Annotated in this window: 57 protein-coding genes, 1 tRNA gene, 1 other RNA gene and 1 pseudogene (1 of these 60 running past the window's edge); 15 read left to right on the top strand and 45 right to left on the bottom strand. The window is 45.9% G+C overall.

Going from position 1 to position 57,671, the window contains the following annotated elements; genetic code table 11:
- From HCN83_RS06705 to HCN83_RS06670, 8 genes are all read left to right on the top strand, one after another.
- Positions 1–3,015, top strand: the 3' portion of a protein-coding gene (locus tag HCN83_RS06705; RefSeq protein ID WP_168005688.1) for a dynamin family protein. The gene continues 540 nt to the left of window position 1, outside the view; only the last 3,015 of its 3,555 coding nucleotides appear in the window; its start codon lies beyond the left edge, outside the window; the stop codon is at positions 3,013–3,015.
- Positions 3,012–3,230, top strand: coding sequence for a hypothetical protein (locus HCN83_RS06700; protein WP_168005687.1), 219 nt, complete (start codon positions 3,012–3,014; stop codon positions 3,228–3,230). The genes HCN83_RS06705 and HCN83_RS06700 overlap by 4 nt, the downstream gene beginning before the upstream one ends.
- 18 nt (positions 3,231–3,248) lie before the next feature.
- On the top strand, positions 3,249–3,989 hold the full coding sequence (locus HCN83_RS06695; RefSeq protein WP_246238120.1) for a Cof-type HAD-IIB family hydrolase: 741 nt from the start codon (positions 3,249–3,251) through the stop codon (positions 3,987–3,989).
- Entirely contained in the window at positions 3,986–4,408 is a 423-nt protein-coding gene (locus tag HCN83_RS06690; RefSeq protein WP_168005684.1) for a DUF4395 family protein, read from the top strand. The genes HCN83_RS06695 and HCN83_RS06690 overlap by 4 nt, the downstream gene beginning before the upstream one ends.
- 70 nt (positions 4,409–4,478) lie before the next feature.
- Entirely contained in the window at positions 4,479–4,910 is a 432-nt protein-coding gene (locus tag HCN83_RS06685) for a DUF2231 domain-containing protein (RefSeq protein WP_343033663.1), read from the top strand.
- 18 nt (positions 4,911–4,928) lie between these two features.
- Entirely contained in the window at positions 4,929–5,324 is a 396-nt protein-coding gene (locus tag HCN83_RS06680; RefSeq protein WP_168005680.1) for a DUF2203 domain-containing protein, read from the top strand.
- A 55-nt stretch (positions 5,325–5,379) separates the two neighbouring features.
- On the top strand, positions 5,380–6,351 hold the full coding sequence (locus tag HCN83_RS18735; RefSeq protein ID WP_168005678.1) for a glycosyltransferase: 972 nt from the start codon (positions 5,380–5,382) through the stop codon (positions 6,349–6,351).
- A gap of 80 nt (positions 6,352–6,431) precedes the next feature.
- Positions 6,432–6,920, top strand: a complete 489-nt coding sequence (locus HCN83_RS06670; protein ID WP_168005676.1) for a flavin reductase family protein — start codon at positions 6,432–6,434, stop codon at positions 6,918–6,920.
- A gap of 145 nt (positions 6,921–7,065) precedes the next feature.
- On the opposite strand, the gene HCN83_RS06665 is transcribed toward HCN83_RS06670, so the two are convergent.
- The 7 genes from HCN83_RS06665 to HCN83_RS06635 form a co-directional block, all read right to left on the bottom strand.
- Positions 7,066–7,872 (bottom strand): tyrosine-type recombinase/integrase, encoded by an 807-nt coding sequence (locus HCN83_RS06665; protein ID WP_168005674.1) that lies wholly within the window; start codon positions 7,870–7,872, stop codon positions 7,066–7,068.
- A 145-nt stretch (positions 7,873–8,017) separates the two neighbouring features.
- Positions 8,018–10,435 (bottom strand): DNA topoisomerase IV subunit A, encoded by a 2,418-nt coding sequence (gene parC / locus HCN83_RS06660; protein WP_168005672.1) that lies wholly within the window; start codon positions 10,433–10,435, stop codon positions 8,018–8,020.
- 2 nt (positions 10,436–10,437) lie between these two features.
- Positions 10,438–12,402, bottom strand: a complete 1,965-nt coding sequence (parE, locus tag HCN83_RS06655; RefSeq protein WP_168005670.1) for a DNA topoisomerase IV subunit B — start codon at positions 12,400–12,402, stop codon at positions 10,438–10,440.
- Between the two features lie 293 nt (positions 12,403–12,695).
- A complete protein-coding gene (locus tag HCN83_RS06650) occupies positions 12,696–13,103 on the bottom strand; it encodes a CoA-binding protein (protein ID WP_168005668.1) in 408 nt (135 codons plus the stop codon).
- An 11-nt stretch (positions 13,104–13,114) separates the two neighbouring features.
- Entirely contained in the window at positions 13,115–13,537 is a 423-nt protein-coding gene (locus HCN83_RS06645) for a universal stress protein (RefSeq protein ID WP_168005666.1), read from the bottom strand.
- 53 nt (positions 13,538–13,590) lie between these two features.
- Positions 13,591–15,150, bottom strand: coding sequence for an ABC transporter permease/substrate-binding protein (locus tag HCN83_RS06640; protein WP_168005664.1), 1,560 nt, complete (start codon positions 15,148–15,150; stop codon positions 13,591–13,593).
- Positions 15,147–16,091 (bottom strand): ABC transporter ATP-binding protein, encoded by a 945-nt coding sequence (locus tag HCN83_RS06635; RefSeq protein ID WP_168005662.1) that lies wholly within the window; start codon positions 16,089–16,091, stop codon positions 15,147–15,149. Before HCN83_RS06635 ends, HCN83_RS06640 begins: the two co-directional genes overlap by 4 nt.
- A gap of 158 nt (positions 16,092–16,249) precedes the next feature.
- Between HCN83_RS06635 and HCN83_RS06630 the strand changes: the two genes are divergently transcribed.
- Positions 16,250–16,561 (top strand): hypothetical protein, encoded by a 312-nt coding sequence (locus tag HCN83_RS06630; protein ID WP_205774526.1) that lies wholly within the window; start codon positions 16,250–16,252, stop codon positions 16,559–16,561.
- A gap of 56 nt (positions 16,562–16,617) precedes the next feature.
- Here the strand turns inward: HCN83_RS06630 and moaA are convergent, their stop codons facing one another.
- The 18 genes from moaA to HCN83_RS06540 all read right to left on the bottom strand — a co-directional run bounded on the left by moaA (position 16,618) and on the right by HCN83_RS06540 (position 32,993).
- Positions 16,618–17,616 carry a GTP 3',8-cyclase MoaA gene (gene moaA, locus HCN83_RS06625; protein WP_281351696.1) on the bottom strand — a complete coding sequence of 333 codons (999 nt, stop codon included), beginning with the start codon at positions 17,614–17,616 and terminating at the stop codon, positions 16,618–16,620.
- 64 nt (positions 17,617–17,680) lie between these two features.
- Entirely contained in the window at positions 17,681–18,814 is a 1,134-nt protein-coding gene (locus HCN83_RS06620) for a THUMP domain-containing class I SAM-dependent RNA methyltransferase (RefSeq protein ID WP_168005660.1), read from the bottom strand.
- 94 nt (positions 18,815–18,908) lie between these two features.
- An RNA gene (gene rnpB / locus HCN83_RS06615) (RNase P RNA component class B) lies at positions 18,909–19,295 on the bottom strand.
- Between the two features lie 66 nt (positions 19,296–19,361).
- The gene (locus HCN83_RS06610; protein WP_168005658.1) at positions 19,362–19,745 is read right to left on the bottom strand and encodes a reverse transcriptase-like protein; all 384 of its coding nucleotides are present in this window, start codon (positions 19,743–19,745) and stop codon (positions 19,362–19,364) included.
- 2 nt (positions 19,746–19,747) lie between these two features.
- Positions 19,748–20,056 carry a cell division regulator GpsB gene (gpsB, locus tag HCN83_RS06605; protein WP_168005656.1) on the bottom strand — a complete coding sequence of 103 codons (309 nt, stop codon included), beginning with the start codon at positions 20,054–20,056 and terminating at the stop codon, positions 19,748–19,750.
- Positions 20,057–20,110: 54 nt separating this feature from the next.
- Positions 20,111–20,668 carry an SLOG family protein gene (locus HCN83_RS06600; RefSeq protein ID WP_168005654.1) on the bottom strand — a complete coding sequence of 186 codons (558 nt, stop codon included), beginning with the start codon at positions 20,666–20,668 and terminating at the stop codon, positions 20,111–20,113.
- 217 nt (positions 20,669–20,885) lie between these two features.
- Complete coding sequence (locus tag HCN83_RS06595; RefSeq protein ID WP_168005652.1) at positions 20,886–21,527, bottom strand: 3'-5' exonuclease; 642 nt, start codon at positions 21,525–21,527, stop codon at positions 20,886–20,888.
- 95 nt (positions 21,528–21,622) lie between these two features.
- A complete protein-coding gene (locus HCN83_RS06590) occupies positions 21,623–23,536 on the bottom strand; it encodes a DUF294 nucleotidyltransferase-like domain-containing protein (protein ID WP_168005650.1) in 1,914 nt (637 codons plus the stop codon).
- A 13-nt stretch (positions 23,537–23,549) separates the two neighbouring features.
- A complete protein-coding gene (locus tag HCN83_RS06585; RefSeq protein ID WP_168005648.1) occupies positions 23,550–24,728 on the bottom strand; it encodes a ribonuclease H-like domain-containing protein in 1,179 nt (392 codons plus the stop codon).
- On the bottom strand, positions 24,725–27,001 hold the full coding sequence (locus HCN83_RS06580; protein ID WP_168005830.1) for a DEAD/DEAH box helicase: 2,277 nt from the start codon (positions 26,999–27,001) through the stop codon (positions 24,725–24,727). Before HCN83_RS06580 ends, HCN83_RS06585 begins: the two co-directional genes overlap by 4 nt.
- Positions 27,002–27,141: 140 nt before the next feature.
- A complete protein-coding gene (locus tag HCN83_RS06575; RefSeq protein WP_168005646.1) occupies positions 27,142–27,762 on the bottom strand; it encodes a polysaccharide deacetylase family protein in 621 nt (206 codons plus the stop codon).
- The gene (locus HCN83_RS06570) at positions 27,755–28,549 is read right to left on the bottom strand and encodes an STAS domain-containing protein (RefSeq protein ID WP_168005644.1); all 795 of its coding nucleotides are present in this window, start codon (positions 28,547–28,549) and stop codon (positions 27,755–27,757) included. The genes HCN83_RS06575 and HCN83_RS06570 overlap by 8 nt, the downstream gene beginning before the upstream one ends.
- Positions 28,518–29,201: a cobalamin B12-binding domain-containing protein gene (locus HCN83_RS06565; RefSeq protein ID WP_168005642.1), complete on the bottom strand. Its 684-nt coding sequence runs from the start codon at positions 29,199–29,201 to the stop codon at positions 28,518–28,520. Before HCN83_RS06565 ends, HCN83_RS06570 begins: the two co-directional genes overlap by 32 nt.
- Positions 29,202–29,314: 113 nt before the next feature.
- Positions 29,315–30,223 (bottom strand): alpha/beta fold hydrolase, encoded by a 909-nt coding sequence (locus HCN83_RS06560; protein ID WP_168005641.1) that lies wholly within the window; start codon positions 30,221–30,223, stop codon positions 29,315–29,317.
- A 2-nt stretch (positions 30,224–30,225) separates the two neighbouring features.
- Positions 30,226–30,762, bottom strand: a complete 537-nt coding sequence (locus tag HCN83_RS06555; protein WP_168005640.1) for a type 1 glutamine amidotransferase domain-containing protein — start codon at positions 30,760–30,762, stop codon at positions 30,226–30,228.
- 77 nt (positions 30,763–30,839) lie between these two features.
- Entirely contained in the window at positions 30,840–31,445 is a 606-nt protein-coding gene (locus tag HCN83_RS06550) for an HD domain-containing protein (RefSeq protein WP_168005639.1), read from the bottom strand.
- Positions 31,446–31,656: 211 nt separating this feature from the next.
- A complete protein-coding gene (yhfH, locus tag HCN83_RS06545) occupies positions 31,657–31,797 on the bottom strand; it encodes a protein YhfH (RefSeq protein WP_343033666.1) in 141 nt (46 codons plus the stop codon).
- 299 nt (positions 31,798–32,096) lie between these two features.
- Positions 32,097–32,993, bottom strand: coding sequence for a chemotaxis protein CheV (locus HCN83_RS06540; protein ID WP_168005637.1), 897 nt, complete (start codon positions 32,991–32,993; stop codon positions 32,097–32,099).
- Positions 32,994–33,170: 177 nt separating this feature from the next.
- Between HCN83_RS06540 and HCN83_RS06535 the strand changes: the two genes are divergently transcribed.
- Positions 33,171–33,356 (top strand): hypothetical protein, encoded by a 186-nt coding sequence (locus tag HCN83_RS06535; protein ID WP_168005636.1) that lies wholly within the window; start codon positions 33,171–33,173, stop codon positions 33,354–33,356.
- Between the two features lie 56 nt (positions 33,357–33,412).
- Here HCN83_RS06535 and HCN83_RS06530 read toward each other — a convergent pair whose 3' ends face one another.
- From HCN83_RS06530 to HCN83_RS06520, 3 genes are read right to left on the bottom strand one after another with little or no spacing between them, the layout of a single operon-like run.
- Positions 33,413–34,177 (bottom strand): peptidylprolyl isomerase, encoded by a 765-nt coding sequence (locus HCN83_RS06530; protein ID WP_168005635.1) that lies wholly within the window; start codon positions 34,175–34,177, stop codon positions 33,413–33,415.
- 60 nt (positions 34,178–34,237) lie between these two features.
- The gene (locus tag HCN83_RS06525; RefSeq protein ID WP_168005634.1) at positions 34,238–35,092 is read right to left on the bottom strand and encodes a TatD family hydrolase; all 855 of its coding nucleotides are present in this window, start codon (positions 35,090–35,092) and stop codon (positions 34,238–34,240) included.
- Positions 35,089–35,601 carry a YwpF family protein gene (locus HCN83_RS06520; protein ID WP_168005632.1) on the bottom strand — a complete coding sequence of 171 codons (513 nt, stop codon included), beginning with the start codon at positions 35,599–35,601 and terminating at the stop codon, positions 35,089–35,091. Before HCN83_RS06520 ends, HCN83_RS06525 begins: the two co-directional genes overlap by 4 nt.
- 100 nt (positions 35,602–35,701) lie before the next feature.
- On the opposite strand from HCN83_RS06520, the gene HCN83_RS06515 reads away from it, so the two are divergent.
- Positions 35,702–36,460, top strand: a complete 759-nt coding sequence (locus HCN83_RS06515; protein ID WP_168005630.1) for a hypothetical protein — start codon at positions 35,702–35,704, stop codon at positions 36,458–36,460.
- Here HCN83_RS06515 and HCN83_RS06510 read toward each other — a convergent pair.
- From HCN83_RS06510 to HCN83_RS06470, 9 genes are all read right to left on the bottom strand, one after another.
- Positions 36,426–37,097, bottom strand: a complete 672-nt coding sequence (locus HCN83_RS06510; protein ID WP_168005628.1) for a DUF2207 domain-containing protein — start codon at positions 37,095–37,097, stop codon at positions 36,426–36,428. The two genes, HCN83_RS06515 and HCN83_RS06510, sit on opposite strands and share 35 nt — an antisense overlap.
- 149 nt (positions 37,098–37,246) lie before the next feature.
- A complete protein-coding gene (locus tag HCN83_RS06505) occupies positions 37,247–37,915 on the bottom strand; it encodes a TVP38/TMEM64 family protein (protein ID WP_168005626.1) in 669 nt (222 codons plus the stop codon).
- A 76-nt stretch (positions 37,916–37,991) separates the two neighbouring features.
- Positions 37,992–39,140 (bottom strand): MFS transporter, encoded by a 1,149-nt coding sequence (locus tag HCN83_RS06500; protein ID WP_168005624.1) that lies wholly within the window; start codon positions 39,138–39,140, stop codon positions 37,992–37,994.
- Positions 39,141–39,370: 230 nt separating this feature from the next.
- Positions 39,371–40,576 (bottom strand): EAL-associated domain-containing protein, encoded by a 1,206-nt coding sequence (locus HCN83_RS06495; RefSeq protein ID WP_168005622.1) that lies wholly within the window; start codon positions 40,574–40,576, stop codon positions 39,371–39,373.
- Positions 40,573–41,442, bottom strand: coding sequence for a PHP domain-containing protein (locus tag HCN83_RS06490; RefSeq protein WP_343033662.1), 870 nt, complete (start codon positions 41,440–41,442; stop codon positions 40,573–40,575). Before HCN83_RS06490 ends, HCN83_RS06495 begins: the two co-directional genes overlap by 4 nt.
- Positions 41,430–42,260, bottom strand: coding sequence for an ammonia-dependent NAD(+) synthetase (gene nadE / locus HCN83_RS06485; protein ID WP_168005620.1), 831 nt, complete (start codon positions 42,258–42,260; stop codon positions 41,430–41,432). The genes HCN83_RS06490 and nadE overlap by 13 nt, the downstream gene beginning before the upstream one ends.
- A 2-nt stretch (positions 42,261–42,262) precedes the next feature.
- Positions 42,263–42,592: a hypothetical protein gene (locus HCN83_RS06480; protein ID WP_168005618.1), complete on the bottom strand. Its 330-nt coding sequence runs from the start codon at positions 42,590–42,592 to the stop codon at positions 42,263–42,265.
- Positions 42,593–42,652: 60 nt separating this feature from the next.
- Positions 42,653–43,078: an acyl-CoA thioesterase gene (locus HCN83_RS06475; protein ID WP_168005616.1), complete on the bottom strand. Its 426-nt coding sequence runs from the start codon at positions 43,076–43,078 to the stop codon at positions 42,653–42,655.
- The gene (locus tag HCN83_RS06470; RefSeq protein ID WP_246238128.1) at positions 43,075–45,339 is read right to left on the bottom strand and encodes an AAA family ATPase; all 2,265 of its coding nucleotides are present in this window, start codon (positions 45,337–45,339) and stop codon (positions 43,075–43,077) included. The genes HCN83_RS06475 and HCN83_RS06470 overlap by 4 nt, the downstream gene beginning before the upstream one ends.
- 91 nt (positions 45,340–45,430) lie before the next feature.
- Here HCN83_RS06470 and HCN83_RS06465 point away from each other — a divergent pair, with 91 nt between their 5' ends.
- Positions 45,431–46,105 carry a TVP38/TMEM64 family protein gene (locus HCN83_RS06465; RefSeq protein WP_168005612.1) on the top strand — a complete coding sequence of 225 codons (675 nt, stop codon included), beginning with the start codon at positions 45,431–45,433 and terminating at the stop codon, positions 46,103–46,105.
- Here HCN83_RS06465 and HCN83_RS06460 read toward each other — a convergent pair.
- The 4 genes and pseudogenes from HCN83_RS06460 to HCN83_RS06445 form a co-directional block, all read right to left on the bottom strand.
- Positions 46,001–46,507: a VanZ family protein gene (locus HCN83_RS06460; protein ID WP_168005610.1), complete on the bottom strand. Its 507-nt coding sequence runs from the start codon at positions 46,505–46,507 to the stop codon at positions 46,001–46,003. The two genes, HCN83_RS06465 and HCN83_RS06460, sit on opposite strands and share 105 nt — an antisense overlap.
- A 387-nt stretch (positions 46,508–46,894) precedes the next feature.
- Entirely contained in the window at positions 46,895–49,615 is a 2,721-nt protein-coding gene (acnA, locus tag HCN83_RS06455; RefSeq protein WP_168005608.1) for an aconitate hydratase AcnA, read from the bottom strand.
- 127 nt (positions 49,616–49,742) lie between these two features.
- On the bottom strand, positions 49,743–51,140 hold the full coding sequence (selA, locus tag HCN83_RS06450; RefSeq protein WP_343033661.1) for an L-seryl-tRNA(Sec) selenium transferase: 1,398 nt from the start codon (positions 51,138–51,140) through the stop codon (positions 49,743–49,745).
- Between the two features lie 115 nt (positions 51,141–51,255).
- Positions 51,256–51,441: pseudogene (locus HCN83_RS06445) on the bottom strand (Rdx family protein); the annotation flags it as partial.
- A gap of 154 nt (positions 51,442–51,595) precedes the next feature.
- On the opposite strand from HCN83_RS06445, the gene selD reads away from it, so the two are divergent.
- Positions 51,596–52,651 (top strand): selenide, water dikinase SelD, encoded by a 1,056-nt coding sequence (gene selD, locus HCN83_RS06440; protein WP_425483592.1) that lies wholly within the window; start codon positions 51,596–51,598, stop codon positions 52,649–52,651.
- Positions 52,652–52,786: 135 nt separating this feature from the next.
- On the opposite strand, the gene selB is transcribed toward selD, so the two are convergent.
- Positions 52,787–54,697: a selenocysteine-specific translation elongation factor gene (gene selB / locus HCN83_RS06435; RefSeq protein WP_168005606.1), complete on the bottom strand. Its 1,911-nt coding sequence runs from the start codon at positions 54,695–54,697 to the stop codon at positions 52,787–52,789.
- A gap of 82 nt (positions 54,698–54,779) precedes the next feature.
- Between selB and HCN83_RS06430 the strand changes: the two genes are divergently transcribed.
- Both HCN83_RS06430 and HCN83_RS06425 read left to right on the top strand, forming a co-directional pair.
- A tRNA-Sec gene (locus HCN83_RS06430) sits at positions 54,780–54,876 on the top strand.
- A gap of 40 nt (positions 54,877–54,916) precedes the next feature.
- Positions 54,917–55,375, top strand: coding sequence for a DUF2621 domain-containing protein (locus tag HCN83_RS06425; protein ID WP_168005604.1), 459 nt, complete (start codon positions 54,917–54,919; stop codon positions 55,373–55,375).
- Positions 55,376–55,434: 59 nt separating this feature from the next.
- Here HCN83_RS06425 and HCN83_RS06420 read toward each other — a convergent pair whose 3' ends face one another.
- The 3 genes from HCN83_RS06420 to HCN83_RS06410 all read right to left on the bottom strand — a co-directional run bounded on the left by HCN83_RS06420 (position 55,435) and on the right by HCN83_RS06410 (position 57,447).
- Positions 55,435–55,944, bottom strand: coding sequence for a CcdC family protein (locus tag HCN83_RS06420; protein WP_168005602.1), 510 nt, complete (start codon positions 55,942–55,944; stop codon positions 55,435–55,437).
- A 94-nt stretch (positions 55,945–56,038) separates the two neighbouring features.
- Positions 56,039–57,112: a tRNA 2-selenouridine(34) synthase MnmH gene (gene mnmH, locus HCN83_RS06415; protein WP_168005600.1), complete on the bottom strand. Its 1,074-nt coding sequence runs from the start codon at positions 57,110–57,112 to the stop codon at positions 56,039–56,041.
- A gap of 113 nt (positions 57,113–57,225) precedes the next feature.
- Entirely contained in the window at positions 57,226–57,447 is a 222-nt protein-coding gene (locus HCN83_RS06410) for a YneF family protein (RefSeq protein WP_147802274.1), read from the bottom strand.
- Between the last annotated feature and the right edge of the window lie 224 nt (positions 57,448–57,671).

The following is a 57,671-nucleotide window of genomic DNA, read 5'->3' as shown; positions in this document are numbered from 1 at the left end:
ATTGTGATTAACCAGGTAGACAAGCATCACGACTCAGAGCTTTCAGCAGATGCTTTCCTGCAACAGGTCGAGGAGACGCTCCGCCTCTGGCATATTCAGCCGACTGCGATTTATTTCACATCCATGAAAGTGCCCGATCACCCACTGAATCAGTTTGATCAGCTGCGGGCCAAGCTGTTCAATGTACTCCAGCAAAGCAGTTCCTTCTCCGGATCCGCGGAAGCCGCTTTGCAAAAAGGATTTTATGAATCGCTTTCAGAGCGTATTCGACATGACATGGAGGAAGCACGTGAAATGGTGTATGAACAGGCAAACAGGGAAGGATACTCGAAAGAGAACGTTCTCGAATTAGAAAGTCTCGCTCAGGAAAAAGAGAAGCTGGACCATTTTGCTGAAGCTGCCACTGAAAAGTATGAAGATGCTTTAAAGCGCCTTTATGAGAATGTGCACCTGCTCCCCTACCATACGATGGAGCTGTTAGAAAAATATGTAGAATCGAGACAGTCAGGATTCAAAGTAGGTTTGCTGTTTAGCTCCAAAAAAACGAAGGAAGAACAAGATAATCGCCTGAGTCAGCTTACAATTGAAATCAATGACAATTTAAAGTCTCAGCTTTTATATTATATTGAGGATTATTTCCGGACCGTTCCGGTGCGGAGTCTTCAGAATAAAGATACGTTTCTTGAGGAAATGAATAAGCTCGACATTAGCGTGGAGCCGTCGTTTATTGCTGATAAGGTGACATCAAAATCGGTCAACCGTGAATATTTATATACGCTTTCCAAGCAAATGAACAGTGAAATCGTTACTTCTGTCAGGCGGCAGGCAGATAAACTGCTTCAGCTTTATATCGAAGGGCTGCAGGACAAAATGAGCGAAGAGAGCCGCCTGCTTTCCGAAAAAATGAATCAGTTTTCAAAAATTGAATCGCTTCACAGCCGGATGATGTCGATCAATGAAGAAGAGAAGGAGCTGCTGGAGCTGGCAAAGGCTTATAAGCCCCGCTCAGGTGCAGTGAAGCCTTTATCGGATCTTATCGCAGATACTGATTCCGCCTCCGTTCCCGATGAAGATCAGGAGCTTTGGAAAGGGATCGAACTCTCTGTCAAACCTGAAGGAACGAAACGTCAGATTGTTTCTTTCAGCCAGCAGCGTTTGTTCACTGAACATCCTTTAATGGAGGCAGAACGAGTGCGGGACTGGGCATCCGATTTAATATACTCGGTCATAACTGCACGGTCGGCAAAACGGATGCTGAAGGCAGCAGATGCTGTTACAAAAGCGGAATATACGGTTTCTTTGTTCGGGGCATTCAGTGCGGGAAAATCGAGTTTTGCAAACGCCCTGTTAGGAGACGCAGTTATGCCGGTTTCGCCTCACCCGACAACAGCAACAGTTAATACTGTCCGTAAACCGGAAGGCAGCCACCAGCACGGAGACGCAGATATTATCTTTAAAAACCGTACAGAGCTTTCTGATGAAATTAAATCGGTAGCCCAGTCTCTTCAGCTGGATCTCGATATTGATTCGCTTCCAAAATGGAATGCACGCTCTCTTGGTTCACTGTCCAAAAGCAGGAAGACGGCTGCCGATTATCTGCAGATTCTTCAGGTGGCAATCAGAGAGCAAGCAAACCTGCTTGGCACGGTTCAAACCGAAAGCGCGGACAGTCTTGCACCCTTCACCGCTGTTGAGCAGACAGCATGCCTCATTAAGGAAATTCAGATATACTATTCATGCAGACTTACGGAGGCGGGTATTACGCTCACAGATACACCAGGGGTGAACTCGATTCACGGACGGCATACGAACGTTGCATACGATCAGCTGAAACGGTCCGATGCGATTTTTTATCTGACGTATTACAACCACGCATTCTCAAAATCGGATGAATACTTTTTGCAGCAACTGAGCAGCATCAATCAGTTCTTTACAGAAAACAAAATGTATTTCGTACTCAATGCATCTGATCTTGCCCGCGACGAGGCGGAGCTTGCAGAAGTGGAGGAGCACGTTCTTGCACAGTTAAAGCGCGGCGGGTTTGGTGCCCCAAGGCTTTACAGTGTGTCCTCGCGCGGGGCGTTTGACAAAGCACTGGACGACGATTCCTTTGAACAGTTTGAAGAACACTTTTATGAGCAGATTATTGCACAGCTCCGGCAGATTGCGGTCGATGTGATGCATGACCGCGTGCGTGAAGCAGAACATGAAATGACTGAATATGTTCGTCTTATGAGAAGTGATGACCGGACGGAGCTTTCTGCTCAGCGTGCTAAAGAAGTGAACGCTGCAATCGATGACATCAGCGGTGAATCGTTTCAGTATATGATTCGGGATGCAGAAAAAGAACTGGAGCAGCTTGCACTTTATTTACGGAAGCGGATGCAGTACGTGTTAAACGATTACTATGGAGAAGCAGTAAACGTTTCGGTGCTGCAGGCAGACTCAAAACGAGAGCTGCAGCAGGAGCTGAAAGAAGCTGTCAGCCACTGGGCAGCGTCAGGAAGAGAATTTCTCCGCCAGGAGTGGGCCGCAGCCGCAGTAAGACTGGATTATGCCGTTCAACGTATCGTAAGGCGCTGGTTCGAGGAATACGAAGCAGAGTTAAAAGGCAGAGTCGAGGGCATTTCCATTGATCAGCCGCCGATATCGGTTCAGATTGATACAGGACTGCCTTCTGTACAGCTTATCGAGGATCCTGAACAATATAAAAAATACGCGAAGTCAAAGCGTGAATTTTTCGAACAAAATAAAACTAAAGAACTGAAAGAGCAGCTGCTGAGAGAGGCAGAAGAAAAAGTGACACTCGTTCTTAGCAGACAGGAGGATCAGGCGAAACAGGAACTCGCATCACGGTTAAAGGAGCTGGCTGTCCAGTGCCGTCAGGCGGTAACGGAACAGCTGAATGAAGAGAAAGAACGTCTGGAGCTGCTGAGCGATCCGGATCAGCTTGCCGTTCTGGAACAAAAACTTGAGCATATACCGGCTCCTGAAGAGAAAGGAAGCTTCATATGAGTGCATCCGAGAACATGATGATCTACGTTATTCCCGCTTTGATCATTTGTATCATCGCACTTTTCTGGACGATTCAAGTCGCAAGAAATCCGGAAGATGAGGGCTACGAAAATCAAAAAAAGCAAAAACTGCACTTCGGACTGCTGATTGGGTTGTATGCCGTAGGGTTTATCCCGGCCATAGCAGGTGTAGTACTGTATTTTTTCTACTGGTAAAAGGAGATGGATGATAAAATGACAGAAATTAAACTCGCCGTCCTCGATATGGACGGCACCCTGCTTAACAGCCAGGACCATGTGACCGATAAAACCCGTTCAGCGATTCATGAAGCATCCCGTAAAGGGGTCGATGTGATGATTGCTACCGGACGGTCACTTCCGGCTGCACAGGACCATGCGAAAGCGCTCGGCCTAAATGAATATATTATTACCGGAAACGGCAGCGAAATCTGGCTGTTTCCCGGACCTGAGCTTGTGGATCGCCGGCCATTGAATACCGACCTCGTGGAGATGATGTGGGAGCTTAAGCACACTTATAAAGCGAGACACTGGGCTGCTTCGACTTCAAAGGTGTGGAAGCGGGAAATGCCTGATAACATTGCGTCTGAAGAGTGGCTTAAATTTGGTTATGATCTTGATGATTATCAAGTGCGCGAGGCTATTCTTCAGGAGCTGAGCCGCTATGACGGATTAGAGATCAGCAACTCACACCCATTAAATATTGAAGTAAACGCATCAGGAGTTCATAAAGCAAATGCAATTGAACATGTTTTAAAACGCAAGAAACTGGACATAGCCCAAGTAATGGCCTGCGGAGACAGTTTAAACGATATTAAAATGATCCAGCGCGCAGGAGCAGGAGTCGCGATGGGCAATGCACAGGATGAAGTAAAAGAGCATGCTGACTTTGTAACAGGCACAAATGATGAAGATGGTATAGTTCAGGCATTTAAACAGTACGGAGTGATTTCATGACCGTCCGTTCAAACGGAATACCGCAGCCTGTCGTTCGGACAACGCAAGCTGTCATTGCAGTTGGTTCATTTACCGGGGCTGTTGTACATCCCTATTTTCTGGCTGCTGCCCTTGTACCCGCAGCCTCGATTGTGCTGTTCAGGTGGAACCCGCTCGCTAAGCCGGTGATGAAGCTAGCCGGAAGCAGCAAAAGCTGGCCGCAGGAAGAGAGAGGACAGATGCTGTTTAATCAGTCTATTGCCCTCACACTTTTAACGATTTCTGCCGGCTTATTTGCAGCAGGACAACCTGTTTGGGGCATGATTTCAGCGCTTATGGTGACAGCTGCATCTGCTGCCGCCCTCTGCGGTTATTGCATAGGGTGTAAAATCCGATTCAAATGGCTCATGTGGCGCCACCGTCGAAAACAGCCTTCCTGATTATGTTTTACTTCTCACAAGTTAGGGTATATACAAAACATGAACAATGATTGAACACAACGTTTAAGAGGTGGTTGTTTTGTATATTATTCCTGAACCGTTACATCCTGCTATAGTACATGTGCCAGTCGCACTTTGGGTAGTAGGCACATTATTTGTACTGTTGTCACTCTGGAGGCCGTGGTTTTATGACCGGGCAGCGCTTTGGGTAGTGACAATCGGTACGATAGGCGGCATTATTTCCTATCAGTCCGGAGAAGCAGCAGTAGGCACGGCGATTCAGATATACGGAGATTCCGTAGGAGAATTTTTAGGACTGCATCAGCAATTTGCTCTTTATTCACTGATCACCTATATTATTCTTAATATCGGGATTGCATTTAATATCATTAAAGACAGCACGTATATCCGCTGGGGGCTTGCCCTTCTTGCTGTATTGGGTGCTGTATTCGTTTTCCTCACTGGTCACTATGCAGGACGTATGATGTATGACGGAATATAACTACGGGAGGTGCCCTGTATGGCTAAAAAATATTTTACCGTCGAGCAGGCGAACAGATTAATTCCGATGATTAAGCGTGAGATTGATCAGCTTAAATCAATTCAGGACGAATTTGACGAGAAGTGGAACGTATATCATTCCATTAAAGACAATAAGACGGAGCACGTAACGACACAAACTGGTTATCTATTTAAACTGGAGTGTCAGCTGGAGTTTATTGAAATGCAGGCTCAGCTTCACGTTTCAAATATTCAGAATAGCGGAGCTCAGCTAAAAGGAATTGAACCAGGGCTTGTTGACTTTCCATCGTTTAAAGGTAAGAAAGAGATATTGCTTTGCTGGAAAGAAGGGGAAGACAGGATTGCGTTTTTTCATTATCCAAAGGACGGATATGAGGGAAGGCGTCCGCTATAAAGTATGAGACTGACGCTGCAAGCGCTGCAGCGTCTTTCGTTTGGAGGTATCATTCGTGCAGACGCAATTGGTGATAGCTGCCCCGCACCTAGACGTGCAGAGAGGCAACAAAATAACAGCAGACCGTATTGAGACAGCTGCGGCTGCGGCAGGATTTCAAGTTACGGCGATGGATACTACGGGCAAGCTGAATGCTGACATATTAGGCGCAGCGGATATTGTTCACGGTTTTCACGCCTTTAAATTTTATCCCGTGCTGCAACATATGACAGAGGGAGCTTCTTTTATTATCACAATCACGGGCACAGACATTAATTATGACCTGAACAACAGTGACCGGCATCCAGCTGTAGTTGAAGTTCTGAAGAAAGCATCGCTCATCCATGTTTTTGATGAATACATGAAGCAAAAAATTCCAGTTGAATTCCAAGCGAAAACAGAGGTGCTTCCTCAATCAGTGCCTCATGTGAAGGTAGCTTCAGCACCTGAACCGCCCCCATTTAAATTATTAATCCCAGCAGGAATCAGGCGAATTAAACAAATTCCGGAAGCAGTTGCAGCGTGTGCGAAAGCAAGAGAAGTAATCAGTGAGCTTACGCTTACCGTAGTTGGTCCAGTATTGGAAGAGGCAGAAAAAACCAGGCTTGATGAACTGGAAGCTGAGTGCAGCTGGCTAACAATTATGCCGTCCGTTAATCAGTCGTCAATGCAGACACTTTACGAATCACATCATGCTGTGATCAATCACTCTTCCAGTGAAGGGCAGTCATCTGCGCTCTTAGAAGCAATGGCAGCAGCCAGACCTGCTCTGGTCTCAGACATTGACGGGAATAAAGGAGTTATTCAGCACGGAATTAATGGGTTTGTGTTTAACGATCAGTCATCATTTGTAACTGCACTGATAAGCCTTCAGGATAAAAAAATCTATCAAGCACTTTCAGATGCAGCTCTTGAAACAGCCCGGACGAGACATAATCCAGCTGCTGAACAGCGAATGATCACCAGCTGGTACCGTAAATTTGCGTGATCTTCGCAATCGTTCAATTATCATGATAAAGTAGAATTGTAGAAAAAAAATGAAACTGAGACGGGAATGGAGTGACTATCATGGCAGATCAAACAACATTCAGAAGTATTATGGGAAATTATCCGACCGGTGTGACGGTCGTCACTGCAGCAACTGCTGAAGGAGAACCAGTAGGACTCACGGTAAATTCATTTACATCTGTTTCAATGGATCCAATGCTCATATCCTGGGCGATTGATAAAAATGTGTCTACACACGATGAGTTTGTAAACCAAAAAGGATTTGCGGTGCATACACTTGCTGCAGATCAGGGCGACATATGCATGCTTTTTGCAACAAAAGGAACAGACCGGTTCAGCCAGGTTGACTGGAAAACGTCATCCAGAGAACTGCCGGTTATTGCCGGATACAGTGGTCTGCTGGAATGCAGCGTGTTTCAGACGATTGATGCGGGCGACCATACGATTTTGATCGGTAAAGTAGAAGATACAGATGATTCAGGTAAAAAGCCGCTGCTTTATCATCAGCGCACGTTCGGTGCCATTCCGGATACGTTTTACGAGAAGTAATCAGACGAAGAGGGCAGTTGAAAAACTGCTCTTTGTTTTTTATTCCATTCTAGTTTACATAATATAAATTATGCGAACCAACAAGTGAAACAAATACTATGTTTCAAAACTAAAGATTACTTCAGAAATTGAGATGAAATAAACATTAATCTGCAGTGAGCTTCATTAAACTGATTTTATCAATCCCAAGCTCCGCAGCAGCATCTTCATATGTCATAGATTGTAACAAATAATGAGCCTTTGCTCTTCTGATTGTATTCGTTGTCAGTGACGATTCAAGCTGAAAAAACTCAGATATTTTCTGCAGATTGATAGTCAGCGTCATTCGCTGTAAAGGCTTCTCCGTCCCATTTCGATCAGTTGATGACAGTAAATAAATATATCCATGGCGGCTGTTTATATACTGCGTTAAAACTTCAGCTCGTTTATCTAAGAACGTTAAAATGCGTTCATGTGCTTGCTTGCTGATAAATAGTTTAACTTTAGTTGCCTCAACAATGATTTCATCCATCTTAATCGCAAATTCATCAGGACGAAGCCCTGCTACGGTTAATATAAAAATACATTTTCTTTTTATTGGTTCTTCAGATTGTAAATAAGCGGTTTCCATAGTTAATATATCTTCATAAGTTGGTGATGCAAGTCTTTCCATCTCAATCGCAGCATATGCGAGTTTCTGCGCCGGATCGACTGCTACTTTTCCTTCGTGCCACGCATAATCAAAAAAGCGTTTCAAGATACTGATAATTTTATTGATTGTCTGCGGCTTACTATCGGTACGCGAGTGTAAAAAATCTTTGATGTCAGCAGGCGTTATTTCAAAAAGTTCTTTTCTGCGTTTATAACGTGCATCGACGTAAGCAAAAAAGTACTCCAGATAACGAACATGCTCATCTATAGTAACAGTCTTAAATCCCTCTTTACGCAAGAATTGACTATAGCCGAAAGGCATCAGTTCCCCTCCTTTGTTAATTGTTTCTATATATTTTTTATATAATTTACAGTGGTATAATACTGTATACTATTATACTTTAATTAAGTCAATCATTATGAAAAAGTCAGGGAGACTAAACTGCTGCCTCCCCTATTTTCAATTTTTATTTTCGATAAATCCAGACGTCTTTTATTCCTCCGCCTGCAGCTGCATCTACGACAAAGCTTCCGTTCGTGTAACGGTCACTGGGCCTGACTTTGGCTGCATTCTGCTCTACAACTACTCCGTCGTTTGTTTGAATCGCAATGACGTCATCCCCGCTGACAGCAGCTGTGAATACAACTCGATGCGGATTCTTCTTAAGCTCCTTAAGAATACGCACGCCTCGTGATGCTCTCGATCCTGTTTCAAGCACAGATGGCAGCATGCGCTTCACTGCTCCGCGGTTAGTGACAATTAACAGAGAGCTGCTTCCATTTTGAATACATGCACCAGCCACTGAGTCTTCATCTTTTAAATTAATGGCCTTCATCCCGCTTGTTCTCTGACCGGTTGGACTTACTTCATTTTCTGAAAAAGTAAGACTGTAGCCGTGCAGAGTTGAGATAGTCAAAGTAGTATTACCGTTTGTTTCAAGCACCTGAATGAGCTCATCCTCTTTTTTTACTTTAACAGCCATCAGAGACTTCGAATGCCGCTGCGCTTCGTAATCTTTTACAGGTGTCCGCTTAATAAGACCTTTTTTCGTCACGAACGTATAGTAGCCAACAGCATCTTTAATCTGTTTTACTACGCTTACAGCGACAATGCTGTCCTGACTATCAATCGAAATGATATTTGCCAGATGCTGCCCTGCGTCTTTCCATTTCATTTCAGGAATTTTATGCACAGGCAGATAGGCGTATGAGCCGCTTTTCGTGAAGAGAAGAACAGTATCCTGAGTATTGACTTCCCCGCTGAATAGAAGCCTGTCAGATTCTTTCATTGAAGGGGCTTCACCATTGGAGGCTGTATAGCTGCGAATGCTCGAGCGCTTTAAATACCCTTCCTTGGATACCGAAATTTGTACATCTTCAGGCGGTACAAGAACTTCAAGATCAATTTTAATTTCCTCAATTTGCTCTTCTACATCCGTCCGGCGCTCATCATTGAAGTCTTTTTTAATGCTCCGCAGCTCCTTTTTCATTTCAGCTGCCAGTTTTTTATCTGATCCAAGCAGGGCTTCCCATGTCTCGATATTCTTTCTTAACTGCTCTGCTTCTTTCTCAAGCGTTGTAATATCCGTATTCGTCAGTCTGTAGAGCTGAAGCATAACGATAGCTTCCGACTGCTCCTCTGAGAATGAGAACGCCTCCTGCAGCTTTCTGCGGGCATCCTGTTTGTCATTGGCAGAGCGGATAACTGCTATCACTTCATCAAGAATGGAAACTGCTTTAATCAGTCCCTCAAGCACATGCGCACGTTCTTTTGCCTTACGAAGATCGTGATTCGTCCGCCTGATGATTACCTGTTTCTGATGCACAAGATAAGCTTCCAACAGGGATTTCAGACTCATCAGCCGAGGAGTTTTATCAGCGATTGCAACCATATTAAAGTTAAACTGCGTCTGCAAATCTGTTGCTTTATATAAATAATGCAATACGCCTTTCGCATCCGCATCTTTTTTCAACTCCACTACAATCCGCATCCCGGTACGATCTGTTTCATCCCGGACTTCCGCAATTCCTTCTACTTTCTTATCAATGCGAAGTTCGTCCATCTTTTTAACGAGTGAAGCTTTATTAATTTCAAATGGAATTTCCGTGATTACGATCTGTTCTCTGGAGCCGCGAAGCGCTTCTATTTCAGCTCTTCCTCGAACGACTACTTTTCCTCGTCCGGTTTCATATGCTTGTCTGATTCCTTCGACGCCTTGAATAATACCGCCGGTAGGAAAATCAGGGCCTTTAATCGTTTCCATTAGTTTATCGATTGATGCATCGGGCTGATCTATCAGCTTAACAGCCGCATCGATAACCTCTCCCAGATTGTGCGGCGGAATATCGGTCGCGTATCCGCTGGAGATACCTGTAGAGCCGTTTACGATAAGATTTGGGAACGGAGCAGGCAATACCACCGGTTCCTCCTGGGAATCATCAAAGTTGGGCATGAAATCGACGGTCTGCTTATGAATATCGGTCAGCATCGTTTCTGACAGCTTTGCCATACGGGCTTCCGTATAGCGCATGGCAGCCGGCGGATCGCCGTCTACTGATCCATTATTCCCGTGCATTTCCACTAACGGCATTCTCATTTTCCAGTGCTGACTTTGACGGATCATAGCCTCATACACCGAAGAATCCCCATGAGGGTGGTAATTACCGATAACGTTACCAACAGTCTTCGCTGATTTCCGGAACGGTTTATCAGATGTGTTCCGATCCGTATACATGGCGTACAGAATACGCCGTTGCACCGGCTTCAAGCCGTCCCTTGCGTCTGGAAGTGCTCTATCTTGAATGATGTATTTACTGTATCTGCCAAATCGGTCTCCAAGTACTTCCTCGAGCGGAAGGTCGAGATATCGCTCTTTCTCAGCCAAAACTAATCCTCCTCAGTTACGTGCAGACTATCGTTTTCCATAATATTGCTTTCCTCGTCGAGCCCGAAAGCAACATGTTTTTCAATCCAGTTTCTGCGCGGTTCGACCTTATCTCCCATTAGCGTCGATACATGCTTTTCAGCTCGCGCAATATCATCCAGCGTTACCCGCACCAGCGTGCGTGATTCGGGGTCCATTGTGGTTTCCCAAAGCTGAGTGGCATCCATTTCACCCAACCCTTTATAGCGCTGAACCGTATAACCTTTGCCTACCTGTTTCATTGCGTCCTGCAGGCCATCTTCGTTCCACGCATATTCAACTTTCTCTTTTTTGCCTGTCCCACGGCTGACTTTATACAGAGGCGGAAGTGCAATATATACTTTTCCATGCTCGATGAGCGGACGCATATAGCGGTAGAAGAATGTCAGCAGCAGAACCTGGATGTGCGCTCCGTCCGTATCTGCATCGGTCATAATGACAATTTTGTCATAATTAATACTCGTCACATCAAAATCAGCTCCGACATCTCCACCTACAGCGTAGATTATCGTTCGTATTTCTTCGTTTTTCATAATATCAGCAAGCTTTGCTTTTTCGGTATTGATCACTTTTCCGCGGAGGGGAAGGACGGCCTGAAATTTCCTGTCCCGGCCCTGCTTCGCTGAACCGCCTGCTGAATCACCCTCTACAAGATACAGTTCATTTTTAGCTGCATTTTTACTTTGAGCGGGTGTCAGCTTTCCGGAAAGCATTGCATCCTTACGCTTGTTTTTCTTGCCGCTTCTGGCTTCCTCACGTGCTTTACGTGCAGCCTCTCTGGCCTGGGAAGCACGTACCGCTTTACGAATGAGTGCATTGCTGAACTCCGGATTTTCTTCCAGATAATACATCAGACGCGATGTAATGACCTGATCCACTGCCGTGCGGGCCTGAGCTGTACCAAGTTTACTTTTTGTCTGTCCCTCGAATTGAAGCAGGTGCTCCGGCACTCGTACGGAAAGAACGCCTGTAAAACCTTCACGAATGTCGCTGCCATCCAGATTTTTGTCCTTTTCTTTCAGTAGGGAAAGCTTTCTGGCGTGCTCATTGACTGTTCTCGTGACCGCGGTTTTTACACCTAGTTCATGGGTGCCGCCGTCTTTCGTTCTGACATTATTAACAAATGACAAAATATTCTCAGTATAGGCGTCATTGTATTGAAAAGCAAAATCAACTTCAATTTCGTCCTGTACACCTTCCATCGATACGACGCGGTGAAGTGTTTCTTTTCCTTCATTTAAATAATCAACGAACGCCTCAATCCCCGTTTCGTATAAAAACGTTTCACTCTCGCCGCTTCGCTCATCCAGAAGCTTCAACGTTGTTCCTTTTAAAAGGAAGGCTGCCTCACGAAGCCGTTCAGCAACTGTTTCGTAATGGAAGCTGCGCTGCTGAAAAATCAGTTCATCCGGCTTAAACGTTAATATTGTCCCGGTTTTTTTTGTTGATCCTGTTTTTTTAAGCGTTCCTGCAGGTTTTCCGCCATGCAGAAATGTCTGTTCATAAACCGAGCCGTCCCGGTGGATTACTACTTTTAATTCGGAAGACAGAGCATTTACAACAGAAGCACCGACCCCATGAAGGCCTCCGCTCGTTTTGTAGCCTCCCTGTCCGAATTTACCGCCAGCGTGAAGAACTGTTAAAATAACTTCGGGCGTCGGTTTACCCATGGCGTGCATGCCTGTCGGATAGCCGCGTCCGTTATCCCGGACCGTTACAGAATCATCTCGGTGAAGCGTTACTTCAATCGTGTTGCCGAAGCCGGCTAATATTTCATCAACGGAGTTGTCTACTATTTCAAATATCAGATGGTGAAGGCCACGGTGATCGGTGCTCCCGATATACATACCAGGTCTTTTTCTGACTGCTTCCAGTCCCTCCAGCACCTGTATTGCTTCATCATTATAATCAAAAGTCTGTTTAACCACTTATCGTAACCCCTTTCCTGCAGGTCCTTGTGCCTGTCTTACTTTACCACACTTTCAATTCCGTATCACGGCTTTCTCTGTATCTATTATTAGCGCAAAGGTGCAACACTTGTCAAACGTATGTACGTATTAATTTAAATTGACTTGAGGGTATTCGATATACTCAACCGTCTTCCGTTTTAGCATGAACAAAAAACCCGGGCAGGAATGAACGCCCTGCACCGGGTTCTTTTTTGCATTCACTTATACCGCTTGCAATTAACCCATGTTAATGAAACTCAGTATTTGCCTGATTATTTTTTTACTAACAGGGCATGATCCACCTTAATACAGGCATCCATGACGACTTGTTTCCCGCCGCGTTCCAGTTTTTCCGCCGTACCCCGATCAAATACGCCCAGCTGGGCCCAGAATGCGGGGATGTTTGTTTCCAGAAAATCGTCTGCCAGCTCAGGAAGGAATTCACTGCGCCGGAATACGTTTACGAGATCTACGTCTGACGGAAGTTCTCTGATAGACGACAGCGATTTTTCTCCAAGCACTTCATTCACGTTCGGATTAACTGGTATGATCGTATAGCCCGCTTTTTGCATGGCTTCTGATACTTGGTATGAAGTACGGTGCGGTTTATCCGAAAGACCTACAACTGCGATGACGTTTGCAGTTTCCAGCAGCTCGCGTTTTTGCTCTTGGTTCAGCATATTTATTCCTCCTATTTAACAATCATAACCGGACATTCGGCGCGCTTTGCCACTTTATGTGACACGCTCCCAAGCACCATTTGCTGAAACTGGTTTAAGCCTCTGCTGCCGATGACGACCAAATCCGCTTTCTGTTCATTGGCTTCTCTCACGATGGCAGGTCCAGGCTCTCCGAATATGTGCTTTACGGTATAGTGTACTTCCTTTCCCTGCAAGTAATGCTCCATCGACTCCACTCGTTTTTTTCGATGAGATGGAATGTCCCTTGGACGCATTTCTTCATCCATTACGTCTGTTCTTGTCGGGAGGTCATCGACTACATGTATAAGTGTGATCTGGGCACCTTCAGTGCGTGAAGCAATATAGGCAGCTTTCTCACATGCCCGCATCGCATGCTTAGAGCCGTCGCCTGCTAGCAGAATATGCTGAAACATTCTGATTCCCCCTTTAACGGCCGATTACCGGCAAAATTGATTCTATACTTTACTTATTCACCATTTGCCGGCAGTAAACCTGCCTCAACAAGATAATTTTCTGCGACTGCGCTTGCATCCGCATCATTTTCATCAACTTCGTAATTCATTTCCATCATTTCCTCTTCAGAGATCATTCCCCCGAGCTGATTCAGGATCGGTTCCAGCTCAGGATAGTCGATCAGAACATCCTCCCGTAAAAGCGGAGCCCCGTTGAAAGGTGGGAATACATTCTCATCGTCTTCCAGTGCAATGAGATTGTAACGAATCATATAACTGTCTGTCGAATAAGCATCGATTACGTCGACATCTCCGGCAACCAGCGCTTCAGACCGTAAGCCAGGATCCATTGTCTGAACATCGGCTATATCCAGCCCGTACACCTCTTGTATTCCGGGATATCCGTCACTCGTGCGGTCGAAAAATTCAAAAGTAAACGCAGCGGTCAGCTCATCTTCAAAGGAAGTAAGGTCTGAAATTGTTTCCACTCCTGTTTCCTCCTGCAGTTCTTCTGTTACAGCCAGCGCATAGGTGTTCTGGTAGGCCATCGGCTCCAGAAAGACAAGGCCGTATTCATCAAACATTCCGTCCCGTGCTTGAATAAACGCTTCTTCTTCATCATTTGAAACCGGCTCTTCGTTCAGCAAATTCGTTATCGCAGTGCCGGTAAATTCAAAATATCCATCAATATCCTCATTTAACAGCGCTTGAAACACGATATCAGTCTGACCTAATCCTTCTTCCAGTACAACTTCGTAATTCGTTTCTTCTTCAATCAGCAGTTTGTACATGTTGATGATGATCTCAGGTTCGGCTCCCAGCTTTCCGGCCAGCGTTATTTCTTCAGCACCTCCACCGCGTCCATCAAAAGCCTGATAGACGTTTGGCACCGCCACGAGGAGAATAGCTGCTGTTACAACAGCAAAGATCGGACGAATGGACGATCCGCTCGACCGCTTTTCAGTCATTCGCAGAACAGCGTCAAATAACAAGGCCAGCAGAGCTGCCGGGATCGCGCCCATCAGGATGTAATAGTTATTGCTTCTGTTCAGTCCGGTCATGATCAAGTCACCTAACCCACCGGCACCGACTAACGCTGCGAGAGTAGCAGTTCCCACGATTAGCACCATACCAGTTCGAATTCCTGCCATGATTGTAGGCATAGCGAGAGGAAGCTGTACTTTCATCAGCTGCTGCTGGTAAGTCATCCCCATTCCGCGGGCCGCTTCGGCAAGAGCGGGATCTACTCCTTTAACACCGGTGTAGGTGTTTCGAAGAATCGGCATCAGCGCATAGGCAGAGAGAGCGATGATCGCCGGCGTAGTTCCGATGCCGACAAATGGTATTAGAAACCCCAGCAGTGCAAGACTAGGTATAGTCTGTATGACTGCTGTCGTTCCGATAACTGGCTCAGCTCCTTTTTTGTACATAGCGAGGAAAATGCCGAGCGGTACAGCGATAAAAACCGCAATCAAAAGGGAAATCAGCGACATCTCAATATGCTGCCACAAAGCAGTCGTCAGTAGATCCGATCGCTCACGAAGCAGTTGAAAAAACGTTTCTATATTCGTCATTTCACTCCCTCCCCTCTGTCGTGGTCCGTAAACTGCTGTACAAAGCCTGTCAGCATCTCAAGTGACACGTGCTGATCTGACTGATCAAGTGAAAGAGAGGAAACATTTTTTTCTTTCATAATATGGAATGCTTCACGGATCGTTGTATGCCTCGAGATCGATGGTCCTGCTGCTTCCGGAGAAGCATCAATCGCTTCAAGCGTCATATCCCAGGGAGAAGTTTTCTTGCCGATAAACGAAGCCACAAATTCATCAGCAGGATTGGCAATCAATTCGGAGGGTGAGGCAATTTGAATAATTTCCCCTTCTTTCATGACTGCAATTCTGTCTCCGAGCTGGAGTGCTTCTTCCATATCGTGTGTGACGAAAACGATCGTTTTTTGAATTTCCTGCTGAAGTTTTGCAATATCCCGCTGAAGCTGACTGCGGGATATCGGGTCAAGTGCGCTGAATGGTTCATCCATTAACAGGATATCAGGATCACCGGCCAGAGCCCGGACGACTCCTATCCGCTGCTGCTGTCCGCCTGAGAGCTCTGCAGGCATTCTGTCGCGGTAGGTAGCAGGATCCAGTCCGACCATCTGGAGTAATTCATCAATTCGATCGGAAACAGTATTTTTATCCCACCCTTTCAATTCCGGAACAATGGCGATGTTTTCTGCTATCGTCATATGCGGAAACAGAGCAATCTGCTGAAGGACGTAGCCGATTTCCCAACGCAGTTTGTGAATGTTTTTAGAGCGGATATCACTTCCGTTGATCGAGATTGTACCTTCTGATGCATCAATAAGCCGGTTAATCATTTTCATCGTCGTGGTTTTTCCGCATCCGCTCGGTCCGATTAAAACGAAAAATTCGCCTTTGTCCACGATAAAGCTGCTCCCGGAGACCGCCTTTGTACCATCCGGGAACGCTTTTGAAACTTGATTAAATTCTATCATTCGTTCAGCCCCTGTTCTGGAAATTTTATACCTGAAGTCCTGCAGCTATGTAAAAATGGTACAGGATGACATTCTATTCCTTTTTTCAACCTGAACTAAACAGCTTACAGCTTGATTCCGAGGCGACTGAATGAGAAAATGAAAACAGGTGATAACAGATGGAACTATTTACAGTATCAGAAGAAGCTGCGCAGTTTTATAAAAAAGAAATGCAGCTTGCAGAGGGTGACAGTGTGAGGCTGTTTGCCAGAGTCGGCGGCGTCGGCTCCGGCGGTTTTTCCGCAGGTGTTGAGAAAGGCAGACCCGGGCTCGCGGGGTCTGAAGTAAAGCAAGCCGGTATCTTTTTTTTCGTGACTGATGAAGACGCATGGTATTTCAGAGGAGTTAAAGTCATTTATGATTATGATATAGGTGAAATTGTCTTTTACAGAAGCGGCGGGATGGAATACCCGGATCATGAAAACGACTAGCATGCAAATAACCTTCCGCATATTATGCGGAAGGTTATTTGCTGTAAATGAAGCTGTTATCCGCCGACGCGGTGCATTTCCACCTTTTTTCTGTCCGCTGTCTGCTTTAGGCGGTCTTCTGAGTATTGATCCTTGCGTCCGGTCCATATCCGAGCGATTGCAGAATCGATCGACTCGCCTTCGTTACGCAGCACCGCTTTTAAATCATGCCCTTTTGAAGCGAACAGACATGTGATGAACTGTCCGTCAGCAGTAAGTCTCGCTCTGTTACAGGCAGCACAGAAGGCATCTGATACAGAAGAAATGACGCCGATTTCTCCGCTGCCGTCTTTAAATTGGTAGCGGGAGGCTGTTTCACCTGGTGTGTTTGCCGGTGCCTCTTCGAGTGGGTGTACAGCGTTTATCATTTCCACAATCTCAGCTTTTGTGATCACGTGGTCAAGCTTCCAGCCGTTTGCGTTGCCTACATCCATATACTCAATAAAGCGCACAATAACACCGGTGCCTTTAAACTGTTCAACCATGGGCAGAATATCTTCTTCATTCATCCCTTTTTTTACGACCATATTTATTTTAACCGGAAGGCCGGCGTCTTCTGCTGCTTTAATTCCGTTTAAAACGTGCTCTACTTTCAGCGTGCGGCCGGTAATAGCTTGAAACCGGCTGTTATTAAGCGAATCCAGACTGACGGACACCCTGGAAAGCCCTGCTTCTTTTAATACGTGCGCTTTTTTGGGAAGCAGTATTCCATTCGTCGTCATCGCAATATCATCGATCTTCGTTTCGCGCCGCAACCGACCGATTAAATCGGGGAGATTTTTTCGTAAGAGCGGTTCCCCGCCGGTAATTCGCAGCTTTTTCAGGTCAGCCGTCGTCCGGCATGCGTGAACGATCTGAACTATTTCATCGAACGTGAGAAGCTGATCCTGGCCGAGAAATGGAAAGTGATCGTCAAAAATTTCTTTAGGCATACAGTACCGGCACCTGAGATTGCACTGATCGGTAACAGAAATTCTCAAATCCCGGAGTGGTCTGTTCCGCTTATCTGTCAGCATCGGCCTCAGCCTCCTTCTGCGCCAATTATAAAGGAGCGCACCGTTTCGTTGCAAACGTATTCTTTTATTTGGGCAGTCTTTCTCCCCAATACTGGTAATACTGCGTTTTTAGGCTGCCGTTATAAAGTTTGCGGCGCTTCGTGGCTTTTTTGCCGTAAAGCTCTTCAAACTTTTCATGCGTTGCCAGAATATAGGCACTCCAGTGAGGGTGTCGGCTCATGATCGTTCCAAGCTCCCGGTACAGGTTTTCAACATAGGGCAGATCCTGCATACGCTCACCATATGGAGGGTTGCCGATCAACACTCCTTTTTCGCTTTTAGGTGAGAAATCGCGCAGGCTCATTTGTTTGATATATATTTGATCAAAAAAACCAGCTTCTGTAGCATTATAGCGCGCCAGTTCGACCATTTTATGATCGATGTCGGAGCCGATGATTTCAAACTTCGTATCGTAGTTCGCCAGATCTTCTGCTTCCTCAAGTGCACGCTCATAAAGTCCGCTGTCGTACCATTCCCATTTGGTAAAAGCAAAGTCCCGGTTAACACCCGGTGCAATATTTTGAGCAATCATGGCTGCTTCGATTGGAAGGGTACCGGATCCGGTGAACGGATCATGAAACGGGATGTCCGGGTACCAGTTGGCTAGCTGAATCAAAGCGGCAGCAAGTGTTTCTTTAAGCGGCGCCTGGTTATGGCGGGTACGGTATCCCCGTCGGTTAAGCCCTTCGCCGCTTGTATCAAGCGTCAGCTGGGCCGTATTTTTGTGAAGGGCTACCTCGACTCTCGTCATCGGTCCGGTTTCCTCAAACCATTCGATTGGGTACGCCTGCTTGAGCTTTTCTACAATCGCTTTTTTGGCGATTGCCTGACAGTCTGAAATACTGAACAAATCTGATTTCACACTTCTGCCAAGCACCGGAAATTCAGAATCTTTACTTATAAAATCCTGCCATGGCAGGGCTTTCGTTTTTTCGAATAGTTCTTCAAATGAGCGTGCTTCGAATTCGCCGACTAAAAGCTTGATGCGATCTGCTGTTCTGAGCCATAAATTCGCTCTGGCAATGCCCAGTGCATCTGTTTCAAACCGGACTCTGCCATTTTCAATTGTTAAATCTGTAAATCCCAGTTTTTTTAACTCTTTTGCAGCAAGCGATTCCAATCCCATTGTTGTCGTTGCGAGCAGTGTGTAAGTTGTCATGCTTTTCCTCTCCCGGTCTAATAGTATTCATTTGAAAAAAGCCTCCACGCTATATGCACGTGGAGGCTGACATTCCGTAAAGACACCATCTGTGTTCTGTAAGCCATGTTCTGTACACCGTACTGCGATCGGGAGTCACCCTCGTACCGGTGCGGTAATCATCTGTCTGCACCGCTTAACGCAGTGCCTTCTGCTCCGTTTGATTCCTTTGCAGAAGTGCCCCTACCAAATTTTGGGTTTCTCACTCGCGGGGTTTACCTCGTTCCACCTCTGCCGTTTCCAGCAGAGCTTCGTCACTGTGGCACTTTCAAGAAGTGTTTGCCATATCCGATATACGGACGTAGGCATTCCTTCTGCCGTCAGCCTTTATCAGGCTGCCCTGGCTTATGGTTTCGCCAGGCGCGAACACTACAGCCATCACAGGCTGTGCGAGCATGGACTTTCCTCTGTTTCTGTTAAGAAACAGCGATTACCTGAACACAGATGGACGTTGAAAAACAACGAAATTAATCATATCACAGATTCGCAGAGCTGTATAGGTGGTGAATTATCGTCTGAGCGCTTTCCGGGCCAATGAATCGGCTTCTCCGTTTTGACTGGAAGGAATCCACTTAACAAATACATAATCAAACTGCTTCGACTTTTCGTCAATTTCACGCAGGAGCATATTAAATGTACGGTTTTTAGCATAGTTTTTTTCAATCGAATCGACGAGTATTTTCGAATCCGACCGTATTGAAAGGATGCTGACATGAAGATCTTCACAGCGCTTTATTGCTTCCAGACATGCATGGAACTCGGCCTCGTGGTTGCTCATTTCCGGAAGCGGTACAGCATAGCGATAATGTTCTCCGCCAGCCTTAATATAAATTCCGGCTCCTGATGGACCAGGATTACCGGCTGTCGCTGCATCTATATACACTTCCGCCATCATTATTCGTTCAGTTTGCTCCCGAAAACGTGTTTTTCAAGATTGGACAGTCGCCTTAAAATATCATAATTAGTGTTTCCGGCTGCGGGCTGCGGCTTTGATTGTACACGTGATTCTGTACGGGCAGGCTGTGCAAACTTAGCTTCTTCAAGCTCTTTTTCGAGCGTCTGAATATGTGTTTCAAACGCTTCATAGTCTTTGATGATCTCGTCAAGAAATTGATCCACTTCATCCTGATTGTAGCCTCGCATACTCGTTTTAAATTCTTTTTCATAAATATCGTTTTTAGTCAGCTTATTTTTTCGCTCCATATAGGTCACCTCATTACCGTAATACTTTCATTTTTTCAGACATCCTGCTATCTGTCAATTCCAGTCATCCAGCTCGTCTCGGACCGCGTCTTCGATATCATCCGGGGTGATATACACAATCGGATAATGATCCCGTTCCTGTCTGGAATGTGCAGCTTCCAGGTAGAAAGACGGTGTGCCGGGTTTGTCTGTATCATAAAGCAGCAGCATGACATCAGTCTTGTCTACAATGAACCTGTTTTTCTGCTTTAACTGTTCAGGGGATTCATATGGACGCTCAGTTATCCAGGCACGGTAATCGCTTTGCTGCCAGACTGTCTGGTAGAGCTCTTTCACAGCTTCCTGATACCGTTCCTCCTGCTGCAGAAATGGAGCAAGCACAGCAAGCTGGACGGCTGCACCTTCTTTTTTCATATCGATTACTGCTTCTCCTGCCCAGAGCTCGACTCCTGCCTGCCCGCTGATCACGATCCATTCCACACCATATTCATTTACAGCATCCTCTATTTTCCTGCGCAGCGCCTTCTTCAGAAAAGGAAGCTGCTCATGACGCTCATTAAAGACGCCTATTTCATGAGGTTTATATCCGCTGATTGCCATCGACACTGCCATGCTGTCCTCCGTTCCATACTGAATTCCTTAAATGAAAAGCTGCTCCGAAGAATCAGAATTCTACGAAACAGCTCATTCATTACTGAAAAAATACGACCGTACCACAAATAACCGCAAAAAACATCGCTACTAAGACTTTCGCCATTCTCTTCTCTCCCTGCTGCTTGATAACCACTATATATGTTAGCCAATAACGAGCAGAAAAGCAATACTGCAATTACCTCCGGCGCCTCTTTTTCTTCATCATCGTTTCATGTACGAGTGTACCAATGGAGTGACACCCTGCATTTTCAGCACGATAAAGCAGTTTCTCCAGAACCTCTGCTGTAATAATGGCATCATTGAGGGCGTGATGCCGTCTGATTACCGGCATATGAAAGTGCTGAATCAATCCGTCCAGGCTCGCGTCGGCGTCCGGATAAAGAAGCCTGGCTGTATGGAACGAGTCCAGCACGTAGGGCCGAACTACCGGAAGCCGCCATCTTCTGCAGAGTACTTGCAGAAACCGCACATCGAAGCTGGCCGGATGCGCGGACAAAAAGCTGCCCTCCGCAAAAGTCAGAAATTCAAGCAGCATATCGGGAAACGCTTTTCCTTCAGCGTTCATCATGTTGTTATCAATCCCGGTGAGTTCTATAATCGGCTCCGGAATCGAACGTGCTGTCCGTACAAGTTCATAAAAGCTATGCTGCGGCTTGCGGACGGGTACGGCACCGATCGAAATGATGTCATCACCAAGGAAAGGATAAAAACCTGTCGTTTCCACATCAAAAACAACGATGTCCGCTTCTGAAGGCGGGGCAGTAAAATCCGGCAGAATCTGATTGAAACGCAGAATAGTGTCTTTAACTTTTTTCATCGTTTCGGGATTTGCATGAACCCATTCCCTGCGGTGCGCCAAAAAAGGTCTGACTGAAGAAGCAGTGGACCGCAGAGCGCGAAACCACATCATCATTAAATCCCCTTGCTTCGCTGAAAGCTGAGCTCGCTCATTTGCTGCATTCGTTTAGCTATAATAAGAGCTTCCTTCAGCTGACGCCGGTCTTCCTTTTCCAGCTCCATTGGTGAAAGTTCATTAGATAGTGGCTTATCATGCTTTAACTGAAAAATATTTCTGCGAAGACGGTGATACAGAAGCACATCCATCGCAAGCCTGGCGTTTTTCACATCACGAGGGTGAAAAACTTCCATTTTTTCAAGCTGATCAAGCCGGGCTGCAGTTCCCGGCTCTTTAATACCGTATCGGATCGCAAAAATACGCACACCATTTACGATCTGCATCAATGCAGATTTTTTCAAGTCGATCGTTTTGTGTTTACCTTTCAGCGTCAATCTTCCAAACGTATTAACCGGCACACGAAAGCGTATCGTGTCTTTCATAAGATACGCATGAAGCAGCCCTGCTTTACGAATACGTTCTGTGATCGCATCCCGCAGTGTTTCTGCAAGGTTGAAATCCCCGTAAACGGGACGATAGTCAATAAATATCGTAAAATCACGCACCTCTTCAGCGTCGCTCTCTTTTACCCACCGGAACACTTCGCGTTTCCATTCATCGATTTCTCTGCACCAGCGTCTTTCACGGGCCATAATTCCGCCCGGGCATTCCGGAAAACCAGCTTCGACAAGGGACAGGTTAACTTTAGCGGCAAAACGGTGAAAGTAGTCTTCTACTTCCCGCCAGTTATCCAGGTGTTTGTAATTATCTAATATTAATCCATTATCCTGATCACTGCTGAAAGCCTGTTCTTTTCTTCCCTGGCTTCCCATAACGATAAAGCAGAACTCTACCGGCGGGCTCCCGTATCCTTCTTTCTTCATTTGCTGCAAACAAAGCTGAATCATCCGGCGATGAATCTGATCGTTGTAGCTTGAGATAAATTCAGCGACTTCAGTCGGGTGAGTACGCTCCTCAAGCAAAGCTTCTGTAAATTCAATAAACGATCGATGGTGATTCGGTGACACAGATGCAGCGTCCCGGATCGTTTTAGCATGTTGAAGCGTATAGGACAACTGCAGGTAATGCGAATCCTGCAGCTGCAGGAATGATTCTGCCGTCAGCATTCCGGCTGGTGTCTCTCCTCGCATAACAGGAACGATATCTACATAGTCATCTTTGAAAAAAGTCAGAACTTCGTATGAAAAAGCATCCTCCTGAATCGTTACCGGCTGATCATCCATCCATCTGGCTACTTCTTCAGAACGAGCACCGTGCAGTAATCCGCGAATCACCCGCTGCTGGGTCAGCACCCCTTCAATTTGTCCGCGGCGATTAGTAACAATCAGGCCTGCTGCGTGATGGGAAGCAAGCAAATCGGCAGCTTCATCAAGCGCCAGCTCGCGCCTGCACGTCAACGGTCGTTCCATAATTGCATTGACTCTCGTTCGAAACAGACCAATGTTTTCCCTGTCGCCTGCACTGCGTTCTTTCTTTATTTCATCGTAAAGCGACTTCATCCTGTCTCCGATATTGGACAAGATAACTTCACTGAACGTCTCATTTTCGCCCATTAATTCCAAGAGAACCTCCCGGCGGATTTTGATCGTATCGCACGCTTCCAGTGCCTTCACTGAAAAATTCATGCTTCCGCCCGCCAGCAGTATCATTACACCGATCAGGTCGCCCGGATAGTAAAAGCGTACAGAAATATCTTTTCCGTCTTCCCTGTGCAGAATATTTTTAGCAAGTCCGCTTATTAAAAAATGAATTTCAATTTCCTCTTCATCTTCACGAAAAAGAAACTCGTTCTCTTCAAACGAGCTTTTAACCGTTCTGTCAGCAATCCGCTGAAATTGTTCGTCTGAGAGCAGGTCGAACGGAAATGACTGTCGCATCATTGTCGTTTGTTCATTCAACGATTGATTCATAAGCGCTCCTTTCTTAACCTGATAAAGCAGAGCGCTCGAGCCGCTGCTTCCGCTTTATCAGTTTGGCTGCTACTGCCGGGTCCGGATTCAGCTTTAGACCTTTTTGAACTGCCTCCAGCGCTGCATGACGATTTTTTAGTCTTCGTTCTTCGATTTTAGCAAGCTCTTCATAATGTTTGGCAGAGGGAGCCGGATAGCTTCGAATAAGCTTCGAAGCAGATTCATACTGCCGCATTCGCTGGAGATGCTTAACTTTCGGAAGCAGCTCCTCCTGAGGAAGGTGGACGGCAGGAATACGATCCCAGAATGGCACCGCCTGCTCCGGATGCCTGAGGTAATCCCACCAGCGGGCACTGGCTGATAATTCTTTTGCGTCTGCTGCCCTTTCAGGGAAGAGCACTTTTTCAGCTATATGCACGTAAAGCTCGGCAAGCACTCTCACATCATGATCGTGGTGATCGACGACCCCGGCAAGCCGGAGCGGATCCCCATTTTCCAAATATTCGAAATAAAGCAGGGGAGCGAGATTTCCCGGTGTGTCATCCGTTCGTTTTTTCTGAAGGATGTGTTCTTCAATGATGGATAACCGGCAGGAGGGAAGCCGATCTTTCCAAAATCTCCTTGCTGCATGAAGCAGATCAATATGTCCTGTTTCCGGAAGCAATGGCAGCCTTTCCCGCAGGAATGCATGCCTCGATTTCACCTGTGGCCAATCGAACGATTTGCCGTTATAGGAAACAATTGTGTCTGATTCTGCAAAATCGTCCAGAAAACCTGCTAAAAAAGCTTGTTCGTGCTCGGGTCCTGTTAACAAGTGCTGGGTAACTTCCATAGAATCTTTTTTTAACCGGGCATAGCCGATTAAAAAAATCTTTGTTCCCGCTCCTGAAGCGAGACCGGTTGTTTCTGTATCGAAAAACAACAAATTTTCCGGCTGATCATGAAAACGTAGCGGATGACTGCAGTAGCTGAGCTTCTGCCATTCACTGCAGACTGACTGGATCCTGTGGACAAGCCTGTCTGATAACGGATATTCCCGCTTCCGCCGATAGGATACTTCTCCATCCAGATAAAATGGATAAAACCCGATGGAAGAAAAATCAGTTACCTCAGACGACAGTGCCCGGCGTTGCTGAGCCGGCTTCTCATCCAACCCGCTCTTCATTCGCTTCAGCTTATGTTTCAGCTTCACGCCAATCCCTCCATCAAGTTCCTCATTATTTGCAGCAGCCGTCGTTTCACGTTCCAGTCGTCCATTCCCTGTGTGCCGGTGCAGGCTGGACAACCGTGACTGCAAGGGCAATGGTCCACATAGTCAGCCGTTTTCATCAGAACATGTTCTGCCTGCTCAAAGATCTTTTGAGCCAGTCCGATCCCGCCAGGATAACTGTCATACAAATACACGACCGGCCGTCCGGAATGAACCGCCTTGACTTCCGGCACGGCATGAATATCACGCTTATCACACATAACATGCACAGAAGCCACGTGTGAGAGCGCATGACAGAATCCAATCAGCAGCTGTTCGGTTTCTTCATCGTTCAAATCGTCAAAAAAGTCAGGATCAAATTCAAGCATGAATCCATTCGTATGAAGCTCCAGCTCAGGCAGATGAATAGGACCCGAACCAATATTCTCATACGTATCAAGCTTTATTTTCTTAAAGATCGTAGCCATTGCTGTTACCATGACATCCCCATACTGCAGCGAGCAGACCCCTGCATCCCTGCTATCATCTATATCTAGCACGGTCAGCTTCACCGCCAGGTTGGCATCAGTGAAATAATCCACCTCAACTTCCCTGACATACGCTTTCTTTTCATCCCAGTCCAGCAGTTCAACCTGGTGCTGTACTCCTTCATGCAGGTAAACTGCTTCGTCATGAAGAAGCGTCATGGCGCTGAACGTATCCATTTCCCCGATCACATTCGGACTTCCTCGCTTCGTACGGTCAATAATAACGACGTTTTCCTGGGCAGCGGAACGCAGGCTGATCTCATGCGCCGGAAACGCGTCACTCATCCAATGCCACGTATCAGTCCGATGGTGAAGCACGCGCATTTCGGTTAAATAATCCAATAACTCTGCTGTATCTTCCGGCGAAAGATCGTCAAATCCATCGCCCTCTTTAAACGGAAGCTCGTAAGCGGCGCATTTAATATGATCAGACAAAATGATGAGATTATTTTTGTTAATCCGGGCTGTTTCCGGCGTATGCTCGAAGAAGTAATCCGGATTTTGAAACACGTACTGATCAAGCGGAGAAGCACCTGCAACCATAATGACCACCGATTCTCCCTGTCGTCTGCCTGCACGGCCTGCCTGCTGCCAGGAAGAAGCGATCGAACCCGGGTATCCGGTCATGATACATACTTGAAGCTGGCCAATATCAACACCAAGCTCAAGCGCATTCGTCGAGACAACGCCTATCGTTTCCCCGCTTCTCAATCCTCTTTCAATTTCTCTCCGCTGACTGGGAAGATAACCGCCGCGGTAACCCCTGATCGACTGCTTTAACAGGTCATCCTTGATAAGATGCTGGAGACGGCTTAGAATAATCTCTACTCGGACTCTGCTTCTTGCAAACACGATTGTCTGCACCTGATTTTTGAGGAATTCAGAAGCGAGATCATTTACGACTTTCGTTGAGCTTTTTCGAATATGAAACTGCTCATGAACAATCGGCGGATTATAGAAAATAATATGCTTTTTCCCCCGAGGTGCACCGTTATTCTGAACGAGCCGAAATGGCGAACCGATCAGCTCCTCTGCTAGCTCGACCGGGTTGGCAATAGTCGCGGATGTGCAGATGAATGTAGGACTGCTCCCATAGTAAGCGCATATGCGCTTCAACCTTCTAATAACGTTGCCAACGTGTGATCCGAATACGCCGCGGTATGTATGCAGTTCATCGATCACAATCGTTTCCAGGTTTTCAAATAATGATATCCATTTCGTATGATGAGGCAGGACGGCAGCATGGAGCATATCCGGATTTGTAATAACCACATGTCCAGCTTTTCGTACTTTCTGACGCAGCCCGGCCGGGGTATCGCCATCGTACGTATAACATTTCAGACCATTTTCCAATTCGTCAGCAAGCTCGTTTAACTCTGTCATCTGATCCTGTGCCAGTGCCTTTGTTGGAAAAATATACAATGCTCTCGCCGCCGGGTTTTGATAGAACCGCTGTAGGACCGGCAGATTGTAACAAAGCGTTTTACCGGAAGCTGTAGGTGTCACTGCCACAACATTTTCCTGTTTTTCAGCTGCGTCGAAGGCTGTCCGCTGATGACTGTATAAAGATGTCACTCCGCGCCGGTGTAATCCATCTATCAAGTGGCGCGGAAGCTGTTCAGGGAACGGGCTGTATTGAGCTTCAGTCTCTTCCATTGTATGCCAGTACTCTACTTGGGGGTCCAGCTTCAGTTCTTCAAGTAAATCCTGAAGATTTTTGCGAAACATCATCTTAACGGTTCCTTTCCTGAAAAGAATAAACAACGAACAAACTTAACATGATTTTCTTCAGTGTAACCGAATATACGTTTGGACTGCAACAGCCGGCATAACATAATACAGACCCGCTCCATAATGGAACGGGTCTGTCAGGAAAAAGGAAGCCGGTCTGACCTGCTTAACAAATGCCGGCCGTTTGCACGAAGCGATTCAATCAATCGCGGTAAAGCTTGAACCGTAACCTTTCTTTCATGCAGCAATACAATGGAATTTGTCCCTGCATTTGCCGCTCTTTCAACAATTGTTTCTGCAGTCATGTGCGGATCCCAATCGTATGAGGAAATATTCCAGAGCACTGTAGTCAATTCAAGCTCACTGGCAACGGTACGTACGGTTGTATTTATTTTGCCGTAAGGCGGTCTGAAGTAGCTTATCTTTTGACCGGTCAAACGCTCAAGCTCCCGCTTGCCGGTGAACAACTGGTAGCGGACATGTTCAGGTTTCAGCCTAGTCAGATCGACGTGCTGATGGGCGTGCGTTCCGATTTCATGGCCGGATTGCAATAGGTTTTGAAACGGGCGTTTATGGTGAAGCAGATGCCCCTGCCAGAAAAAAAGTCCTTTGACATCATAGTGATTCAAAATAGAGACGATGTCTGCAGTCTGCCTGCCGGGTCCGTCGTCAAACGTGAGCAGGACGCAGCCGGTTTTTCCCGGAAGCCTGCTCCATCCTTCATTTGAATTGAAGTTGACCTCAACTCCATCAGACACGATTCAAGGGCTTTGGTTCCGTTTTGACATAAGGACTCTCCTCTCCTTCATCAGATAAAAGCCATTGTCGCACCGCTTCTTTAGCAGACCGTTCTACATCAAAGTTCAGCTCACGTCTGTAAGGAAGAATCGTTCTTGCGTGTGCCGGATGCAGGCCGATCACAACTGTTGAAATACCAAGCTGTTCAAAAATAAGCAGAAAGTCACGAAGCTTTCCAACTGAAGAGAGTTCAATAACCCCTACACCGGTAAAATCAATTAATATCCGTTCAGGCTGCGCATGATAAGAACGCTTTAACACATTCGACTGAATGGCATCCAGCTTTTCAAACGACAGATCACCAAATAGCGGCACGATAGCAAGACCATCTGTCAATTCGATGAAAGGTCCAGACAATTTATTCGATCGTTTCACAGCCTGTGAAAGACTTTCGCTCTTTTCAAAAAGCTCAAAATTCGTCTCCGCCAACCTGCTCTGCAGCTTCTCAAGTTTATCTGCAACTTGCAAGTAACTGTTCGAAGCGGGTACGAGCAGCACGCTCCAGCCGTCCGCCGTTTCTGTAATGAACAGTTCACATAAGCGGACACCTTCGGCAGTGATCATATTGAGCTCGGTCCTTTCGACAGAAGCTTCAAACATACGTCTGCACTTTTCCCGACTTCCTTCATCCGCCAGCTCTTCAAAGGACTTTGGCGTTTCACCGAAAAGATCACGAGGGTCATGCATATGCGTCACAAGTAATTGTCTGTTCAGTTTAAATAACGGAAGTGGTATCTGATTGTCCATCTGCTTTATCCCGCCCAGTTTTTTCGGTAGTCTTAAACCACGCCGTGAGTTCATTTAAATCTTTTAAGAATGTGGTATTTGCAGCGATAGCTGCAAAGTCAAACTTCGATACAAGCCGTCCGCCGACGAGAATATCTGCTTCTCTGGATTGTTGATGGAAGCCTTCAAGATACCCGCTCAGCTCTTCTGCCCTGTAGCTTAGTGAGAAGGAGAGACCAATCACGGACGGCTTCCAGCGCGCGGCTTCCTGCAGCGCTAATTCAATCGGCAGGTCAGACTGTAGAAATTTAACATTCCATCCACGTTCCCTGAACAAGATCGATACCATTTTTAAACCGAGATAATGTTTCTCATTCTCCATTGAAAAAAACAGCGCTTTTGGCTCAGCATCAATTTTCTTCGATTGGCTGACCAGCTCATATTCCAGCTGCGTAAGAACGAAGTCACATACGCCTGTGGCGAGATGTTCTTCTGCAACAGTGATGTCACCCTGCTCCCATTTATACCCGACTGCATACATGCTTGGAGTGATAAGATCTCTGAACAATGCCAGTCTGCCTGTCTCTCTGCTGACTTCGCGGACGATCGAAAAAGCAGCACCGTGGTCTCCATCCAACAGTGCTTCTGTAAATGCCTCTGTTTTATCATTCATGAGGGGGAACCCCTCCTTGTTGGATAATAGTCGTCAAGCAGATTGAATTCACTGCTGATATTTAAATAGTCTATCATACATCAGAAGCTGTTTCTACCGCACCGCGCCTCTGCCTATTTTAAAAAAAGGATGGTCTGCTCTTTTATGTAATCCTCTATGGGACTGGATTCATTAAAAAGCTGATGTCTTCCATGTTGAAGCAGAATGATGTCAGGCTTCTCGATTTTCCGCCTGAAGAAATGCATGTTTGTTTTCCAGTCAACCGTCGTATCTTTTAATCCTTGAAAAATGAGCACATCTCCTTTGAAAACAGGCATAGCTTCCATTTCACCTTGCCAGACTTCAAGAGCTTTCAGCCAACTGTTATAGATCCATCTGCCCTGCAGCGGATCCTGTTTAATAAACTTATTATAGGCACGATCACCAGAGTTTTTCTTGAAGCGCCTTTTTTGGCGGCTGTGCCATTCCGGCAGCACATGCAGTGCCCGTCTGGCAGCTTTATAATTAAAAGGAAAGTAGAGCGGAGCTGCCAGCACGAGCTGATTAAGCAGGTTACGATCGGATTGTGCCGCCTGCATGAGAATAGAGGCACCTGTGCTGTGGCCCAATCCATATTCAGGATGAATGTTCAGTTCTGCAGCACAGATTGCTGCATGCTGCACCGCTTTGACATACTCCTGAAAAGTTTGAATGGCGCCTCGGTGTCCGCCCGATTGACCGTGTCCGGGAAGATCGATTGTAATCACACAGTAGCCGGCGTTAACAAGCCAGTTAATCAGTTTCGATAATCCGCCCGTATGATCCAGATAACCGTGCACGACGAAAACTGCAGGGTTGGAGTGAGCTCCAAACACCTGCATGAAAACCGGATGTTTCCCCGGTATATATCCGCACCTGTAAAACATCTCATCTGCCGGAAGTTGATAGAACTGCAAATAAGCTTTAAGTGCTGAATCGTCCGCCTGTGGTCTCGGCTTTGTGAGCGACAGATCCCCTTGTGCGACACTGCTTCCATCGTACACGCTTAATAGGACCCTTTCAGTTCTGTCAGTTTTTTAACGAGTGCTTTTCCGTAGGCCGGCAAATCCGGCGGTCGTCTGCTTGAGACGAGATTGCCGTCTGTTACGACCTCCTCGTTTACCCAATCAGCACCTGCATTCATCATGTCGTGTTTAATGCCCGGAGTACTGGTTACTTTTTTTCCTTTAAGAATATCCGCTGAGACCAGCACCCATCCAGCATGGCAAATCTGGCCGATCAGTCGGTTACGATCATTCATGAACGTCACCATATCAAGCACGTCCTCATACCGTCTTAATTTGTCAGGTGCCCAGCCTCCCGGAACCAGTATCCCGTCATATTCTTCAATTTGAATCTGCTGAAAAGAAAAATCAGATTGTACAGGGACCCCATTTTTCCCAACGTACGTTTTCTCTGCTTCTTTTCCTGCAATGTGGCAGATGACGCCTTCTTCCTGAAGTCTATAGTGAGGATAGATCAACTCGGAATCTTCAAACTCATCTTCAATTACCGTTACTATTTTCAATCCGTTAAGTGACATTGGTTATAGCCTCCTTCTTAATTAGAACAGGATTCTGTTTTTCAATACCCTGCTTTTCATCCGCACTAACGTACATATTACGATAAATTGTTTTCAGCAGGCGGATCTAAGTCCTGTTCCAGCTCATTTAAAAATAAATTTAAAAAAGCATGCCGCCTTTCCGCCTCTTGCCTGGCGCGATCAGTGTGCAGTGTATCTTTTATTTTTAATAATTTATCATAAAAGTGCTGTACAGCACTTCTGCGGTCATCCGTTAACCGGTGCCCGCGGTTCCCGGCGAACATGAAGCACCTTGCTACTCCAATAGCGCCGATACTGTCAAGCCGGTCAGCGTCCTGGACAATTTTCCCTTCAAGCGTCAGTGGAATACCACCTTTTGAGAAAGAGATTCGTGCGCACTCTTCCAGTACCTCATGCAGAATCCCGGCTTTTGCCGGGAACCGGTAACCCAGCTGCCTGATAAGCTCCGTTCCCTTATCTGAATCCAGTTTATGATCGCCAATGTCATGCAGAATAGCAATCAGTTCCGTTATGGAAGATTTTCCTCCCTCTGCATGACACAGATGCAATGCGAGCTTATGGACTCGTCTCGAGTGATCGATATCATGTCCGCTGGAATCCCCGCTGAAGTATAATTCTGCAGTCTTCCAAGCTTCATTAATTAGTTCATAATGGTCTTCCATAGCTTCTCCCTGCCTTTAAGCTGTCGAATATGGCTTTTCATATTGATGACACACAGCGTCATTGTATCTATTCAGATCGTTTTGAACAATTGTGTTTCTACACCTTAAAAAACGTAGTTTGTTTCGTAAATTGTATCAGATTTATACTGTCTGTAAACTAGCAGAGGCTTCCGGAATACCGGAAGCCTCTGCTTAGTCTAATTAAATTAGCTTATCGTGCACGTGCGAACGTTATTTCCTGATCACACTCATCGCACTGCTGAACGTAAGACTCATGCATCTCATCCAGCTGATTTCCACACTTCGTACATTGCTTCGGGGGCAGGTTTTTAAAAAACTCAACGCTGGACATGATCATAAGGTAATCCCTCCAAAATTTTATGTTAAATGTATTGTATTATAACAGAATATATAAATCAACCCTTTTATATAACATTTTTTCGATTTTATCACTGTTTGCAATATTTAGTTTGTTCTGCAGTCTGAAATCAACTGCTTTTGAGACCATTCTGTTGCAATACACATCATGCAGTTGGGCTCTGCTGTAACTGTGTTCTTGTTTGAAAGATTCATAGTTTTCTTTATCAGCACAAATAAGCAGAAGCCATTATTACACGGCTTCTGCTGTTACTGCGGAAAGTATCAGCATTGTTAATTAGCAGGTGATGAAGAAACATGAGCTGACGACAAGAGATCATTTACAGATCCTATCAGCTGATTGATTTCAGGTTTACTGATTTGTGCATCTGCACCGACAGCTTCTCCTTTATGAAATAAATCTGTCGTAATAAGAGAAGAAAAAATAACGACAGGCAAATCGATATGCTGTTTTACTTTCTTAGTGAGATGATGTCCGTCCATCTCAGGCATTTCGATATCTGTAATCAGCAGCTGAAAACGGCTGCTGTCTTCTTCAAGCAGCTCCCACGCTTTCTTTCCTGAAGCAGCGATTGTAAGCTTACTGAATCCCGCGCCAGTCAATGTATCTTTCAACAGGCGCTGCAGCATAGGAGAATCTTCGGCAATTAAAATAGAAGCGTCTGCACTTGTATCAGCAGCATGGTTCTCAGGTGCTTCCATAAATCCTGTCGATGGCAGAATGTCATGTACAATTCGTTCATAATCCAGCAGCAGAATTAATTTTTCGTGAAGCTGAATAATTCCTGCAGTCATTTGGCGGTCCCCGGATTCCAGTTTATCAGGGCTCTCAATTTGCTCCCACGATACTCTGTGAATACGTGTTACAGTTGTCACCCGGAATGCTGCTTTGCGGCTGTTTAATTCTGCAATGATAAATTTACTTTCTTTTGCATCATGTCCATGATTTCCAAGCACTTGTTCAAGATTAATAACAGGTACAATTTCACCACGAATATCTGCGATGCCTTCACAATCCGGGTGGCTGTGCGGAAGCGGTGTAACTTGCTCCGGCTGAAGTATTTCCCTTACCTTCATGACGTTAATCCCGTACAGAGCCCCTGCTGCTTCAAATACAATGATTTCAAGTTCATTCGTTCCGCTTTCCAAAAGTATATTTGATTGTGTCATTTCGTCCTCCTTCAATAACTGAATAACGTCTCTATCAGCTTTTATATCGGAAGAATCGCGGGAGTATTTACTAGATATCCTGATAAGTTCCGGGGAGGTTTGGAAAATGACGTTTGATTTGGAACCCATTTCATTTTATAATAGTACAGACTCGAGAAAAAATGGAGGTTGGCATTCATGCTCAGTAAACTTTTTCCTTTCAGTCTTACATTAACAATTCTCATGCTTCTTCCTGCTGTAACCGTATTTGCAGAAGAGAACGGTGAAGGCGGCACAGGATTTACAGAAGTTATTTTTACTATTGTCGGTGTTGGGGCTATTATTCTCTTTATTTTTTATATGTTTAGAGACAATGCGAAATAAGACCGTACATACTGATAAAACCCGGGCTGCCTGACTGGCTGCCCGGGTTTTTTAGTTTAGTCTTCATATGCCTCAAGTATTTCAACGTTTTCGATGATAACGTCCTCCTGAGGCACATCCGCTCCCTCTGTTTCAACAGCAGCGATCTCATCGACGGTATCCATTCCCGAGATAACATGACCGAAAACAGTGTGTCCGCCGTCCAGATGAGGGGTCCCGCCTGCTTCAAGGTAGTACTGCACGCGCTCCTCAGAGAATCCGCTGCCTTCGAACATTTCTTCTGATAGCTGCGTTTCATCAGCGTGAACGATGAAAAATTGACTTCCATTCGTATTAGGTCCGCTGTTAGCCATAGATACAGCACCTCTAAAATGAGCAAGTGATTCGTCGAATTCATCTTCGAAAGGTTCACCAAATGCGCTTTCTCCGCCTGATCCAGTGCCGGTGGGATCACCGCCCTGAATCATAAAGTCTTCGATGACTCTATGAAAAATGATCCCGTCATAATAGTCTTCTTTAGCAAGTTTAAAAAAATTCTCGACCGCGAGAGGAGCTTGTTCCGGGAAAAAGACGATCTCAATGTCTCCCAAAGACGTTTCCAGCATCGCTCGGGGGTGATCTGCTAAATCTCCATCCATCTGCGGCATGTCGACCGTTGATTCCTCAACATCTTCAGCTTCTTCTTCCTCTGCCTCCTCTGCATCGGAAGATTCATTCTGATTATTATCCTCTATTTCGTTTTCAGCTGTATTCTCGTTTCCTGCACTGCCGCAGGCAGCCAGGAAAATAGATAAACTAAGTAATCCCACTGTACGCTTCATCCAGCATCTCTCCCTTCAACGTCTTATTTTACTGGGAGAGTCGAGGAAAGACAAGCGGATTTATAAGGGCTTCATTTTCGAAAAAACCTTTAAGGCATTTTGATAAAACACTTTTTCGTGGTGCTCTTCAGGAATCATGGACTGGATGAATGAAATGTAAGGCTTGATAGGAATAAGGGGCCAATCCGAACCGAAAAGCAGTTTATCGTAGCTGTCTGCAAAAGCAAGCGCATGTTTAAAATGGTCAAAAAAATGAGGGGTTTGAACGATTCTCGTCAGCTCTGATTGATCTCCAACTATGAGTCCGGATAAATCTGCGTAAACATTTTGGTTTTTGTAAACGATCTCTGCTCCGTCAAGCATCCATGGATCACCAAAATGAGCGAGAATAAATGTAACGTCCGGATGCCTTACAGCGACTTCATCTATAGCAAGCGGATGTGCAAACTTCAGCAGCCCTTTTTCTGAAAACGTATCTCCAGTGTGAAAGACGACCGGAACCTTATATTTTGCGGCCATCTCATATATCATCCGATACCTGCTGTCCATAGGATAAACATAATAATAACCGAGATATATCTTGATCCCGACTGTTTGTGGATCTAAAAGCTCTTTTTCCAATCGGTTCAATGCAGCCGGAGACAGGCGGTGCGGGTTTATCCCCGCACAGGAATAAATGCGGGGAGAGCGCTCGCGCAACATATTTAAACGCATCGGTGTCGCAGCATCCGGGTCAGGAAATCCTTGGCCTCCTTCGAGCTCTTCAAGCCCCATACCGACCGCTGCCGTAACACCTGCATCCCGCATCTCGGCTTCCAGCCCGCTGCATGAATAGTGAACATGTGAAATACGTTTGGCCGTTTCGATAAATCGATCGATATACGAAAGATGGATATGGGCATCAATTATTTTCACAGCCGGTCCTCTCCGGTTTTTTCATCTTCCAGTTTAGCTTGTTCATAGGCGTTCGTAAGCACACCCTGAATCGAACGCCCTCGGTCTTTTTTACGTTTTCTGAACTCGTTATAAAGCTCTTCTCCTGCGTATCCCTCATCGAGAAGCGTACGGAGCAGCATATCAGAGAGGTCTTCTTTTTTAGCAACAATTTTTCCTTCCATGTGCACGACGATACTGTCGTTTAATTCAAAAACGTCACGTATCATGCAGTATACCGTGGCCGGATCGTTTGTTTTTTTCGTAATTGTCACTTCCGCCATAAATCTGGTCTTTTCGGAGCGGTAGTCTTCAAAAAACGATTGCATACTTGTGTCAGTAACCGCTTCAAGCAGCCAGTTTTTATCAGCCTCTTCTTTATTGATAATAAGTCCGTCTACAAGGGGAATATGTCTTCCTTTAACGGTTTCGCCTTCTTCAGGCGGATTATCGAACAATATAGTCATCGAACACAGCCGGAATGTTTTCACGCAAAACACCGTCCTTCATAAAATAGTTGGAACCTGGACTGTCCTGAACGGGTAACCGTTTTTTATTTAAGCAGGCCTGAAGGTTAAAGGAGTGAACGTAATGTTGATGAAAGCGGATATTTATTTTGACAATAAGGTGCAGCCGCCGGATTCCGGTGATCACTACTACGTTCGGATTAATCAGGATCGTCAGTCCATAAGATTGACACCGGCATCATTAGCACACGTATGTTCGCACCATCATGTTATCGTTCTTCATTTGAACCTATCAACTAACGATGCGTTTCAGCAAGGTTCAATCGCCAGTCGTACGGCTTTTTTATACGAGCTGTTCCTTCGTGCTGCTGAGCCGTTCGGAACTGCCGTTCAAATTGCTCCTGCCTCGATCTCAAAAGAAAAGGCAGCTAAGAGACATGTAACTTCCGTACAAACATGGTATGAAAAAACAAAAACCCCTGCATCGTATTTATCTCGGAGTTACTTCGCTTTTCTGCCAAAACTATTCCACTCTTTAATTAGAGTGGATCAGACTGGAAAGACGGTTCGTATAAAAGCGTTCGGGAAAACGATGCTGCACCTTGAGCATGATCCAAAGCCCATTTCTGACCATGTGGACGCATGGGTGGTAAAAGGAGGACTCCTTTCCCATCGAGAAAACCGCTCAAAAGCCAGGCTCTGGTTCATGAGGTCTGACTTAAAGCCCGGTTTAACGTATGCAGCGATCACTCATTTTCAACCTTCCATGCCCTGGGTTCTGTATAAGCTCGTACAGGCACCGCTTCATCAGTTTGTGATGAGACAATTCGCTGAAAAACGATACAGGCTCAGCCGTCGTTCCCGCCGTGATCTGCGACATTAATCAGCTCTGCAGCCATCACACTTTCCAGTTCAGGACCGAATTCATCCAGTTGAAAACTCCCAGCTGCCATTGCCCCTGAACCGGCAGCATAAACAGGTACAATGCTGCGCTCCGCTTTAAACTCACCAGGATCCTGAAACAGGAATGGGACCTTACTATGCTCTCTGCCATTCCATACCTGCTCCGGCATCTTATTCGTATGGTGTACCCATGGAAACCGGGCAGCCTGAAAAAAGCTGTAAAAAGCGCCTGAGGCCGGAACAGCCGCCCAGGCCGGGTCGAGAATAAGCAGAGTGCCGGCAAGCGCTGAAAGAACAGCTCCTGCTGCCAGAAAAAAGCCTTGGATATACGGACGATTAACGGCATACCCTTCTCTCGCGAGGTCCTCTTTCACTATTTCCTCATAACGTTCCAGTTGAATCATAAATTCTCTTCTCCTAGCTTCATCCGCGAGATGATAGCGAATCAGAGGAGGTGACAGACGTCCGTCTTCAGCATACGAGAAAAGCAGCTTAGTTAAAAACGTTTCATGCGCCATTCCTTCTACAGGCCTGGAAGGTTGTATCAGCACCGGACCGGTCCCAAGCTGAACCGACACGATCAAGCCCCGCTTCTGCAGATATCTGATCATGTCCATAAGCGCAGATGCGGAATGGGAATTTCGAAATGATTGTACATACATGGCCGGTGTTACTCTGGGCCCTGGCCTGAGATTTCTTTTTGTGCGGTGAAGCATGATAACAGGAATAGCAGTAAGAATCAACGTTACCAAGACATAAACCAAGATCATACGGTTTGCTCCTTTCTCCTGTCCAAGAAGAACATCACAATGATACCAGCGGAAAATAGCAAGTAGCCTCCAAGAAAATAGGAAAACATCGTTGAATCAGCGATCCAAACCGGTGCTGACAGCAGCGAAAGCATCCAGACCATTGATATATTGCCTGCAATGGTGGAGAATAAGTATGTTCTCGTGGGAATTCGAGAAATAGCTGCAGCTGCGGAAATAAGGTTGCTCGGCATGAATGGCAGGCTCCGTAAAAGAATGATTCCGTAAAAAGAATAGGACTGAATCAAGGTTTCTGCTCGGGCAAACCTGCTCTTATTATTTCGCCAGAACCGCTCGTAATACCTGCCTCCAAATTCATGCACTGCGGCAAAACAAAGCATCGACCCAGCAGCCGTTCCAAGGAGACTATAGAAAAAAGCTTCTGTAACAGGAAAAAGAAGGAAATGAACGGCTATTAAAACAATCACCGGAAAAAGGGTAAACAGCTGTTGTACGACAATTAAGGGAATCGTAAGCAGTAAAAAATAATAACGGTTCTCCTCAGCGAGTGTCAGAATCTCATCTAACTCTTCATTTCGTAAAAGAGAAATGGTATCCCACTGAACATACATGAGCAGAAGGAGCGCTGCAATGATAGAAGCGTAGACCCATTTGCCTTTATTCATAGCACCCCTCCTTCATGCAGCGCAACAGTAGACTTCGCGCTGTCGTTATCTCCAGTATAATCGAACGAGCACATAATCACGACTCATGCGGCTCATCCTGATGTTTTCGGTAAAACAGGGATCCGATAAATCCTGCCGAAGCCATAACAGCCATCAGGACATATAAAAACCGGACGTCCGCTGCTTCGATAACAGCTCCCCCGAAAGAAGAACCAATCACTCCTGAAACACCGAAAAAGACGGAAATTAAGAGCAGATGTGCCGTGGACATCAATTCTTTAGGCGCAAGTTTGCCGACATACTGGATAGCGGTTAAATACAGCATAGCGAAAGCAATACCGTGAGTCGGTTGAATAAGCAGGACCATATATGGATCCTGTGCAGACGCCAGCAGCATCCACCTGACAGCATAGACAGCAGCTGCGATAGAGATTAAAGTCAGCGGCTGAAATCGTCTCATCCAATACACACTTCCTGCAAACATCGCCGCCTCTGCAGACACGCCTATAAACCAAGCCCATCCGATGAGAGCTTCATTCCCTCCGAGCTCTACCATATAAAGTCCGATAAATGTATCATTCATCCGGTGCGTTAAGCTGATAGACAGCACAAAAGCGAGAAAGAGCAAAAGCTTTTTCCGGCCAAGCAGTTTAAAAGCATCTTTCAGCGAAGCTTTTTTTGCTGCAGGCACGCTGTCAGGTGAACGAAATGCCAGCAGGAATGCTCCCGTAATGAACAGCAGAAATACATAATAGATCGAATTAATGCCAGTGTAACTGAGCACATATCCCCCGCCAAGAGAGGCTGTCGCAAATCCGATTGATCCCCACATACGGATGCTGCCGAAAGAGATTCCGGTTTCGATCGCCTTTTTCTGAGCCAGGCTGTCCCCTAATCCGCCGGCCGGAGATAAAAACGAAAAAAACAAGTAGACGGCGGGAATGAGCAGAATAAACTGTTCTATCTGAAACATAACTGCTCCAACCGCTGCGGCCCCAGCCAGACAAATGAGCAGTATAAGACGGACCGTTTTCCATTTATCACTCATAAACCCCCAGAAAGGCTGCGCTGCAATCGCAGCTGCAGGGCCTACAGCCATCAGCGTCCCTATCTCGGAAGGAGTCAGCCCCATGGACTGAAAATATACCGGCAGGTAGCTGATAATGATCGTCATTGACGCGTGAAAAAACAAAAGTGTCCCTTTTAAATTATGAATTGCATTCATTACTATTCCTTTCAGCTGTTTCCGACTACGGGACAGCATTAACATTAAAAAAACCCGTATGCTAAACGTACATTACGGGCTTGTTGCAAGTACATAAACTCATTTCATACCTGGAAGTGCTTCAGAAAAGATGCGGCTCAGGGGCTGACATACGTCGCCGGCTGAAATAAAACGTAAACAGACTGAACATGCTTTTCATCATACCCTGCAGCATCATTTCGGTCATACAATTAAATAAACCAGTTTTTTTCGTACAGGTAAATAGGATCTATATCAATAAATAAGAACTGCTCGCTTTGAAGAGGATGAGAATAAGTAAGAATCAACTCATTCGTTTCAATATCTCTGTATTTATCAGAAAGCATTCCGTTTCGATTGAAAGCCATCCGGGACATATGATCGAGAAAGTATACTCTCCAGCTCCAGTTCTTTCCTTTTGCCTCTTTGTTTTGCTCCCAGTCCCCTGATCGTTTCGTCCAGTTTGCCGACATCTGATAGCCGTATTCGTCACAAATATACATACGAAAAGCTTCGGCATGAAACGTTTTAGAAGCCTCTTTCATCATCTTTTCTGAATCTTTCGTGTGAACAAGCTGACGCAGTTTATCATCCATGTTTTTTACAAATTCACGCTCGTTTTTCAGCCTTCTGCTGTGCCGGTCGATAAAGCTGTGAATATCAGCACGCACACTTTGTTCAAATGAACTGCTCTCCACCACTTCATGAACGTCCTTGCCAATATATTCTCCCTGATAATAATATCCCCCATATCTCCAGGCAACATGAAACTGTTCAGCATCTTCAATACCTTTGAAGTGAAGTGAAGAGCCAATCTTTCTCGCAAAATAGGAGAGTGTATCAAGAATTTCACTGTATGTTGTATAGGAACTGGATGTTCTTAAATCCGAAACATCTATTTTTATTATATTTGGTTCTAATTTAGCAAACTGCTCCAGATGTGTATCTGCAATTTTTATGTTGTCAAGACTGACTTCGTAACCGGAAGCTTTTAAGTATAAAATGGAGTGACTTAATTCATCAAGACGGCCTTCCAGTCCAGCTGAATTAATTTCTACGACAAACTGACTTGGCTGAAGGCCCCACTCATGAAATTCCTGAAGCAGCTCCATCAGATCTTCAATCGCATCCAGCTCGGTGAATACTTCAGGCAGCATATTCATAAACAGCTTTGCCGAGCTCTCTCTTTCCAGAAGTTTTTCAGCTGCAAGCCTGTAAAGCTGCTTGTCGGTTTGCCATTTCAGCGCCATGTCATTTTCAGCGGAGTCAAAGAATGCTTTCAGTGGAATCGTATCTCCATTCTTTTGCAGACACCCGATCACTTCATAACCGGCAATATGGTATTTTTCAGCTCCAATTACCGGCTTCAGCGCCGCATCGATATAATCATTGTCTCGTCGAATATCATCATCATTCATTGGCTGCGGCCTCCTTTTACATGGTTCACGGTGCGGACTGCTTCCTCATACGGAAGCTGCGAAGCACCGATGTACTCTCCTGTCCTTCCAAAGGATTCGTGGTGATAATCCGTTCCGCCCGTTTTCAGCAGAGTACGGGAACGTGTTTCCGCATCTTCAGTCATTCTTTTATAGCGAGCCATATCCTGCTCTATATGATCTCTGTGATACACTTCAACACCGTCTATCCGAGTATCCTGCAGCCAGCTGCTCAGCTCCTGGTCCAATCCGTAATAGACAGGATGAGCGATGACTGCAAAGCCTCCAGCCTGTTGAATGAGCGAAGCTGCCTCCAGCGGATGTACCTCTTCCTGCTTGTTTACATAGCAGGGCGCAGAGGAGCCAACGTACCGTCGAAATGCGTTCTGAATAGATGATGCATATCCAAGATGCACGAGCGCTTTAGCAAGATGAGGACGAGCAGGCACAGATCCTGTGACGAACGGAGCTAAGTCGTCAATCGTCACGAGAACGCCATTTTTCTGACACTGTTCGAGCATACGCTCCATCCGGATTATTCGAAGATCGCGTACGTGACTTAAGTAAGACTGCAGTACAGCACTCTCTTCATGGAAGCCATATCCAAGCACGTCCACACTCGTTCCATGAAATGACGCAGAAAGCTCGATACCGTTGATAAAAGTGATGCCTCTCTCGCTGCATAAAGTGCGAGCCTGCTTCAGTCCTTCAGTCGTATCATGATCGGTCAGAGACATAACAGAAACGCCGGCATCCGCCTGTTTATGCACGAGCTGCTCAGGACTCAGCATGCCATCAGAGCATGTTGAGTGACAGTGAAGGTCTGCCCTTCCTGTCAATGCTGCCACCAGTAATCGTTGACGGTAACAGGAAGCTGGCGCTTATGCTCTGTCTGCACATAACGCTGTTCCAGATTTTCTCTGGCTGCCGTATCTATTTCTTTCCCTTCGAGATAATCGTCTATTTCATTGTAGGTAATTCCCAAAGCTTCTTCATCTGAAAGAAGAGGTCTGTCACTTTCCAAGTCAGCTGTAGGGGCTTTAGTATAAAGACGTTCCGGTGCACCGAGCTCTTTCAGAAGCATAGCACCCTGTCGTTTCGTAAGACCGAAAAGCGGCGCAATATCGCAAGCACCATCGCCAAATTTTGTATAAAATCCGGTTACAGCTTCAGCCGCATGGTCCGTTCCAGCTACAAGGCACTGGTAGTGTGCGCCAAGATCATACTGAACTTTCATCCGTTCTCTCGCCTTCGTATTGCCGCGGATGAAGTCGGACATTTTTTCATCAGAAGCTGCTTCAAACGCTTCTACTGACGCATCAACGGCTTTTTGAATATTAACCGTCACTGTTCTTGATGGTTCGATAAAGGTTAACGCCATACTTGCGTCATCTTCATCCTGCTGAACCCCGTAAGGAAGCCGGACCGCCAGAAATAAATAGTCTGCATGTTCCTCTTCGTTATTTAATTCATTGACTGCGGTCTGAATCAGCTTCCCGAGCAATGAAGAATCCTGGCCGCCGGAAATTCCAAGCGTATATCCCTTCATACCGGATTTTTTCAGGTACGCCTTTAAAAAGTTCACTCTGGATCGGATTTCTTCCTGAACATCAATTTCAGGCTTCACCTGAAGCTGATGAATAATTTCTTTTTGAAGGTTATGCATGCTTATATCATCCTTTCATGATCATTGCCGGCCCGCGATCGGAGCTTCAGCAGTTTTTCCAGTTCTCCTTCTTCTTGCAGGATTCGAAACTCATCGGCTCCGATTAAATCAAAATGTGGATAGTATCTCTCCTCGTGAATCCACGTCTCTCGCAGTCCATAAGACAACCCCCATTCAATCAGTCTGCTGCGGTCCGAACAAGCTGCCTTGGTAACCGTATTATACTGTGGAAAGCGCCTGTCATACCAAAAATGTGTCAGAAAGGCTACCTTGCCTGAGCGAACCGAATGCTTCCATGCAGCAAGCTCCTGTTTCGTAACTCCGAAAGCCATTCGCATTTCTCTCCTTTTTGTCAGGCCCTAATTCTAATGAGTCTACTATATCACAAGCCTTTACAGGTGTGAAAAGGACTGAGCTGCTTTCTCATACACTTCATGCCAGACTGGATATTTTTTCTTCATGCTTCGTGGCCGGAAGCGCTCAGCATCGACCAGCACATGTTCGCTCGTGCCGGTCATGCAAAGCTTATCACCGGCAGTGATGTTATAGTTGTACGTAACACGCAGGCCGTTATAAGCAGCCACCTGAGTATGGACTGTTACCTTATCCCCGAATCTGGCCGGGGACTTGTAAGCCGCCTCAATGGATATCACCGGGGCAAGGATCCCTTCCGCTTCCATATCATGATACGGAATACCTAGATCGGCCATAAGAGCGGTTCTGCCTACTTCACACCAGACTAAATAATTCGCATGGTACACCACGCCCATTTGGTCGGTTTCTGCATATCGTACAGAGATGTCAGTCTGATTGATCATCGATTCTCCTCCTTTAGTCTGATGAAGTCAGCTTCCACAAGTTCATTGATACTGCGTGATTCATGTTTTAAATAAGCGGCAGCATGCTGCTGCACGGCTTCACTTACCGCATCTTTCATGTCTCTAGCATTACCTGGAAACGTTTTCCCTTTTAAAGCCTCACGCAGCGCAGCTTTTGTTTTCTCATTTACCTCATATCCGGATCGTGTAATATGATGAAGCAGAATGCGGTGAAGCTCATCTGTATTGTACGAAGGAAACAAGATTTGTTTTTTAAATCGGGAGGTAAGACCTGGATTGGATTGCAGCAGCTGCTGCAATGGTTCTTCATACCCTGCTAAAATAACGACAAGGTTCTCACCGTGCTTCGTCATTTCTTCTACCAGTGTGTCAACTGCTTCTCTGCCAAAATCGTCACCAGGTCGGTAAAGCGAGTAAGCCTCATCAATAAATAAGACCCCTCCTAACGCTTTTTTAATCACTTTTTTTGTTTTTAACGCAGTTTGCCCGGAATATCCTGCGACAAGATCTGCCCTGCCGGCGGTTATTAAATGTCCACGCTTCAGAAATCCCAGGTCCCCGAGTATTTGTGAAAATAGCGATGCTACAGTCGTTTTCCCTGTTCCCGGTGGTCCAGCAAATAAGGAATGAAGCTCGACCGGAACAGACGCATACCCTTCTTCTCTTCTGCGCCGCTGAACCTGTGCAAACGAGGCCAACGTTATCACTTCACGCTTTACATCGTCCAGCCCAATCAGTTCATTTAATTCAGTCTGTGGATGCTGAGTAGCTGTTTCGGATGACTTTTTGAAATAGGCAGGCTGGAGCACAGCCAGATTATCTTCAGTAAAAGCCTGCTTTTCAGCAGCGGCTGCTCCTTGAGCGAAAACCGCCTGACGGATGATTTCTTCCGCGGTTCTCGCATTCCCAAAGCTTTCGTCGACCATTTCTTCTTCAAGTCGTTGCCGTATGATCGGGTAGCTGTCTTCATCTAAAATAAAATCATTGTCCAGTGCAGTTTTTTCAGCTATTTCGATCAACTCATCCATGCTGTAATCGGGAAGATGTATAAAATTCTGTTGTGGAAAACGGCTGCGAAGACCTGGATTAGCCTCTAAAAAGCTGCGCATATCGTCTTCATATCCGGCAAGTATAACCGCAAAGGTCCCTGCGTACTCTTCACTCGTCATCGCCGCCACCAGCGTATCCACTGCCGTTTGTCCGTAATCAGAGCCCGAGGTATCCTGCCGGAAAAGTGTGTGAGCTTCGTCTATAAACAGGACGCCGCCGGATGCCTGTTCTATCACGGCCCTCGTTTTTTCTTCTGTCTGACCAACGAATGCCCCGACAAGCCGGGAACGGTCCGCCTCCACAACTGACTCTTTCGGCAGCATACCCAGCTGGTGATAAATACCGGCCAGAAGCCGTGCAACGGTCGTTTTTCCAGTGCCGGGATTTCCTGTAAGAATCATATCGAGACTCCTTGTACTGGTGCTGTATCGGCCTGTTCGTTCCCGCTCCTGTTCAAACTGTAAATAGTAAAAAAGCTGCTTAACCCGGCTTTTGACGGAACCGAGACCAGTCATTGCATCTAATTTCATAAGCGCATCCGGCTGCTCATTTTTATGGTTTTCATACAGGCTGTTCCAGCTGTCTGCAAGCTTCATCACAAGCTGCAGCTTCTTGTCAAGCTCAGCCTTAGCGCTTTTGGAGGCGTAAATTCCGCTGATGGACGAGCTGTATTCTTCAGCCGCATCTTGAGCCTGTCTCACGGCTTCCGGCATTTCATCCATCAACTTGATTACAGATTTTACTTTATCCGCTTCCTCCGTGTTATCGTCAATCGAACAGACACTTTCTGCTTTAAGCTGGTAAGACTGGAAAATTTGCAGCGTTTTTAAGGCCTGCTCTAACTGATGCTTCATTTTTTCCGCTGCCTTTTTCTTGCCCTGCGCATGATCCGTTTCTCTGATTCTCGGGAATCCTCCGGTAAACCAATCATGTTCAAAGACGCGTGCAAGCAGTTTTTGGACCGTTATACAAGCATTCTTAGACGGTTCTCCATGTTCAAACACATCATTTAAGTATGCATCTGCGCGTTCGTCCATTGATTGCTTACGGACGTACCGGGCTGCTGCAGCCAGCGCTTTCCACTCTTCCGCTGCAGGATCATCAGCAGGAAGAGCTGAAATTATTCTCATAATCTGATTTTCGTTCAACAGCTCCAGCGGCTGATGCTGGAGCTGTTCAAGCTGTTCCATCTGATTCAAGAAAAGCCCACCTTTCTGTGTATCGTTTTACGGGTTCTTAAGAATGGATTATACTGAAATAGGACCTGAAGGAGGAAGAAAAATGCGTCATAAATGGATAATGATCGCCTTTACAGCGCTTTTTGTAATATTGCTTTGGATCTACCGCCACGATTTGCTTATATGGATAGAACAAGCAGATGCTTCTTCTATTCTGCCGGTGACCGTTGTTGCCGTATTCATGTCTTTATTTCCCGTTATTCCATACCCGATTGTTGGAGGCGTCATTGGCGCTGCATACGGTCCTGCAGGAGCACTGATTGTATGGTTTGGCTCAACGGCAGCTTCCATTATTTTTTTCATGATGATCCGGTACGGCGGGTTTCAGGCAGGTGGGAGAAAGCTAATCGCGAAGAGCAGGTACGGTGACAAAATCACCCTACTGTTTGAGAAAAACGCGTTTATGGTTTTGACGGTGCTTCGAATGATTCCAGTGATTCCTTCCATCATCCTGAACGCATACGGCGGTGTCAGCAGAATTTCCTTTTTTATTTATTCGATTGCTTCTGCCATCGGAAAACTGCCTGCTATGATTTTATTTGCCATGATTGGCCATTCAATTGTAACAAATCCAATCGAGCTGCTTTATATGGCTCTCATTTATTCTATTTTTCTAGCGTTTGTGTACGTCATTTACCGAAGATGGATCCGTCCGGTTGAAAAAATGCCTCAAGGCGGCGTACATCAAATACCCGACAGCCCCGCCGACCGTGTTTAAGATCACATCATCTACGTTAGCTACTCGGTAGGTGAACAAGTATTGTACCGTTTCGATAAAGGTGGATAAAACAGCAGCTGCGGCTGCTGTTTTTATAAATCCCGCTTTTTCAGACAGCCTGCTCCAATTCATTAAAGCCGGGAAGAGACATCCAAATGGAATAAAAAGAAGAACATTTCCTCCAAGAATGATGAGCGGATCCTGCCAATTTTCGCTGTAGACCGCGATGCGGTAAATGCTAAGAAATGGATCCAGATTGTAATTGCGCCCCCCGGGACCTTGAAGACCGAAGGACGAACCATGGTTCCATGCCAGAAAAACAACATAAAAAAGAACACTTATGTATGCAATAAATATAAATAAGAGAAGCGGACGTCCTCGCTCCCGTTTTTCTGTCTTCATCGGACATACCTCCATGCAAGTTCCCTTCTTATTATGGATAACATACAGGTGTTTGACAAGAAACAAGGTGAACAGGACTCCGTTTCGTATTTCATACAAACTACTATGTGATTAATTGAATAAAGCAGCCGGGGGTGCAGCACTGTCTCTCACAGGCTGAACCTTTTCAGTCATCAACTATTCTTCCGAACCAAAATATGATTCAATTATGCCGAGTGTTCAATCGTAATGACGAATATAAGCTGCAGAGCTTCTCCAATCTGCATCCATGTTGTCAGCGTGAATACATACAAAGAAAAAACCTTATAAACAGCTTGAGGCCCTCCAGTTGGAGGGCCTCTCGTCTGTCGCCGGCGAATACTCCGGCTTCGCATTAAGCTGCGATGTTTAGTTGTGCTGCAGAGTGTTTCGAAGCACCATCTGAAGAATACCACCATGACGGTAGTAGTCAATCTCCACTTCACTGTCGAAGCGGGCAAGAACTTCAAATTCTTTTACGTCGCCGCTCTCTTTATCAGTAGCGGTTACTTTGATCATATCTCGGGGCTGAATGTCGTTTGTAATGTGTACATCGATGTGCTCCGTTCCTTTAAGACCGAGTGATTCTGCACTTTCACCCTTCTTAAATTGAAGCGGCAGTACACCCATCAGCACAAGATTGCTTCGGTGAATCCGTTCGAAGCTTTGGGCAATGACTGTTTTGATTCCGAGCAGGTTCGTTCCTTTTGCTGCCCAGTCACGAGAGCTTCCCATTCCATAGTCATTCCCAGCAAGAACGACGAGACCGGTGCCTTCTTCTCTGTACTTCATGCACGCGTCGTAGATAGGCATAACTTCACCAGTAGGCCAGTGAGTTGTATAGCCGCCTTCTGTTCCAGGTGCCAGCTGATTTTTGATGCGAATGTTGGCAAAAGTCCCTCTCATCATTACTTCATGATTTCCTCGTCGGGAACCATACGAATTAAACTGGGAAGGCTTCAGTCCTTTTTCCATCAAAAACTTTCCGGCAGGACTGTTTTTTGCGATAGCACCTGCAGGTGAAATGTGGTCCGTAGTAACAGAATCGCCAAGTTTAGCAACCGGGCGCAGTCCTGTCAGTTCCTTCACATCTTCTGGCTCGGGAGACAGATTTTCAAAGAATGGCGGATTTTGAATATACGTAGATTCGTCGTCAAAGTTGTAAAGATCACCATCCGGCGTATCAAGTGCGTTCCACTGCTCATTGCTGTCGAATACGTGTGCGTACTCCTGCTTAAACAGTTTCGGATCCACTGCCTGCTCCATAGCGGCCTGAATCTCCTCATTTGACGGCCAAATGTCTTTAAAGTACACCTCTTCACCATTTGCATTCGTAGCCAGAGGTTCGTTATAGAAATCAATATCCACAGTTCCAGCAAGCGCATACGCTACAACGAGCGGTGGTGACGCAAGGTAGTTAGCTTTTACAAGCGGATGAATTCTTCCTTCAAAGTTTCGGTTACCACTCAATACTGACGCAACGGTCAGATCTTCGTCCGCAATCCCTTTTTCTATTTCCTCTGGTAGCGGTCCGCTGTTACCAATACATGTCGTGCAGCCGTACCCGACAAGGTTAAACCCTAGCTTATCGAGATACTCCATCAAACCTGCATTTTCAAGATAACCCGTTACAACTTTAGAACCTGGTGCGAGACTCGTTTTAACATACGCAGGCACATCGAGTCCTTTTTCGACAGCTTTTTTAGCAAGCAATCCTGCACCGAGCATAACGTGCGGGTTTGACGTGTTAGTACAGCTCGTAATGGCAGCAATTGCGAGGGAACCAGTTCCAAGAACAGACTTTTTGCCGTCCGGATGAGTGACCTCGGCCTGTTTGCTGATCTCTTCGGGTGAAAGACCAAAGCCCTTGTTGCTGACAGGGGCAGTAAGAGCCTGCTGCCATTCTTTTTTCATATCAGCAAGTCTGATTAAATCCTGAGGACGTTTAGGACCGGAAAGATTTGGCTGAATGGAGCCGAGATCAATTTCAAGCACGTCTGTAAATTCCGGATCTTCTCCGCCCGGTGTATAGAACATGCCGTTTGCCTTCGTATAAGTCTCAACAAGGTTAACCAATTCTTCGCTTCTTCCTGTAAAGCGGAGATAGTTAAGCGTTTCATCGTCTACCGGGAAGAATCCGCAAGTAGCTCCGTATTCCGGGGCCATGTTTGAAATTGTCGCGCGATCTGCAAGTGTCATATCGGCAAGTCCAGGACCATAAAACTCAACGAACTTACCTACTACGTTCTTTTCACGCAGCGCTTGAGTCACTTTCAGAGCGAGGTCTGTAGCGGTGGCTCCCTCCGGCATTGCGCCAGTCAGGTTGACTCCGATAACTTCCGGAACCGGGAAGTAGGACGGCTGCTGAAGCATACCAGCTTCCGCTTCAATTCCTCCAACACCCCAGCCCAGAACACCAAGACCGTTGATCATTGTCGTGTGGCTGTCTGTTCCGACAAGTGAGTCAGGAAACGCGATTGTTTCACCGGCTTCATTCTCATTCTCCTGCACGACGTTTGCAAGATACTCCAGGTTAACCTGGTGCACGATCCCGGTTGCAGGAGGAACCGCACGGTAATTATCAAGTGATTTTTGAGCCCAGTTTAAAAACTTATAGCGCTCGAGGTTTCTTTCAAATTCGAGCTCCATGTTTTTACGAAGAGAATTAGCTGAGCCGAAGTGATCGACTTGAACAGAGTGGTCGACAACAAGATCCACTGGAATGGCAGGGTTTATTTCTTTCGGATCTCCGCCTAGATCAGACATCGCTTTGCGAAGAGAAGCCAAATCAACTACTGCCGGTACTCCTGTAAAGTCCTGAAGGATTACTCTGGACGGCTTGAATGGTACATCAACATTTTTAACCTTGTCCGTTCCCCAGTTCGCGAGGTTTTCAACATGTTCTTCTTTAATCACTCTTCCATCATATTGACGTAGAACAGATTCAAGCAGAACCCTTACGGAATAAGGAAGTTTTTTCACATTCCCAATACCAGCTTCTGTAATTGAATCCAGATCATAGTAGTGGTATGTTTTTCCATTTGCTTCAAATGATTTTTTCGAATTGTACAGCGTTTTTTCTGATGACATATGTATTCCCTCCTCTGAGATAATCATATAATACATTTTCAAAATTGTCTAAATCCTGAAAACACTGGCATGAACCCAGTCATCCATTATTATGAAGTGAAAACGAATACAATGCAAGGTCATAAGCCTACTTTTCCGCGTCGAGATTCTCCAGTGCTGCTGCCAGAGGTTCATAATCCTCTGATGCAACCGTTCTGAAATCCAGCAGAAACTGATCCTGACTGATTCTTCCAACTACTGGAATGTCAGCTCTTCTGAACATCCTGTCTAATTCATTCATCTCCACACCCGGCAAATGGACAGACAGCGCATAGGAATCAATTTCGGTTACAGGCATCGTACCCCCGCCAATTCTGGACGTTACTGGTACTATTTCTGCCTTAAGAGACCGAAACAGGCTGTTCTCCAAAAAAGAAATAATGCGTGCTTTAATTTCTTCCGGCGTCGCTAAGATATCCCGGACTGCTGGAATATTTTCGGCTGGACTGCCGTAACAGTATTCAAACAGAGTAGCTTCCAGAGCAGCCAGTGTAGCTTTATCAAGACGCAGCACTCTGGCCAGCTGATGGCGCCTGAGCTGATCAATAAGCTTCTTTTTTCCCGCAATAACACCTGCCTGAGGTCCTCCAAGCAGTTTGTCGCCACTAAAGCTTACAATATCGGCATTTTTTACTGCTGTTCGAATCAGGGGCTCTTCACCAATGCCGTGCTGATGAAAATCATAGAGAGAACCGCTTCCCAGATCATCATAAATAATGACCCGGTCTCCAGCCGCTTCTTTCAGAACGGCAGGAGTTACGGAAGCAGTAAAACCCTGGATTGCAAAGTTGCTTGTATGCACTTTCATAATCATAGATGTATTTTCAGTAATTGAATCCAAATAATCGCTTAAATGTGTTTTATTAGTTGTACCAACTTCCTTTAACTGAACTCCGCTCATTTCCATGATAGATGAAACTCGGAAGGAGCCGCCGATTTCGACAAGTTCTCCTCGGGATACAAGCACATCATCAGGAGATGCCAGCGCTTTTAACACAAAAAAAACAGCCGCTGCGTTGTTGTTCACTGCCACGGCGGCCTCTGCTCCAGTTGCTTTACAGATTAATTCTTCAACGTGACTGCCACGAGAGCCTCTTTTTCCATGTTCAAGATCATATTCAAGTGTTGAATAAAAACCCGCTGCTTCATTCATCTGTCTTACAGCAGCCGGGCTCAGTCTGGCACGTCCCAAATTTGTATGAAGCACAGTCCCAGTTCCATTTATCACCCGTCTTAAACTGAACGGATGCCGGCTGCAAGCGTCGAGCAGCTCCTGTTTAATGTCTTCGAGCAGTGCAGTTTTATCCGAAGGAGCTTTTTTGCCTGTTTGTATGGAAGTTCTGGCATTAGAAACAGCCTGTTGAATGAGCTCGGTTACATATGACCGCTTAAAACCAGCTTGCTCCAGCGCTAGAACTTCCGGCTCCTCCATTACACGATTCACAGAGGGAAGCAGACGCAGCATCTGTCCTCTTTTCTCATTCACGTTTCGTTCAGCTCTCTCCGTTTTTTCTCATCCTGATAAACTCCGAAAGAGTAAGCACCTGCACCTGCGATAAAAATCAGTTTGATTAACGTTTTTACCATTTCAATCACTCCTGTTATGATTGTTTTAGTTTTGCTGTTATATCTGAAGCTTCTGGAAAACTACCTGTGTCAAGCTTGGAATAAATCAAAATTCCATCTTTAAACACCTCAAATGCCCCGCCTGATGCAGGCACCAGCTCTAAACGATCAATGTCCCGTCTCATTTCATTAAATAATGCTTCTGCGAAACTCGCAGCTTTAGGAGCATAGTTTCACTGCATACAAAACTCAATTCGCACCTTCATTCTCCAGACCTCCTGACATCCTTATTTACTGTTATTCTAGTGTATTGCTTTATCCTGGTCAATTGCAGCGTTATAATGATATCGTATTGAAAGGAGAGGAGGAATTAGAATGGTAATGTTTCAAAGTGAAAAGCGATTAACGCAAATGACAAAGAAAGCTGGTTGAGGGTGCAAAATTGGTCCTGAGGACCTGACGCAGGTTCTGCGTCATTTGCCTAAAGATAATGGTAATGAAAAGCTCCTCGTAGGTATCGATACGAAAGATGATGCAGGAGTTTATCAGATTAATGACGAAACTGCACTCGTACAAACGGTAGACTACTTCACGCCTATCGTTGACGATCCATACATGTTTGGTCAGATTTCAGCGGCAAATGCGCTGAGTGACGTGTACGCAATGGGCGGAACACCGATTACGGTGCTGAATATCGTCGGCTTTCCGATTAAAAAGCTGGATCCATCCATTTTAGCATCTATTTTAAAAGGTGCTTCTGATAAGGTTAAAGAATCAGGTGCTGTCATCGCGGGAGGGCATTCTATCGATGATCCTGAACCAAAGTTTGGCTTAAGCTGCACAGGTACCGTTCATCCGGACCGGATTTTCCGTAATGTAGGATCTCAGCCCGGTGATGCAATTGTGCTGACGAAGCCTCTGGGCGCCGGCATTCTGACGACAGCTGTTAAATTCGGTAAGGCTTCAGAAAAGGAAATAGATCAAGTACAGGAAACGATGGCATGGCTGAATAAAGAAGCCGCTGAAAAACTGGCTTCGTACCATCCTACGGCTGTAACAGATGTGACTGGATTCGGGCTGATTGGCCATGGATATGAGATGGCGGATGGAAGCGACGTCAGTTTCCATTTTGACTTCATGAAAATTCCGTTTCTGCCCGGCACTTCAAGACACGCTAAAGCAGGCACGATTCCTGGCGGTACTAAAGAGAATATCAAGTGGCTCGAAAATGATACTCAATACAGCCCTGATATGGAGCCGCACGAAAAAGCTGCCGCTGCAGATTCCATCACGTCTGGCGGTCTGATGATTACGATGAATAAAGAAGAAGCTCAAGCTTACGTGGAGGATATGCAAGACTCTAAATTCCCTGCAGTTATTGTCGGGTACGTGACGGAGAAATCCGAAAAAACAGTTCACATTCACAAATAATATGGTTTGGCACCATAAAGCCTGCTTTATTTACAAAAGAGCCGCCCAACCTGGACGGCTCTTTTATTCGTCTATCCATTTACAGAAGTGCTGATTCTTTCTAATTCCGGACGAGGAGGTTTTTGGAGAATCGCTTCATTTAGATAATGGAGGCGTTTGCCAGACACGCTCCCCTTCTTTCCGTTTAGTCCATCCTTGCCGATCAAAGGACTCCATCAGCGGAACAAGATATTTTCTGGTGATTCCCAATTCCGCTTTAGCGTCCTGAAGCGTCAATGCTTGAGGATAGCTTTCATAAAGCTTTTGAGCAGCAGTCTCCACTGCCGCATAGTAAAATAACAAATCATCCTCAGCTTCAACCGCACGTTTCTCATTGATCAGAAAGTGTTTTAATTCTCTCTGCCATTTTTCGGGAAGCCCTGCATGTGAACTGATAGTCGAAAATGGTTCCGGCATTAAATTTGACTTTTTTAGTGCAGCTTCAACCTGCAGCATTCTTTTCTCCCACTCCTGCGGATAATGAGCACGGTGAGAATTCAGTGAGATAAACCTTCCATCGATTCGGTATTCTTTATTAGACGCCCCCAGCCGGATAAGTGTCTCGGAAGCCTGCTGTGAATATGGCAGCGAACTTGCCGTATCTGCAATGTCCTTTCCAGGTCTCAGCGGGTAAACACGATGATATTCAAAGAGCTGGGCTGTAACGGCATGAACTATTTTTTCCAAGTGACGTTTCGTGTACAGCCATTTCCCCGTTTCCCGGACCAGGTCCCCATCCAGAGCATCGTAAATTTCTTCTTCTGTAAACGCGCCATCATCTTTAATCGTTCTCTTTTGTGAAGGCCCCGTCTGATTTAAAAAAAGCTCGAGCCGTTCTGCAGGCGTGCCTCTCGCTTTGTCTTTTAAAAGATCAACTGTCGCTTGTCCAAAGCGGTACTTAAGAGCGGCCGGGTCGATCACCTCACCACCGCCTACCGTTTCAGGAGGAGTTGCCCGACGTAAAATAAACCTGCTGCCTTTCCAAACTGCTGCTTCAGTATCCAGCTCAATCTGGCAGTAGATCGTTTCCTCTGTCCCGGGGTCAAGCTTGTTTCGGTCAAAGTAGATCATTCTCCCGGTTACTTCGGTCGTACCCGTAAAAAACTTAATCGTCTGTCGCTGCTTTAAAGCATAATGAAACAAACTGCCCGGTTTCATCCAGACATCCACTCTTTTAGTCGGGGGAGTTATTTCAGAAACAAGCACCGTTCCCCTCACAGCTTCTTCTGTAGAAACGCCGTGCAGATTTAATGCCGCCCTGTCTCCTGCATAAGCAGCAGGAATTTTCGTGCCAAATGACTGGATTTGTTTCACCCGAGTTTCCTTTTTATTCGGAAGAAGGTAAAGTGTATCTCCCTCTTCGACAGTACCCGAGTGAATCGTACCTCGTACGACCGTTCCGTGGCCGGTTACAGAAAAAGACTGATCTACCGGCATTCGGAAAATGCCTCTCTCTGACCGATACTCCGCACAGCGGGCAGTTCGAAGCGCTGCGTCCTTGACCGCTTCCAATCCTTTCCCCTCCACTGCATCCGTGATGACCAGTTCCGCTTCCTCTAAAAAAGTTCCTAGAACAGCTTCACGTATATCTTCCTGAACAAGTTCGAGCATCTCCTCATCGGCCTTCGACGATTTTGTTACTACTATTATACCCAAATCAATTCCTAGCAGCTCCAGAATAATTAAATGCTCCTTCGTCTGAGGCATGACGCCCTCGTCTGCGGCAACAGTAAGCATCACAGCATCTATACCTGCCACTCCGGCAATCATTTGCCGGATAAACCGCTCGTGTCCCGGAACATCAATGATCGCGCCACGTACCCCGTCTGAGAGAATCCAAGGAGCATAACCAGGTTCAATTGAAATCATGCGCTCTTTTTCTTCAGCCAGTCTGTCTGTTTCTACTTGAGTCAATGCTTTCGTTAATGTCGTTTTGCCGTGATCGATATGACCGGCCATTCCAAAAGTAACAAACTGTGTCATCTGTCTCACCACTTTCGTTTTCATGCATGCATCATAGCATTTCAGCAACCTTATTTGCATCCTATTGTGTTTTTCAAGTATAATTATCTACGACGCAGTATTATATGGGGCCGGCTGTGTAGCTGGTGCTTACCTGGGCCTTCAAAGCCTTTTGGGAGGCGCGTGCCGTCTCCGGTGGGTTCGATTCCCACACGGTCCCGCCAACATCTGCACTAGATTGCAAAGAAAGCAGGTGACTTTTTGATGGAAGATATATTTATGTGGTTTATCCTGCTATGGTCGGTACTAGTGTTTGTACTCGTTGCGATTGGCGGATATTTTATGTTTCGTAAATTTTTGAAAAAAATGCCAAAAGAAGATGGTAAATCCATTTTGGATTGGCAGGACTACTATATCGATAAAACACTCCATTTGTGGACCGATGATAAAAAAGCTCTTTTAAATGAATTAACGGAGCCAGTACCTGAGTTGTTCCGCGATATTGCCAAACAGAAAATTGCAGGTAAAATTGGTCAGTTTGCACTTGAAGAAAAGGCTGATTACTTATCGCAGGAATTGATTATTAAAGGCTACATTGCAGCTACGCCGAAACGTGATCATAAATTTCTTAGAAAAAAACTGAAAGAGAAAAATATTGATGCAGCACCTTATGAGAAATACTTCAGGCAATCGCCTGAAAGAGGTACCTCTTCAGCTGTATAAAGTTAGAAAGCCGGCGGATCACGAGATCCGCCGGCTTTCTGTCGTTATAGATGCAGAGATCAGGCCGGACCGGCCGATTCCTGCAGCGGTTCCTTCTCCTGTCTTCCTAAAAATTCTTTTTGTACCCGGCGAAATTTTACAAACATGGCAATTCGCCACGGCAGCAGCATCCCAAACGCGAGCAGAAAAAACATTCCCGCCAGCACTTCATACGAGAAGTAAATGCCAAGCGCGAGCTTAAACACGAGCCGCAAACCAAGCAATCCCATTAAAATAACGGGAAACCACTTGGATCGTTTCATGTAGACATCACCATTACGTATTTCAAAAGACGATGTTTTAATAAGAATAATAGAAAATAGCAGACCTACTGTAAACGCTTCAGCTGCCTCGAGCCAGGTAATCTGCTGTACCGGCGGATATAAAAACATAAGAAAACCGGTAGACATAGCTGCAGGCGGTATCAGGATTTTCTTAACTGACGCAGGCTTTTTCATAGCTCTCATCCGGATCATTACTGCGGCACAAGCCATCAGAAAGGCAGCTACTGCAAACAGCACTGCATACATAGCGCTCCCCCCTATCGCACTCCCGCGTTCAGTATAGCATATTCAGGCAGCCCGATGCTTCTGCAAAAATCAAAACCATATAAATGTATGCCTGTTATGGCTTCAGCTTTTCTGCCTGCAGTTCAATCGCCTCGACGATCGCTTGTAAAATTTCATTATCTGTCATCAACTCTGCATATACGGGGCAAATTCTGTCATCCTCAGCGTACTCCCGCTGTTTATGAGAGTAGCGCGGATCGTAGTATGACGTCAATAATTCTTTAAAGATTAAAGCATAGTCTTTTTGCTGCTCAGCTGGTTTTATGATCTTAAGAGAGTCCGGCTTCAGTCTTTTTTTCAGACGTTCCAATGCTGCGTGAAAACTTTCGGCATTTTCCGCCGGGTTGTACTCCTTCAGCAGATAGGAGACCCGCCTTTCCATAGAATCGTGAAGCTCTACATATGCCCCGTTCTCTTTCACTAGCTGAAGCCATTCAGGCAAAACGATAGGTCCTATCCGCTTGCTTTCTGCTTCCATAATCATATAAGGAAAATGTTCAAGGTCTTGCAGTTCTTTCATAAGAAGCCATTCAAACTGCTTCTGAGATCGCTTTTCTAATCCAATGTGACCGAATATCGAACCTCGGTGGCTAGCGAGTCCTTCCAGGTTCAACACAGGCCAAGACTGTTTTTGAAGCTCTTCCAGCCAGACTGTTTTGCGAGTGCCGGTATAACCTCCGATCACAATCGCTTTCCACGGAAGAGTGGAAAGACGTTCCAATTCGGCCTGGACATAACCTCGGAGGGAACGGATTCCGCCTTCCAGCTGAACTACCGGCAGCTGCAGAGAAGCAAACAGTGAAACAAAGCTCCCGCTCCTCATACCGCCTCTCGCACAGGCGATGACGACTGGTTTTTGCCCGTTTTCTGTCAGCTCTTTAATGGTCTGGTAATAATCCGGCAGTTTCTCCGCGAAATGTACAATTCCAATATCTTTTGCCTGCTCCGGGTCTGCCTGTTTGTAGGTCGTACCAACTTCAACTCGCTCTTCGTCTGAAAAAAGAGGAAGGTTTATACTTCCTGGATAGGAGAAATGCGAGAATTCCCCCGGAGAGCGGACGTCCACAACAGGCAGATTTTTCTCCAGCATTTTTGCCACTTGGATAGATGGAAGTTCAAGGGTACTCATATTTTGTTCACCTGCTCTTTCAGTATCCCCGGATATGAAAAAAGCTGTTCGATCAGCTCGAACAGCCACCCCTTATCCGGGTTTCAAATGCACAGTCAGCAGAACAAAGCGCTTTACTTATCGTTCGCGTTGTTCATTGCTTTCATCATTTGATTAATTTTCTTCTGAGATGGATTCATGCCCATCTGCATCATCATCACTCGCAGCATTTTTTCATTAATCGGCGGATTCTTCTTCATATAATTCATCATATATTTTCTTGCGATGAAAAAACCAAGTGCAATTCCTGCCAGTAAAGCGATGACAATTAACAATATCGCAAGCCACAGCTGCATCGCCTGACCCTCCTTCTGCTCACAATTCCTAACCTCCATTAGTATACATGAGAGCAGTCCATTTGCAAAGAAGCTTTTGCTGAGTAATCGACATTTTAACAATCGAGTAGGAGGAGGGATTATCCCTCCGTCCTCTCACACCACCGTGCGTACGGGTCCGTACACGGCGGTTCAATAAGTTGAGTGATGCGCGTCATGCATCTTGCGGTAAAACGATTCGATCG

The organism is Alkalicoccus luteus (assembly GCF_012034335.1).
GTDB lineage: Bacteria > Bacillota > Bacilli > Bacillales > Salisediminibacteriaceae > Alkalicoccus > Alkalicoccus luteus_A.
The sequence above is the reverse complement of the archived record's forward strand: the minus strand, read 5'-3'. Positions and strand labels throughout refer to the sequence as shown.

What these genes read in the sequence shown, in the direction of transcription:
- nadE (WP_168005620.1), bottom strand. Translation starts at nt 42,260, where the DNA reads ATGCATAACCTTCAAAAAGAAATTATTCATCAGCTTCAGGTGAAGCCT.
- HCN83_RS06690 (WP_168005684.1), top strand. Translation starts at nt 3,986, where the DNA reads ATGACCGTCCGTTCAAACGGAATACCGCAGCCTGTCGTTCGGACAACG.
- HCN83_RS06640 (WP_168005664.1), bottom strand. Translation starts at nt 15,150, where the DNA reads ATGACGAATATAGAAACGTTTTTTCAACTGCTTCGTGAGCGATCGGAT.
- acnA (WP_168005608.1), bottom strand. Translation starts at nt 49,615, where the DNA reads ATGTCATCAGAAAAAACGCTGTACAATTCGAAAAAATCATTTGAAGCA.
- HCN83_RS06410 (WP_147802274.1), bottom strand. Translation starts at nt 57,447, where the DNA reads ATGCAGCTGTGGCTTGCGATATTGTTAATTGTCATCGCTTTACTGGCA.
- selB (WP_168005606.1), bottom strand. Translation starts at nt 54,697, where the DNA reads ATGAAAACGAAAGTGGTGAGACAGATGACACAGTTTGTTACTTTTGGA.
- HCN83_RS06480 (WP_168005618.1), bottom strand. Translation starts at nt 42,592, where the DNA reads ATGGCTTTCGGAGTTACGAAACAGGAGCTTGCTGCATGGAAGCATTCG.
- HCN83_RS06700 (WP_168005687.1), top strand. Translation starts at nt 3,012, where the DNA reads ATGAGTGCATCCGAGAACATGATGATCTACGTTATTCCCGCTTTGATC.
- HCN83_RS06510 (WP_168005628.1), bottom strand. Translation starts at nt 37,097, where the DNA reads ATGGACATGATCAGATATCTGCAGAAGCGGGGCTTGATCGTGTCGGTT.
- HCN83_RS06540 (WP_168005637.1), bottom strand. Translation starts at nt 32,993, where the DNA reads ATGACACAATCAAATATACTTTTGGAAAGCGGAACGAATGAACTTGAA.
- HCN83_RS06630 (WP_205774526.1), top strand. Translation starts at nt 16,250, where the DNA reads ATGGAACTATTTACAGTATCAGAAGAAGCTGCGCAGTTTTATAAAAAA.
- HCN83_RS06460 (WP_168005610.1), bottom strand. Translation starts at nt 46,507, where the DNA reads ATGAAGACAGAAAAACGGGAGCGAGGACGTCCGCTTCTCTTATTTATA.
- HCN83_RS06570 (WP_168005644.1), bottom strand. Translation starts at nt 28,549, where the DNA reads ATGGACAATCAGATACCACTTCCGTTATTTAAACTGAACAGACAATTA.
- HCN83_RS06645 (WP_168005666.1), bottom strand. Translation starts at nt 13,537, where the DNA reads ATGTTTCAGCATATTCTGCTAGCAGGCGACGGCTCTAAGCATGCGATG.
- HCN83_RS06555 (WP_168005640.1), bottom strand. Translation starts at nt 30,762, where the DNA reads ATGTCACTTAACGGATTGAAAATAGTAACGGTAATTGAAGATGAGTTT.
- HCN83_RS06465 (WP_168005612.1), top strand. Translation starts at nt 45,431, where the DNA reads ATGCGTCATAAATGGATAATGATCGCCTTTACAGCGCTTTTTGTAATA.
- HCN83_RS06515 (WP_168005630.1), top strand. Translation starts at nt 35,702, where the DNA reads ATGTTGATGAAAGCGGATATTTATTTTGACAATAAGGTGCAGCCGCCG.
- HCN83_RS06670 (WP_168005676.1), top strand. Translation starts at nt 6,432, where the DNA reads ATGGCAGATCAAACAACATTCAGAAGTATTATGGGAAATTATCCGACC.
- HCN83_RS06680 (WP_168005680.1), top strand. Translation starts at nt 4,929, where the DNA reads ATGGCTAAAAAATATTTTACCGTCGAGCAGGCGAACAGATTAATTCCG.
- HCN83_RS06550 (WP_168005639.1), bottom strand. Translation starts at nt 31,445, where the DNA reads ATGGAAGACCATTATGAACTAATTAATGAAGCTTGGAAGACTGCAGAA.
- HCN83_RS06535 (WP_168005636.1), top strand. Translation starts at nt 33,171, where the DNA reads ATGCTCAGTAAACTTTTTCCTTTCAGTCTTACATTAACAATTCTCATG.
- HCN83_RS06530 (WP_168005635.1), bottom strand. Translation starts at nt 34,177, where the DNA reads ATGAAGCGTACAGTGGGATTACTTAGTTTATCTATTTTCCTGGCTGCC.
- yhfH (WP_343033666.1), bottom strand. Translation starts at nt 31,797, where the DNA reads ATGTCCAGCGTTGAGTTTTTTAAAAACCTGCCCCCGAAGCAATGTACG.
- HCN83_RS06665 (WP_168005674.1), bottom strand. Translation starts at nt 7,872, where the DNA reads ATGCCTTTCGGCTATAGTCAATTCTTGCGTAAAGAGGGATTTAAGACT.
- HCN83_RS06580 (WP_168005830.1), bottom strand. Translation starts at nt 27,001, where the DNA reads ATGTTTCGCAAAAATCTTCAGGATTTACTTGAAGAACTGAAGCTGGAC.
- HCN83_RS06595 (WP_168005652.1), bottom strand. Translation starts at nt 21,527, where the DNA reads ATGAAAAAAGTTAAAGACACTATTCTGCGTTTCAATCAGATTCTGCCG.
- HCN83_RS06425 (WP_168005604.1), top strand. Translation starts at nt 54,917, where the DNA reads ATGGAAGATATATTTATGTGGTTTATCCTGCTATGGTCGGTACTAGTG.
- HCN83_RS06565 (WP_168005642.1), bottom strand. Translation starts at nt 29,201, where the DNA reads ATGAATGATAAAACAGAGGCATTTACAGAAGCACTGTTGGATGGAGAC.
- HCN83_RS06695 (WP_246238120.1), top strand. Translation starts at nt 3,249, where the DNA reads ATGACAGAAATTAAACTCGCCGTCCTCGATATGGACGGCACCCTGCTT.
- HCN83_RS06420 (WP_168005602.1), bottom strand. Translation starts at nt 55,944, where the DNA reads ATGTATGCAGTGCTGTTTGCAGTAGCTGCCTTTCTGATGGCTTGTGCC.
- HCN83_RS06620 (WP_168005660.1), bottom strand. Translation starts at nt 18,814, where the DNA reads ATGACAACTTACACACTGCTCGCAACGACAACAATGGGATTGGAATCG.
- HCN83_RS06505 (WP_168005626.1), bottom strand. Translation starts at nt 37,915, where the DNA reads ATGAATAAAGGCAAATGGGTCTACGCTTCTATCATTGCAGCGCTCCTT.
- HCN83_RS06610 (WP_168005658.1), bottom strand. Translation starts at nt 19,745, where the DNA reads ATGGCGGAAGTGTATATAGATGCAGCGACAGCCGGTAATCCTGGTCCA.
- mnmH (WP_168005600.1), bottom strand. Translation starts at nt 57,112, where the DNA reads ATGAGTACCCTTGAACTTCCATCTATCCAAGTGGCAAAAATGCTGGAG.
- HCN83_RS06590 (WP_168005650.1), bottom strand. Translation starts at nt 23,536, where the DNA reads ATGAATCAATCGTTGAATGAACAAACGACAATGATGCGACAGTCATTT.
- gpsB (WP_168005656.1), bottom strand. Translation starts at nt 20,056, where the DNA reads ATGGAGCGAAAAAATAAGCTGACTAAAAACGATATTTATGAAAAAGAA.
- HCN83_RS06500 (WP_168005624.1), bottom strand. Translation starts at nt 39,140, where the DNA reads ATGAATGCAATTCATAATTTAAAAGGGACACTTTTGTTTTTTCACGCG.
- HCN83_RS06635 (WP_168005662.1), bottom strand. Translation starts at nt 16,091, where the DNA reads ATGATAGAATTTAATCAAGTTTCAAAAGCGTTCCCGGATGGTACAAAG.
- HCN83_RS06495 (WP_168005622.1), bottom strand. Translation starts at nt 40,576, where the DNA reads ATGAATGATGATGATATTCGACGAGACAATGATTATATCGATGCGGCG.
- HCN83_RS06600 (WP_168005654.1), bottom strand. Translation starts at nt 20,668, where the DNA reads ATGGCAGTGTCGATGGCAATCAGCGGATATAAACCTCATGAAATAGGC.
- HCN83_RS06470 (WP_246238128.1), bottom strand. Translation starts at nt 45,339, where the DNA reads ATGGAACAGCTTGAACAGCTCCAGCATCAGCCGCTGGAGCTGTTGAAC.
- HCN83_RS06475 (WP_168005616.1), bottom strand. Translation starts at nt 43,078, where the DNA reads ATGATCAATCAGACTGACATCTCTGTACGATATGCAGAAACCGACCAA.
- moaA (WP_281351696.1), bottom strand. Translation starts at nt 17,616, where the DNA reads ATGCTGACAGATAAGCGGAACAGACCACTCCGGGATTTGAGAATTTCT.
- HCN83_RS06650 (WP_168005668.1), bottom strand. Translation starts at nt 13,103, where the DNA reads ATGCTGAACCAAGAGCAAAAACGCGAGCTGCTGGAAACTGCAAACGTC.